Here is a 57,671-nt window from a genome sequence, read left to right as displayed (position 1 = left end):
TTGAATTTATAGTCATAATGTATGATCGTCGCTTCGTGTTTTTTGGGTGTCTGTTCTACCAGCCATCGTTTTAATAGTTCAACGACAGCAATTTCCTCCGTTTTCGCCCGTTCATATCGTCCAATCCAGCCATGTACCTGCCTTTCCATAAACCCGTCCGGCTTGCTGATTTCAGCAAGACCCGTCTGTCTGTAGTCGATTGCATGCAATTCTACAAGTTTATTGACCATTACCTCCGAAAGGTGCCGACAGTGATTTTCAGATACTGTAACTCCATCAGGGAAAAACGTGTCAATTACAAGACCATTCTTTCTTTCCATTAGGAAAAAGGGACTGCCAACGATCGACTCATTATTAGAAAAAAGGATTGGCTTTGGAGCAACTGAAAATAATGGATGCAACTCTGAAAGAATTTGAAATTCCCTTTCCATATCATGAGCCTTCGGTGCTACAGGTCCTAGAGGAGGGCGTCTTAGTACAGCTTCCCAACTGCCCTTTTTTATTTGATAGGTTAAATTAGAATGCCCTGCAGAAAATTGTAAGATTTCAAGCGGACCACTTGGCAATTTTTCGATGTCTTCTTGTAAAAACTTTTCAAGGACAGGAAGGTTCAATTCCTCCCCTTTTCGGACAGGGATTGTATCTTTACTCATTTGGTGTGGCATCAGATTCCACCTTTCAATTCTGAAAATTCAAACAATACTGACCAGTTGGTATTCACTTTGAAAAAAGAGAGGGTAATTTCCATAAAAACCCTCTTCCCAATTCTTTCTTCAATTGACTTGGATTCCCTTTAAAATCATTTCGACAAAAATCTCTGCAACTTCCCGGTCAGAGACCCTTCCATTGGGGTTAAACCATTGGTAGCTCCAATTGGTTATGCCAAGAATCCCCATTGTAATAATCTGCACATCTAACTCGGGCCGGAACTCACCTTTTTCGACTCCTGTCCGAATCAGGACTTCTATATTGAGACGGAATTGATCTCTTTTTTGAACAATTAATTCAATATGCTCTGAACTTAAATTATTTATTTCTCTAAAGAAAATTTTTGCAGCCGCTCCTTGACTGGAAATACTTGTAATAAGCATATTAACAATCTCAAATAATTTTTCCTTACAAGACTTCGAAGCATCTTTTAGTATCTGCTCCTGGTAAAAAAGTAATCCATCTATATATCCGAGGTGGATATCCATCAGCAATTCTTCCTTACTCGAAAAGTAATAGTAGAATGTACCCTTTGTCACACCAAGAGAATCCACAACGTCTTGAATTGACGTCTCGGTGAATCCTTTTTTTTCAAAAAGCCGGATGCTTTGTGCTGTAATTTTTTCCTTCACATTATGTCCTCGCATTCTGTAAAAATGTCTATTGAGAATTATATCATAATCTATAAGACCCCTATAAGCACAAACGAGGATTTCTACTATCTATACTATTTTCGGAAACATTTTCAACTGTCTATAAGCTTTTCTTTATTTTTCACTTCGTCCCTTAAGGCACGACGGAGAATTTTTCCAACATTTGTTTTTGGAAGTTGATCGCGGAATTCGACATTGTGCGGTACTTTATAGGCTGCCAAGTTTTGTTTACAATATTGGATTATTTCTTCTTCTGTTACGGTTTTGCCAGCCTTTTGTACTATGACGGCTTTCACATCTTCTCCTCGGTACGGATCGAGAACTCCAATACAGACCGCCTCTTGTACAGCTGGATGTTCGTAAAGGACTTCTTCAATATCACGAGGATAGACATTGAATCCACTGGCAATGATTAAATCTTTTTTGCGATCCACGATGTATAGATATCCATCTTCGTCCACCTTCGCAATATCACCCGTGTATAACCAGCCATCACGGAGGGTGTTCGCTGTTTCTTCCGGCATATTCCAATATCCCTTCATAATCTGAGGTCCTTTAATAATAACCTCGCCTAGCTCACCAACAGGCACTTCTTCGGTCCCAGTTGCTAAATCCACTATTTTGTATTCAGTGGATGGGACGCCAATCCCAACGCTGCCAGGTTTGCGTACTGAAAATGGCGGGTTGCAATGGGTGGTCGGTGAGGCTTCTGATAACCCATAACCTTCTAAGATTTTAGAACTTGTCTTCATTTCAAAGCTGCGGAGCAGTTCAAGTGGCATTGGCGCGCTTCCGCTGTTACACGTTTTAATACTGTTAATCCCGTATTCTTCGGCACGAGGATGGCTTGTAATCGCTACATACATGGTTGGGACACCTGGAAAAACAGTAGGCTGTTCATTTTTGATCGTGTTTAATACTTCCTCTAATTCAAACCGAGGAAGCATGATCGATTCAGAAGCTGTAAAAATCGAAAAGTTCATACAAGAACTCATCCCGAAAACATGGAAGAGTGGAATGACCGTTAGAAAACGCTCGTTTCCGATTTCCATTTCTTCTTTAAAGAACTCGTAACACTGAATCACGTTTGCAAGAACATTTCGGTGCGTCAGCATCGCACCTTTCGATCTTCCTGTTGTGCCACCAGTATATTGTAGGACGGCTACATCATGCAGAGGGTCCATTTCAATCGGGAGGACGCTTCCGTTACTTTCCGATAAGAAGCTTTCAAAGCTTAAGTCCGGGGCAAATTCATGTCCTGAAGGCTGGATGCTGACAACAATGATATTCTTTAGGTTGGTAAGTTCTTGAACACTTTTCAGCCTTGGATAGAAGGCATCGAGGACTACAATGGTTTCCGCTCCGGAGTCCTTCAGTATATACTCAAGCTCTCGTTCGACTGACATTGGATTCACTTGGGTAACAATCGCCCCAGCCGTAAGAATTCCGTAGTAGGAAATAACATATTGCGGACAGTTCGGGAGCATAATCGCAACTCGGTCGCCTTTTTGAACCTGATTTTGCTGCAAAGCAGATGTAAAGTTATGAACTAGCGAGTTTAATTGCTGATAAGAAAATTTCCTTCCATAAAAGGATAGAGCATTATTATCAGGATATTTTTCCGTGGTCTCCTGAAGAATTTGTCCTAAAGGCTTATTTGGAATCGTCACATTTGTTTCGATACTTTCAGGATAATGGGCTAACCAGGCTTTCTTACCACTCATCGATTTTCCTCCCAAAATGCGTTATAAACTCACTAATGATTTTTTACCATTTACTATAGAGCATCTAAAATGCTAAGCCGCCTCCGTCAACAGACAGGGTTGTACCTGTAATAAAAGACGCTTCATCTGAAGCTAAAAATAACACCGCATTTGCAACCTCATCTGGAGTCCCAATTCTTCTTAGTGCATTTGCTCGTGAAATAATTGGCCATTTTCGCTCATCCTGTTTCCAATGATCAATAATTGGCGTGTCAATTACACCTGGTGCAATCGCATTGACCCTGATATTGTATTTCCCATATTCAAGGGATGCATTTTGTGTCAACATGACAACCCCAGCTTTAGATGCATTGTATGCAGACACATATTTCTGTCCTTTTAAGCCGAGCAAACTAGATGTGTTAATAATTGCTCCGCCTCCCGCTTTAATAAATTCAGGTACTGCGTATTTTATTCCAAGGAAAACACCCTTTAAATTAATGTCAATTACCCAATCCCATTCCTCTTCAGATAAATCAACACTACGTACTTCGGAATTACCGACACCAGCATTGTTGAACAAGATATGTAAAGCGCCAAATGTACTGGTGGTGGTGTTAATTAATGCCTTTATTTGTTTAGAATCGGTTACATCTGTTTTGACAAATATTGCTTCACCGCCCTCTTCTTTTATTAAACGAACTGTTTCTTCCCCAATTGCGGAATCGATATCTGCTACGGCAACCCTTGCTCCTTCTTTTGCAAAGCGGAGCGCGGTGGAGCGGCCAATACCGCCCCCTCCGCCCGTAATTATTGCTGTTTTCCCTAGTAATCTCACAGTTCTCAGTCCTTCTTCAAGGTAAATTCTAATGATATTTTCTCAATTCTAGCTTGGCAACCTGTGCACGATGGACTTCATCAGGTCCATCTGCTAATCTTAATGTTCTTGCGTTTGCCCATTGGGCAGCAAGTGTAAAATCGTTTGAAACTCCTGCAGCACCCAGTGCTTGAATGGCGCGGTCAAGCACACGTAATGCCATTGATGGTGCGACCACTTTAATCATAGCAATCTCTGCTTTTGCTTCTTTATTGCCAACCGTATCCATCATAAATGCAGCTTTTAAGGTAAGCAGTCTTGCCTGTTCAATTTCGATCCTAGAATCTGCAATCCATTCACCAATTACCCCTTGCTGTGCTAATAGTTTTCCAAAAGCAGTCCGTTCCTGAACACGCTTACATAATTCCTCAAGCGCTCGTTCAGCTGCACCAATTAACCTCATACAATGATGTATTCTTCCAGGCCCTAATCTCCCTTGCGCAATTGCGAACCCTTTCCCTTCTCCCCAAAGGATATTTTCGACCGGTACGCGCACATTTTCATAGGTGATTTCTCCGTGTCCATGCGGGGCATGATCATAGCCGAAAACAGGGAGCATCCGTTCAATTTTCACACCTGGAGAATCAAGTGGAACGAGAATCATCGATTGTTGTTCATGACGGTTAACAGAAGGATTTGTTTTTCCCATTACAATGGCAATTTTACAACGAGGGTCACCTGCACCAGATGACCACCATTTCCGACCATTAATAACGTACTCATCGCCATCTCTTTCGATCCTAGCTTCGATATTAGTCGCATCTGATGAAGCAACCGCAGGTTCTGTCATCGAAAAACACGAACGAATTTCACCTGCTAACAACGGCCTTAGCCATTGTTCTTTATGCTTCTCTGTCCCATAGCGTACGATAACTTCCATGTTTCCCGTGTCAGGCGCACTACAGTTAAAAACTTCTGGACCTATAAGAGACCTTCCCATAATTTCACATAAAGGAGCATATTCCTGATTAGTTAATCCGGCACCCAATTCACTTTCTGGTAAAAATAAGTTCCAGAGCCCTTCCGCCTTTGCTTTTTCTTTCAGTTCCTCCATAATCGGCGGCACCGCACTCCAACGGCTTTCTTGTTCATTTAGTTGCTGCTCGTAAATACGCTCATTGGGATAAACATTTGCTTCCATAAAGGCCGTTAATTTTTCCTGCAACTCTTTCACTCTTTGAGAATATGAAAAATCCAATATTTCTACCCCTTCCCCATACTAACCAGTTGGTATGTTGTACTTTTAATTATACCTGTAAATATTAAATATTCAAATTAATTTCTAAATATTCTATAACATTTAGTATTGTGGGGAGTCTAATAGAACAAATTTTAAAAAATTATCTGATCCAGTTATGAAAAATAGTGGGTCAAGAAAAGTCAAACCAATACCGTCATCCTGCAACAGACATTTCCTGACCTTGGTTTATTAAAACCTTTTAGTAAATGATCTTTTCTGTTTATTCATTACTTCATGCGATTTTTCGATAATATCTGTTAGTACATCTCCTTTATAAATTCTACCCAGCTTCAATCCTTGCTGATAATACTCAACAATTTCGTCCAACAGCAAGGAAGTTTCCTTCGTAATTCTTACGTTTAATTGAATTCTTTCGTTTTCAGCCAAGATAAACACTCCTATTTATCCGCTAACAATCTGCTAGCACTTTTCTATTCTATTGTTATCATCTATAAATATACTATATTTCTACATTCTTTTCAGTAAAAATAAAAATTTGGATAACTGTTTATTTGTTGTTACATGATTTTGCATAGTTCGACTAATATTATTATAAGGGGGGTTGCTGGTTATGTTTAAGACTTTGATATTGGGACTTTTCCTGATGGTCCAACAGGGAAATTCACCCGATAGGTTAGCTATTACTAAGGATGGTCAAACCGTGGCCACTATGAATCGAGAAGATTTTGCTCTAACTCAAACTGGTTTGCCATTATTAAATTCTCAAAAATTCAATCAGTTTTTAGACCAACTGGATAAACAATTTTCTGTTGCACCTGAAAACGCCAGCCTAGATCAGTTTGGGGTGATTATACCCGAACGACCAGGTTCTCGAATCCATCGACAGGCCTTTACTGAACAATTCTTTGCCTATTTTTTTGGTTCTAGAAAGAAAAATTTGGAATTACCTATTCTTACTGTTTATCCAAAGGTGGATAGTGAATTACTTGGTGAAATTCGCAGCTTGCGAATTGGGCGCTATGTCACTTCTTTTAATTCTCGCAACAAAAAAAGGTCTAACAATATTCAGTTAGCAACATTGGCCATAAATAATCATGTTGTTTTTCCTGGTGAAAAATTTTCTTTTAATAAAGTGGTAGGTAAACGAACAGCTGCCAAAGGTTACCAGCGGGCTCCTGTTATTGTGAAGGGAGAGTTCTCAGAAGACATTGGCGGAGGTATTTGCCAGGTCTCCTCCACTCTCTATAATGCGATTGACAATGCTGGTATCAAGATTCTGGAGCGTTTTTCTCATACCAGAAAAGTTCCCTATATTCCTCCTGGACGAGACGCAACAGTAAGTTGGTATGGTCCCGATTTTGAATTTAAAAATAACTATAACCAACCAATATTAATCAGAGCACGGACACTAGGAAATTTGTTAATCATAACAGTTTATTCTTCCGAGAATATTAGCTACTCACCAAGGAAAATTCCTAATCCCCCATATTAAAAAAAGTCCGCAATATGCGGACTTTTTTTACCGTTTTTTATCTTTATTTAATGCACTCATCAAAAGTTCTTCCGAAAATTCTGTTATCGCATGATTATCCATTAAATTAAGATTTGTTTTTGGTGTAAAGTTTTTTACCATATTTTGAAAAGGAAGTGCAAGGTCCTTACGTTTTCCTTTTGTCACTCCAAAAACAGCAGCACTTATACCAATGCCTAATAGAGATGCCCACATAGCTCCTCTACTTTTTCGTTTTCTTCCAAACATATTGAAAAACGGCTGAACTTTTATATTTTTCATCCATAGCACTCCTTCATGTTGAAATGGAAAGGAATCTCCCCCTTCCATTTCATTATTTTGCGCGTAATCGCTTAAAATATTAGAAGGAAACTGAACATAATTTGTTATTTGCTGGTAAGTCTTTGAGTGATAAATGTTTTAATGGTCAATTATTTGTTTACATAATATTTCTATTGTTACTTGTTTTTTCGGATCACTATTTTAGAAAGAACCACTCTCCAATAGTTATCATAAAATGCTAAAAGATCATTGAGGTGGTGTCTTTATTTATGGGAGGTTTAACCTATATTGACTTCTTGGCCAAATTTGGCGTGGGTGGGGCCCATCCAGGGGGTATTCCATTAACAAAAAACATACTGTCTGGTGAAAACATTACAAACAAATCCCGCATTTTAGATGCAGGCTGCGGCACTGGACAAACAGCGGCATATTTATATCAGCAATATAAGGCAATGGTAGTAGGACTTGAAATCAATCCAATCATGATAGATAAGGCAAGAAGGCGCTTTCAATCATTAAATTTACCCATTCAATTAATCCCAGGGTCTGTTGAGAAACTTCCCTTTAAAGACAATAGCTTTGACTTTATTTTATCTGAATCAGTTTTAGCTTTTGTTAATAAACCGACTGCACTAAGAGAATTTTATCGAGTCTTAAAAAAAGGTGGACGTTTTATTGCAAACGAAATGACGATAAACACAAAGCTAAGTCAGGATGAAGAAGCTGAAATCATGAAATTCTATGCTTTAGATTCATTATTAATGGAGGATGATTGGAGAAAGTTATTAGAGAAAACAGGATTCCAAGATATTGTTCTAAAAATCGAAAACACCGCTATCAGTCTTGGGAATAATGCAGCAGAGTTCAATTTCTCCAAAAATTTTGAACCTGAACTTTTCCAAATATTAAATGAGCATGGAAATATTGTCTTAAAATACCAGGATATTTTAAGCTATCGAATCATCACTTGTTCGAAATCTTAATTGTTTATTACAAGCCTCTCTCTTAAGTGTGTTTATCAGAGGCTTTTTTACTGGCCTCCTATTTCCTAACTTTCGCATGTATATTAAAGAAATCTCGTTGAAAAATATGTGGTGAAAGGATAGGTGAAAACCTTGGATAAAACTTTGGGCTACTTAAGAGAAACTTTGTCAAATTACACAGATGACCATTCCGAAGGCAGGCATATTTACCGCAAACTATCGGAAGGTCATTATGCCTCCGAAGGATCCTTTGTTCGAGATTTGAACCAAAAAGAAATTGCATTTTTAAATAGAATGCTGCCGAAAGAAATTAACTATGCAAAAGAAGAGCAAGATGAAAAAAGGGCTCACGAGCTAAATGAAGTGTTTGAGCTTTTATTCTGAGAAATTTACTTTATAAAAAAAATGGCAGGAAAGGTAAAGCTCCTGCCATTTTTTTTGGAAATAATTCATTTTTTGCAAAATTATTTCCGAGGTAAGCGCAAGGTACGACAAAAGTACCATTCGTCAACTCAGGAATTTCAGCATTAACCGACATGAAAATACAAGAAACACACCAAACTAATCGTGATTTTCCCCCATATTAGCCCCATAACGACAAATTGCCAATTTACGTCCAATTTCTACTATAAAGACAAAGTTCCGCAAAAAAGAAGCCGAGGTTTCCCCGCTTCTAATGGATGTCTTTTTTCTTAAATCTGCCTCCACGTACCTCAGCGATATCCGCAACAGCTAGAAAGGCACTGTCATCATTTTCAGTAACAATCTCCTTCAATTTTGCTTCTTCAAGACGATTGATAACGCAAAAGATGACTTTTTTATCATCACCTGAATATGCGCCCTCACCATTGATATATGTGACACCTCGACCTAGACGATTCATGATAGCATCACCAATTTGCTTAGCATTGTCACTAATGATCCAAACAGATTTAGATTCATCAAGGCCAGTAATGGTAATATCAATCGTTTTGTAAGCAACAAAATAGGCAATAAGCGAATACATTGCACGGTCCCACGTAAACACAAAACCGGCACACCCGAGGATAAAAAGATTAAAGAACATAATAATTTCTCCGACGGAAAAAGGAAGCTTATTATTAAAAAGAATCGCTAAAATTTCGGTACCGTCCAATGACCCACCGTAGCGAATCACTATGCCTACCCCTATACCTAGCACAATTCCTCCAAAAACTGTTGCAAGGAGAATATCCTGTGTGAACGCTGGGACTGGATGGAGTAATGAAGTCCCAATAGAAAGGATGATAATTCCATAAAGGGTTGATAATGCGAAGGTTTTCCCTATTTGTTTATACCCAATAAAGAAAAAAGGTATATTAAGAATAAAGAGGAATATCCCTAATTTCCAACCTGTAACATACGAAAGCATAATGGAAATCCCAGTGATTCCACCATCAATTACATTGTTGGGGACGAGGAATATTTCTAAGCCCACAGCCATCAGGGTGGCACCTAGAGTGATTAATAAAATGCGTTGCAGGATCTTTCTCTTTGTTAATCTCCGATGTTGAATTTTCGCCATAATCGCTTCCTGCTGTTGAATTAAATTTAATTCTTGTGTTCCCGACATTATCTTGCCCCTTTCAAAAATAATTTCCTACCTTTATTATAACGAATGATCAGTACTATTTATAATAAAATGCTTTTTTATTTCTATACTCCCAGATTGAAAAAGAAGCTACTTCAACTAGTGAAGTAACTCCTTAATTTTATTAACACCTTAGGGGACCCAACCATGACATCAGCTGATAGATAATTAAATGAAGTTCCCTTTTAGCGATCTTATCAATCTAAATGGAAACCTTTACCTATCCCCGATGAGTGTTTGTTCCGTTGAAGGAATTAATTCACATGGAATTAATGGAATTCAAATTCCTAAAAGAAACAAATTCTCGGTTTGACACAGACTGAGACTCATTATTCCAACATTTAGGTTTCTAGGCTTCTTGGCAATTCATTCTTTTTGGAAAAGATTCAATATTATTTCATATCGATAAATCTTTAACTTTTTCCTTTGATAAGGTTGCTATGGAATACATAGATACCTATTATGAAAGGATTTAGTTTTAGGATTTAGCCTTTCCATAGGAGTGTGACAATCGCTCCACCTTCCAAATGCTTGTAATGGAATAACCTTATACCTTACTACTCGTTCACGAACGGAACGAACACGTATGGTTGAGCCTCCTAAGTTGTTAACTTTTATTCTATCCTTTACAACTAAATTATAACACGGAATTTTTTGAATTTACGGACTACTTGTGTCAAAATGTGAATTATTGGGTATTTAGGTTAATGAAATACAGGGGATATTATAGAAAATTGAATCCTAAAGGAAAGGAATGCTCTAACCTATGATTAAAGCTATTAATACTTATGCACAACCTTTTGAAACAATTGATGATCTTGACCCATTAATAGCCGCTATTGGTGATAAAAGTTTCGTCCTACTGGGTGAATCTTCTCACGGCACTTCAGAGTTTTATACACTTCGAGCAGAGTTAACAAAAAGACTAATCAAGGAAAAAGGGTTTTCTTTTATTGCCGTTGAAGGCGATTGGCCTTCCTGCCAAAGCATCAATCGATACATTAAAGGATTTAACCAATCATCACAAGACATTAGAGAGGTGCTCGAGGATTTTAATAGATGGCCAACCTGGATGTGGGCTAACCAAGAAATCATTGGGCTCATTGAATGGTTAAAAGACTATAATCACCATAATAAAAGAGCCCAAAGAGTCGGTTTTTATGGTTTGGATGTGTATAGTCTTTGGGAAAGTATGGATGAAATTGTTCATTATTTAGAAAGGACCAATTCTCCCAGCCTTAAGGAGGCCAAAAAAGCATTTTCTTGCTTTGAGCCCTTTAATCGCAATCATGAATCGTATGCTGTTTCAGCCGGATACCTCTCTGAGAATTGTACGAAGGAAGCACTTGAACTTCTCGCATCCATCCGGAAAAACAAATGGAAATTCGATGACGATCAGGAAAACAGCTTGAATATGGAGGTAAATGCCATTGTTACTGCAAATGCAGAGGAATATTATCGGACAATGGTCACTAGTGATTCTAAGTCATGGAATGTTCGAGACAGGCATATGGTCGAAGCACTCAACTCAGTACGAAGATTCTATGGTGATGACGCAAAAGTAATCATATGGGAGCATAATACACATGTAGGTGATGCCCGGGCAACTGATATGAAGGATGAAGGAATGGTGAATGTCGGACAACTAATTAGAGAAGAAAACGGTGCCAAAAATGTTTTTATTGTAGGGTTTGGTACATATAGCGGTACGGTAATTGCCTCTACCGAATGGGGAGTTGACTTTCAAAAAACGGAGGTACCTCCCGCCCAACTCGGAAGCTGGGAATCACTTATGCATAAGACAGGGGCTGTAAATAAATATTTGATATTTACTGATCAGAACCGTCATGAATTTACAACAACGATTGGGCATAGAGCAATTGGTGTGGTTTACCGGCAGGAATACGAACAATATGGTAATTACGTCCCATCGAAAATGGGGCTGCGATATGATGGTTTTATTTTTATTGATAAAACAAATGCGTTGCATCCGCTAGTTCTAGAAAATATTCTTGTCTAATGTGATTTTCCAGATAAAGTTTCAGGGAAATTTAGATTTAAGCAAAAAAAAAACATTAAATACATATCCACCCGAATAATCCACATACTATTTTTGTAATTTCATTTTATATCACGAAAGAAGGATTATGTAATGACAGTAGGAACTCAGGTAAAACAAGCACTAGCTGGACTAAAAAGTGCACAGGCAAGTTTTGAAGGATTCGCATTAGCAACTGATAACCAAAATGCAAAGCAGCTTTATCAACAAGCAGCCCAACAAACCCAATCGGTTCTTGATAGTTTAGAACCACGTCTTCAAGAAATTTTGAATGAAGAACCACAATACAATCAATAAAAGCAGTTTTAGGTTGGCGATTCTGCCAACCCCTTTTTGATTTTCTTATGAAAGGAAGTTAAATTTGTGACAATCGCTTCTAATGTCAAGCAATGTCTCTCTACTATTAAGGGAATCGAAGCACAATTGTCTTCCTTCGCCTTAAATTCACTCGATAAAGACGCTCAAGCTATTTTTCATGAAGCTACACTAACGATTGAAGAGGTAAAGAAGGATCTACAATACCGTGTTTTGGAACTTGAACGACATGAACCCCAATATATGGGTTCATAAAATTTTGAGGTGAGAAACTAATGCCAGATTGGATTTTTATCATAACTCGTTCATTAATTTTTTTGGGACTTTTATTTATTACAACAAAAATACTTGGAAAGAAACAAATCTCTGAGCTCTCTTTCTTTGAATATGTTGCAGGAATTACCATTGGAAGTATTGCCGGTGAAGTAGTTACTGGACTAGAAGCAAATGTATGGCATGGAATGTTAGCAGTCCTCATTTTCTTCTTGGTAACTTTCCTCGTTGACTTTGTCTCTCTAAAGAGTAAAGGTTTTCGTGATTTTGCTGAAGGTAAAGGAACCGTCGTCATTAAAGATGGGAAGGTCCTAGAAAATAATCTAAAAAAAGAAAAATATTCGATAGACGAACTTTCTGCGTTACTTCGACAAAAGGATATTTTTAGGATTGCAGACGTAGAATTTGCTGTGTTGGAACCTCGTGGAAATTTAAGCACACTTTTAAAAACAGAAAATCGTCCTTTGACACCTAAAGATTTACAAATGAAAATGGCGAAAGAAAAAGAACCACAAACAGTCATTATGGACGGGAATATCATTGATGAATCATTAAGATGTTCCGGAAAAGGCAGAGGCTGGCTTTATACAGAGTTAGAAAAACTAGATGTGACTCTTGATAATGTCTTCATAGGGCAAGTCGATTCCTATGGAGAGCTAACGGTCGATCTATATGATGATAAAATTGAAGTGCCAGCACCCGCTCAACGTCCATTACTCCTGGCTACACTAAAAAAAGTTCAGGCTGATTTAGAGATCTTTTCTCTTGAGACAGATTGTGATAAATCAAAAGCAATGTACAAGAGAAATTCAGTAAGGGTACAAGAAACAATTGACAAGCTTAATCCTTATTTAAACGGTTAAAAAAGGTCAGGAACTACGAAAAAAATCCTTATCAATTTAAATTGATAAGGATCAAACATTTCTAGGCACAGTTTTTTCAGGACTTTCACTACGATGATTTTTTGGATTACTTTTATGCGAAAAAAAGCTGTGCAGGATCATTCCGACCATAACCAATACCATACCAAACCAGGATAATTCAGTTGGGAAAACAGTATTCAAAATTAACAATTCTCCTATTACTGCAAATAAGACCTCTATTGATTGCGTGGCCTCTACGGCAGCAAGCTTTTGCATATTTCCTCTAACAAGATCCGTTGCTTTAAAAAATAGAATGGTTGCAATCACTCCTGAGGTTACCGCAACAAGGCCTGATTGGACTATTTGTCCTTTGCTTGGTGGACCAACAGTATATAAACCATAAACAGATAAAACAACCCACAATGGCATACTCGCTAATGTCATCCCTAATACCCGTTGAAAGACATCAAGACGCCCCCCGCAAATATCCATCATTTTTCTGTTTCCAAGCGGATAGGCAAATGAAGCGATTAGCACCGGAAGGACGCCTAAGGCTATTGCAGCATTCGATATGTGATTTGCCTGTTCCAATTGCATCAGAATAATTCCTAGGAGGATGATCAATGACATCCCTAAACCTTTAAAAGGAATTCTCCCCTTTTTCTGGATTGGTCCATTATCAGTCATAACCATTTCATAAAAAAGTGGGGCCAGCAAGGAACCTGAGATGATTGTGACCTGCCATGTGGCTGCAATGAGCCAGCCTGGGGCATAGGCAGCTGAAAAACAAATCGGACCATAAAATAAGCCGAAGCCCACCGTGCTCCATATAAACCAGCCGCCAGGTCGATTTTTCATTTCCACAAGTAATGGTCTAAGATTTTTTCTTCCCATCACAATTGTGAAAAGAAATGGAACCATAAAGAAATACCTTAATGATGCACTCCAAATCCAACTACCCCCAGCCTGATCCATCGATCGGTTGAGGATAAATGTAAATGCAAAAAAGAAAGCCGCAAGGATGCCTAAAATTATGGGCCGCATGGTTCCTCTATCCTTTCTGTATCTATTTTTAATATGTACATAGTGTATTTTCCATGAAAAGAGGGAAACCATCAAGTAGTTTCCCTCTTTTCATTACTTGTTGTTAATTTGTTTTTAGTAATCAGGTGCATACTACCATTTTTTAAAGCATAAAGTTTTTGGGATAAGGATGAAACTTTATTGTCCCCCATTCGTAAAAATGGATGGAATGATTTTAAAAAAGTGAGGTTGATACCAATGTTTGGAAAAGTAGCCGCGGATATTTTGGGATTAAGTGATGTTGGTTCTGTCATTAAGCCGGAAAATTACGATAAGGTGGACGCAGATGATTATGTCATGCATGAAGACAATGAGAAAATTTATTTTCTCATCAAATCAAAGTCTGATGAATACTGTTTTACAAACAACGCCCTTATCCATTTAGATGGGACAAGTGCAACCAGCAAAAAGCGAATGCTCCACCGCTATAGTTATGCAACAAATAGAATATCAGAGGTAAAACTCGAAACGGCCGGAACCGTTGACCTTGATGTAGAAATAAAATTTAAAATCGGCTCAATTCCTTTCTCCATCGACGTTCATAAGAAACATATTGAAGAAGTTAAGGATTTATATAAAGCCTTAATCAAAATTTCAGAAATCTCACATGAAAATGAAATTTCGCTTCAGTTTGCTAAACAAAGCCTTGATGTCGCCTCCACTACTCTCGGTCGTGTGACAAGTGCAGACAGCAACTTGGTTGTTCAATTCAAAATGCTTAATCAAGCAGCCTTTCAGTGGTTAGAAGATAGCAAAAAACAATATATAGTAAAAGATTTCGGCTATGTGTTTGAAAAGTATATTAATAACTAAAAAATAAGTAGGCGCATGAAAAATTATCATGCGCCTCCTTTTTTATCTATAATCTATTAATACATCCTCCAATGGTAAACGTGTTGTATTGAAAGCAGGTGCAGCCGCCTTCCCTAGTGAAATCAACACAATTGGGAAAAGTCGATCGGAGACATTGAACATTTTCACGAATTTATCTTTATCAAAGCCACCCATTGGAACGGTGTCATACCCTCTGTCTTTTGCAATTAACATCAACTGCATCGATACTAAACCAGCATCAAATGAAGCAATATTTTTCAAGACTTCCTCTGGAGCAAGTGGGTATGTTTTATTTGTACCTTCTATTAATCGATTCATATTAGCTTCGTCCATCAAACCAGCCTCGTATGCACTTCGATAGACTTTTTCCACACTTTTATACATTTCCTTATCGCCTAATACTGCAATAACGGCAGACGCTGTTTCTACTTGCTCTTGATTGTTGGCGATTGCTCTTAGTTCCTTTTTCGCCTCCTGATCTTGAATAACAATAAAACGCCATGGTTGAAGATTACTAGAGGATGGTGCTTGTGTCGCTTCTTTTAGCATATCTTTAATTTCTTCTTGAGAAATATTGTATGTTGAATCATATTTTCTGACAGAGTGACGTTCTTTTATCACTTCAGATAAACTTTTTATTAATGTGGTTTGCATGAGAGATTTCCCCCTGTGAATTTTTAACTTACTAAAAGTAAGTTCTTAGTCATCTTACTATTAGTAAGTACCTATCGTCAAGTAATTCAAATATGGTATTATACAGTTAGAATAGTAAAAAAGAGGGATTTTATATGAGTGAACCTAACCACCAAGATTGTATGACTCATTCTGCAGAGGAAATTAAACATATATGTACTAACTTTCATAAGGCAATCGAATTTATTGGCAAACGTTGGATGGGTTCTGTTATTTATACGCTTATGGAAGGACCGAAGCGGTACCATGAAATAATATCATCTATTCCAGGAATTTCTGATCGTCTCTTAACCGAACGCTTACGTGATTTAGAAAATGAGGGATTGATTGTCAAAAACATCATTACTACCTCTCCAAAAAAAGTGGAATATGAACTGACTCCAACTGGTAAAGAACTTGATGAGGTTATTCATGTGCTAATGAAATGGGTAAAAAAACGCGGGAAATCCCTATGATGCTGAGTAACTATCTCACACAAAAAAGGCTTGCTCTATTGTATAGATGCAAACCTTTTTTGTTTTTATGGACTTGGCCGATGAAACAGCCCCATAACTTCAATTGTTTCGGTAATATTGACAAATGCTGATGGATCAACTTCTGTAATTAAGTTTTTAACTTCATTAAGTTCGTATCTGGAAATTACCGTTATCATCACGTTCCGTTGGTGATTTGAGTAGCCGCCAACCCCATCCATAATCGTCAAACCTCGATACAAATTTGTCAGTAAATGAGCTCTCATTTCTTCGCCCTTATCTGTAATGATCATTAAAGTTAATTTAGCATGATCTGTATAAATTGCATCCACCACTTTACCTGTAACAAAAATGGAAACCAAGGTATAAAGAGCAGAATCCCAATCAAATAAAAATCCACTGATCAAGATGACGACAGCATTCATGCCTGAAAGTAAAACACCAATCGGAAAATCTCTTTTTCTCGCCACAATCATGCCAATAATATCAAATCCCCCGGTCGATCCAGAACAGCGAAAAACTATTCCGACACCTAACCCGGTTAAAGCACCACCGAAAATTGAGGAGAGAATTCTATCATCGGCAATGGCATGAACGGGAATTAAATAAAGGCCAATTGATATAATTATTACAGCAAAGATGGAATTCACGATAAATCTTTTCCCTAACATTTTATAACCAATAATCAATAACGGAAAATTCAGCAGGAAATTTGCCACCCCTGTATTAACAGGCGAGATCATCCCTAAAATCATAGAAATTCCGCTCAATCCACTGCTTAACACTTCATGAGGGATTAAGAAAAGGTTAAAGGCAACCACAACAATGAGAGATCCCGAAATCATTCCAACAATCTGCATGGTAAAAATCCTCCTATGAAAAACAGGCAATTAATTCTATTTAAAAATAATACCGATTCTCTCTTATAAAGTAAATTAAATAATTTATTAAAAAGAAACTCAATTATCTGTTTATTCTAATTGATTGAATAAAGACTTCTCATTTTTGGAATAATATATTATTGACAATTCTATAATAATATTTATACTTTAGTAATATATTAACTTTATATGATAAATCCTCATCAAACCGATGAGGTAGAGGTCGCGGTTTTTATCAGTAAAGCGGACGAGATGAGAGAGACATCCTTGACTCCGTTTGAAAGGAAAAGCTGCCGAAGTGTGCTTTCATCTCTGAAAAAGCATGCTGGGGCTGTCTCCAAATAGGAACAGAACTGTCACGCTTAAACCTACCAGTTAAGCGTGTTGAGCTATCTTTCGGAAGGTATGATGCGGGGTATTTACAATGCCATCGATACTTCTTCGATGGCATTTTTTTATTCCAAACTCCTTCTCGAAAAAATTAGAAAAAGAGGAGTCAAGACAATGCAAACAGCAAGAGTATTAAAAGAGAGTGAATATACTAGTGACTTAACACTACAACAGGATCCAACCGAATTAAAACGAAGTTTAAAATCCCGTCACCTCACAATGATTTCCCTTGGCGGGACGATTGGTACTGGACTTTTTCTAGCTAGCGGTGGCGCTATCCATAGTGCGGGACCCGGCGGGGCAATCCTTTCCTACCTTGTTATTGGTATTATGGTTTACTTTTTGATGCAGGGCTTAGCAGAAATGGGTGCCTATATGCCAGTTGCCGGAAGCTTTAGTACGTATGCAACCAAATTTGTCGATCCTTCCCTTGGTTTTGCCCTAGGCTGGAACTATTGGTATAACTGGGCAATTACGATTGCTGCCGAATTAGCTGCTGTAACAATGATTATGAAATTCTGGTTTCCACATATTCCTTCATTCATTTGGAGCGGCATCTTTTTAGTAATTATGTTTCTATTAAACTATCTTTCTGTTAAAGGATTCGGAGAAGCAGAATATTGGTTTTCCTTAATTAAAGTTGTTACAGTTATTATTTTTATCGTTACTGGTACTTTAATGATCTTCGGCATCATGGGTAATGAAGCAATCGGCTTCAAAAACTTCACTGTTGGTGATGCTCCATTCCACGGCGGCTTTATGTCCATGATGGGAATCTTTATGGCTGCAGGCTTCTCCTTCCAAGGAACAGAGCTTTTAGGTGTTGCTGCTGGTGAAACGGAGGATCCAAAGAAAGCTATTCCTCGTGCAGTGAAACAAGTTTTCTGGCGTATTTTATTATTCTATGTATTGGCTATACTAGTAATCGGACTGCTTATTCCATATACAAACGGGAATTTAGCAAATGGGGATATAACCGTTAGTCCATTTACGCTGGTTTTTCAAAAGGCTGGCATCGCTTTCGCCGCTTCAATCATGAATGCTGTTATTCTTACAGCTGTATTATCGGCAGGAAATTCAGGAATGTATGCATCCACTCGGATGCTTTGGGATTTGGCCCGTCAAGGCAAAGCACCGAAATTCCTTGGTAAATTAAACAAAAAAGGTGTTCCAGTCAATGCCTTAATTGCAACAACCTTAGTGGGAACACTCGCATTTCTTGCTTCCTTCTTTGGGGATGGAACGGTTTATGTATGGTTGTTAAACGCTTCTGGTATGTCCGGCTTTATCGCATGGCTCGGCATTGCAGTATGTCATTATCGATTCCGTAAAGCATTTGTCGCCCAAGGTAAGGACCTTAGCTTGTTACCATATAAATCAAAATTCTTCCCTTTTGGTCCGCTCTTCGCGTTTGCCGTTTGCGGGTTTGTTGTCTTAGGACAAAATTATTCCGCATTCACGGGTGACCAAATCGATTGGAATGGTGTTTTAGTTTCATATATCGGACTGCCATTATTCCTTATTGTATGGCTAGGATATAAATTTACAAAGAAAACTAAATTTATACCTTTAGAAAAGTGTGATTTAAGAAATTAGTTTGTTTAGAAAATAGCACGCGAAAATTTTCGCGTGCTATTTTCTTAAACCAATAAAAAAACAGACTCAATTGAAGAGCCTGTTTTTAAGTATTACGCTTTCTTTTCCTCAGATGACCAAATGTATAAGTCTTCAATAGAGCAATTTAATTCTCTTGAAATTGTCATCGCAGTATTTAAGTTCATCACTTTTTTGGACAAGTAGTCGTTGAGCTGAGTTTGAGGAATACTTGTATTCCGTTCCAAACTTTCCAGGTCCATGCCGTTTTTTGATAATAAATCTTTGAGGTTACTTTTTTTTGCTTTATAATTTGTCAAAATGACACCTCACTTTTTTAAAAGCATAACACATTAAGTTCACAATTGAAAGGAAGAAGGGTTTCCCCCTTTCCATCTTGGCTTATGTTATACTTAATTAGGAATAGGTAAAGGAGTGTGAAACATGAAAAACTCAAACAATCTGTACAAAAACGGACAGTCAGTTAACATTAAAGAAACTGGCGAGGTCGTCACAATTTTAAAATCACAATATGTTAAAAACATGAAAAGATATTCTTATATCGTTAAGGAACATCCAGAAACATTCTTTTTTGAAGAGGAATTAAAGGTTCTTTAATAAATAAAAAGGAGAAAGCCGATTCTGTGAATCAGCTTTCTCCTTTTTAAATTTGTTTTAAAACTCGGCATTTCCTGTTGTTCTCGGGAATGGAATGACATCTCTAATATTAGTCATTCCAGTTAAGTACATAATTAACCGCTCAAAACCAATACCATAACCAGAATGTTTCGTACCACCATATTTTCTTAATTCAAGGTACCACCAATAATCTTCTTCATTCATTCCAAGCTCATTAATTTTACCAGCCAAAATTTCTTCGCGTTCTTCACGCTGGCTGCCGCCAATCAATTCACCAATTCCTGGCACAAGTAAATCAGTTGCCGCTACTGTTTTGTTGTCTTCATTTAATCTCATATAGAAAGCTTTAATTTCTTTTGGATAGTCTGTTACAAATACTGGGCGTTTGAATACTGTTTCACTTAAATAACGTTCATGTTCGGTTTGCAGGTCAAGCCCCCACTCTACCGGATAGGCAAAAGTTTCTCCGGACTCCCTTAATATATCAATGGCTTCGGTATATGTCACACGGCCAAAGTCTGCTGTGTAGGCATTATTTAGACGATCCAATAAACCCTTTTCGATAAAGCTGTTAAAGAAATTCATTTCTTCAGGGGCTTGTTCAAGTACATAGCCTATCACAGATTTTACCATTTCTTCAGCCAAGTCCATGATATCTGGAAGCTCAGCAAAGGCAAGTTCCGGTTCTACCATCCAAAATTCCGCTGCATGTCGTGCAGTGTTAGAGTTCTCTGCTCTAAAAGTTGGGCCGAAGGTATAGACATTCCGGAAAGCCAAGGCAAACGCCTCAGCCGAAAGCTGTCCGCTAACAGTCAAATTAGTTTCCTTGTTAAAGAAATCCTTGGTTAAATCTGTTTTGCCTTCTTCATTTTTTGGAGGATTGTCCATATCTAGTGTTGTCACTCGGAACATTTCTCCTGCACCTTCTGTATCACTGCCGGTAATAATTGGTGAGTGAACATAGACAAAACCTTTATCTTGGAAGAATTTATGCAATGCATAAGAAGCAAGTGATCTCACACGAAAAACAGCTGAAAACGTATTGGTTCTTGGTCTTAAATGGGAAATAGTTCTTAAATATTCAAACGAATGCTTTTTCTTTTGTAAGGGATAATCTACATTTGACGAACCTTCAATCACGATATTAGTTGCTTTAATTTCAAAGGGCTGCTTCGCTTGAGGAGTATAAATAAAGTCTCCTTCAATCCTAATGGATGAACTAATTGGTAACTTTGCAATATCCTTAAAGTTCTCTAATTGCTCATCAAATACAATCTGTACCCCTTTAAAAAAGCTGCCATCATTTAATTCAATGAACCCAAAAGTTTTGGAGTCGCGAATCGTACGAATCCATCCAGATAACTGGACTTTTTGTTCAATGTAACTTTCCGTATTTCTGTACAAATCCTTGATTAAGGCCTGTTTCATTGGTTTTCCTCCTAAATCTTATGTAAAAAAGTAAAAAACCTTCCATCCCTTTTGGGACGAAAGGTAAAATTCCACCGTACTATCATCGTATTTCTTTTATCCCTTCAATATTATATAAAATACCATATCAAATAAGCAATTTTCAACAAAATTTCCGGTATGAAAGAGATTTATTTTAGTTTTTTGTAGATTCTTTTGAAAACGTGTCATTTTGAGCACAAAAATGGGCAGAAAGCCATTCTTGGCGGTCAAGTAAGGCTTCTTTGCAATTGGTAAATAGATGATCGGTATCATACCAGTTGATTCTTTTGGGAGAACTTGCAGCAGAATAAAAAGTCGCAGCATGGCCTCGTTCAATAAATTCGTCATTTTTGGCGAATTGGAAGAGTATTGATGCCGGCGCAGCATTTTTTACATAGTGGATGGCATCTAATTTTCTAAGACTTGAAATAAAATATTCAAATCTTTCAGGCGGTAAAAAGCTGCGAATGATGGCTGCGACTGGATGTTCACTAGTCAGTTGCCACTCTGAAGCCTCCCCATACCCTGATATTAAGACAAAAGTTTTAATGAGCGAATCAATTCCTGAAATTACCCCGCCCCAGGACGCTCCAAAACCATGGCCAACAAAAGCCATCCGAGTTTCATCTACAATCGTTAGCTTACTAAGCAGTGTAACTCCCATTCTAATATCCATAACAGTATGAATGTATTTTTGAATATCCGCTAAGGCTTCAATTTTTTTTGTGAATTTTTTTCTATCAAGATCATCCGTTAGACCTTCCCCACCGAAAAACGGCACTTCAATTAGGAGTGAAATATAACCTTTTGTTGCAAGCAATTTTGCTTCATGAAAAAATGTTTTTCTATTTCCTTGACTAGGGTGCATAAAAATGACAGCTGGAAATGGTCCTCCCTTGTTAGGAATAAAAAGAAAGGCAGGCACCTTCCTGTTGAAAGGGCTTACATAATTAACATCATAAATAGAATAACCTTCTTTTGAAATAGATGACATCACCTCAAAACCTGCTCTTGTTTCTACTTCGTAATCAAACATTCTTTACCGCCCCCGCGAAGATTCTTTTTAATAATTTATTTGAATTTTCAGATTAATAGAACACATAAAATCCATGAATCTCTTTTCCGGACAATCTTCCTTAAGTTTTTTAAAATTTTCAGAATAATAGCAGGAAAAACGTTGCTTATCGTCGAAATAGTAAAAAAATGTTTATACTTGATTTAAGAGGAGTGTTTGATGTGGACAAGATCACATGTATTGCCTACCTTTTATACAAGTCATCTACGAATCAAGGCATTAGAGAAAAAGCTATCCAATTATTGAATGGAGATGTGTCCATTCGTGATTTAAAAAGAAATATATCTATTCAAGCCAATCTGGTCATCGCTGAATCGTTATTGAAAAAAAATAAGATCGATAAAGATCAAGTTCAACTTTTTGCTGAGCAATTTATGTATCAAGAAATATAATGAACTCTAGCTTGGGGTTTTTATCCAATTTGTTTTTCATAACATAAAATACCAGTTCCCTTTTGTGTTGTTGCTGTACTATAATAGATAAATCCTAATGATTCCCAAAAGCGTTGAGCCTTTTTATTTTCTTTTAAGATACCAATTCTAACACACTTCATACCTCGTTTAAGCATCTCATTTTCGTATACTGCAAAAGCTTGTGCACCGAAACCATAACCTTGATAATCACTATGAAGCAGTAAAAGACCAAGCCAGGGGTAATGGTCCTTCGGATTTTCTAATAAGTAGTCAATTATTCCAATATAGGTGTCATCGAGCTTTATAAATGCACTGTTAGTATTAGGATTTAAGAATTCTTCTTCCATGTCAGCAAGTGTTCTTGCCTCTTTGCCATTTTCAAAAATATTATATTCTGGATTCGAGTTTATCATTTCGAGTGCAATAAACAATGTTTCTTTTGTTACCTCTTCAAAATGCATTGAATTTATTTACCTCCCTATTGTTTTTATAAAACAATTATATCAAAACTAAAAGTTTTAGTAACATTTGTCGAAAAAATATCGTCATAATTATTTAAATAACTTAATACACTGAATCGTTGTGTAATTTATGACTAACTTTTTACTAATAATTTAAACATAGAAATGGAGATTTAATTATGGTACAAGTAGAAGTAACAGTAACTTTCGAAGGAAAAAGCTATTTAACGAATGTCATTGCTAATCGGGAAACATCCGATGATGAAATATTCCAACTTGCTTTAGAACAAGTTCAAAAACAATGGAAAAAAATAATATAGCAAAGAACAGCTGGAATGGATTCGGCTGTTTTTTAATTTTTTCTAGTTAGGTTATGAATTTGGCGCAAATGCATAGTACTTTTAACATAGCCTAAACTTAAAGAAGCTGTGTGCTCAGGTCATCGAGACATACAGCTTCTTTTTCATTAGCATTTACTTGGTTTTACAAGTGTGTAGGTATCTTTAGGAGCAACTTCCATTAGCGGACTAATCCCAGATGTTGCGATCATGTGAAGTTCATGCATGGCCCTTGTGCAGACGGTATAAAATAATTTGCGTTCACTTTCTTTTTTATATTGAGAACAATCGTACAAAATAACGGCATCAAATTCAATTCCTTTCGCAAGATAGGAAGGAATAACGAGAATTCCTTTCTCATACGAAATCGTTCCTTTTTCAATTAGATGGAGCGATACCTCGTTCTTGAGCGCTTCAAAGGCCCTTTTGCTCTCATCGGCTGTCCTGCAGATTACAGCAATGGTCCGATGCCCATCATCTTGAAAATCTTTAATTGTTTTGATTATTGTTCGCGTAATTTCATCGGTTTCTATTTCAGTAACTAACGGCTTCCTGCCCGTGCGGTTAAAGGGTTCAATATTTTTTCCACCCTCAATCAACGCACTGGTAAAGTTAACAATCTCTTTTGTCGATCGATAGGTTTTTGTAAGGACAAACGACTCTATTGTCTCTCCCGAGATATTTAGGTCAGATAAAACCGTTTCCGCACCAGTGGCACCAGAAAATATCGCTTGATTAAAATCACCTAGTAAAGTCATTTTGCTAAAAGGAAATAGCTTTTGTATAAAAGCAAACTGGAAGGGTGAGTAATCCTGTGCTTCATCAATAAAAATATGACGAATAGTAGATTTGGACTTACGACCTTCAATTAAATCCTGGAGATATACATATGGTGTGGCATCTTCATAAGGAATTTCCATATCCTTTAATTTCTTCACTGTCTTCCTGCAAATTTGGTCCCAATCAATAGGTAAGCGTTCATCCATATTTTCAGCTTGCTTAAAAAGCTGGTGATAAATCTTAGGTGAATCAATAAACCGCAAACTTTTTACTCGCGCAAATAATGGTCTGAACTTTTCTTTTATGACCATTTCAGCAAGGAGTTTTTGCTCCTGCTCAAAATCATCAAATGTATTTTCCGAAAATTGATTTTTTTCCTGAAGTTTTTTGAAGGCCTCCATAAAGGCTTCTTTATCGAGAAATTGTACTTCTTCCTCCACCCAGCTTCTCGACCGCTCTTGTCTAACCTTCCGCTTTAAATCTCTTAAAAGCCATTCCTTTACAAGCTGCATACGGTTGGGTATGCTAAGGCTTTCTTCTAGTGAATAAAAATAATCATGGATCTCCTTTTTAGAAATCAATACATCTCCTCTAAATATTAAATCCCTAAAAATTAGACCCCTTTTCGTTAATCCATGCGCATATCGATCAATTATATTTTTATATTCAAGACTTGCTTTAAAACGAATTCCTTCAACTCTAAGTTTATATTCCTTTTCATCATCATTCTCACTTAACAAATATTCCATTTGCGTAAAGGCGTCTTCCACATTAAATTCTTTACCTAATCGAGAATGTAAATATTCCTGAAAGGTGGATTGCTGCATATTTTCTTCCCCTAACTCTGGTAAAACCGTTGCTACATAGCTATTAAACAAAGGGTTAGGTGAAAAAAGCATAATATTTTCTGAATTCAATGTCCCTCGATAACGGTAGAGCAAGTAAGCAACCCGTTGCAGGGCAGCAGAAGTTTTTCCACTTCCTGCTACACCTTGGACGATCATAATTTTCGCCCGCTCATTGCGAATAATTTCATTTTGCTCTCGTTGAATAGTAGCAACAATGCTTTTCATTTGCGTACTCGCGTTGTTTCCAAGAACCTCCTGAAGCATTTCATCTCCAATGGTTACCCCTGTATCAAACATCCCTTTAATTTCTGAAGCCCTAATAATAAATTGACGTTTTAAGTTCATTTCCCCTTCAATCATTCCTTCAGGGGTTCTATATCTGGCAGGACCAGGTGAATAGTCATAATAAAGGCTAGATATAGGGGCACGCCAGTCATAAATCAAAAAATTTTCATCCTGTTCATCCATTAACGATGCAATTCCTAGGTATACCCGGTCCTCTGCTTCTTCCCCGTTTTCTAAAAAATCAATCCGTCCAAAGTATGGGGAATACTTTAATCTTGATAGTGTATTGAGATGTTTATCCAAATGTCTATGGGTCCGCTCACGTTCTGAGAGCAGTTCGGCCTGTTGTTTGATACTCGCTGCTGTTTCTATCATATCATCAGGTTCATCTATATTGACGGTTACATCTTCCCAAAATTCTTTACGGATCTCGAGAACATCTGAACTTACCTTTCCAGCATTTAGCTTTAATTTATTTATCTTTTTATCGATTTCATTTATAACCGTGGTCACTCTTCTTTGTTCCATTTTCAAACCTTTGCTCTGTAAATCGCTCATCAAACCACTCCCCAGATAAATGTTTTGATCATTTGTTGACAATCGAATAAAATTGTGTTAATGTTATAATAGGTAGTTTTTAAGTAACTACATCATTAAATATTTATGCCAAATATCATCTTATCATGCCCCTCCTACATTTTCAAGGAGATTTTTCTATGCCTTTAACAAACGCCTTCAGGGGCGTTTTTTTTATTGTCCTATCTTAGTTTATGTAATCCTCAATTTTCTTCATATCCTTCTTCCTGTGATCCGCAAACTTAAATATATTCTCTTTGAATTATTTAATTCGTCCAATCCTAAATACTTATATAGATAGTATTGGAAAAAATTCAAAAAAAATTTATAAAATCTAATTGACAATATGTTTGCTCACAACAAATAATTTATCTTGAATTAAGTTATTTTGATTTCAAGATAAATAAATTAAACAAAAATACTGGAGGAGAAATAAAATGACAAAAACTAAATGGGCTCTTGATGCATCACACAGCAGTGTAGATTTTTCTGTTCGTCACATGATGATCGCAAACGTGAAAGGTACTTTCAACAAGTTTGACGCAACGATTGATGCAGATCCAACCGATTTAACAACTGCAAGCATTGAATTTTCAGTTGATACTGCAAGTGTAGACACTCGAAATCAAGACCGTGATGGACACTTGGTTTCTGCAGATTTCTTTGATGCAGCTAATCACCCATCAATGACTTTCCGCTCTACTAAAATTGAAAAAACAGATGGCGGCGAATACAATGTTACTGGTGATTTAACACTACGTGGTGTATCAAAACCTGAAACATTTGCAGTTACTTTCGAAGGTCAAGGAAAAGATCCATGGGGAAATGAAAAGGTTGGATTTAGTGCAGAAGGTACGATCAATCGTTCTGAGTATGGCCTAGTTTGGAATGCCGCACTTGAAACTGGCGGCGTCCTTGTTGCTGACAAAGTAAAAATCAACCTACAAATTCAAGCTGCTAAGGCTGAGTAATTAATATAAATCAAACACATTAATTTATTTCAGGCGTGAATTCACATCGAATTCACGCCTTATTTTTTTAATAGAATACATCTATTGTAAATTAAAAGATTAGTCTAGTCGGCTATTTTCATATATGATATAAACTTTTTCAAAAAAATTAAAATCGCTGTCGAAAAAATAATTCAAAAGAACTATAACTTGTCTGAATTAACAGAAAATTAAGGAAATAATCCTATTGTTTTATTTCAATTTTCGAAATATTATTTACTAGCAAGACAAAAAAATTAGGGGGATTTTTATGAAGAAACTATTAAAAACAGGTCTATCCACCGCAATAATGGCTGGTACATTGTTTGCCGGTTTTCCGGGCAACTATGCTAGTACATCGGGTGGAGTTCTAGCAAAAAGTCCAACAACAGTTTCAAATTCTTATGGGTCACTAGACCTATCGGTCGTAAATGAAGATAAATTACTAGATGCACTTATTAAACGTGGTGTTATATCAAAGGGAGCATCTTCTGCTGAAAAGCAAAAAGCGTTACATAAGTACTTAGAATTGAAGGGTAAAGAGGATAAAGTAAAGACATCTGACCCTTTAGCTGCAAAAGTAAAAGCTGGTGATGCAGAAAAACAAAGGAAATTTAAAGACTTCAATAACGGTCTTTTAAAAGGAAATGGTAACAAAAATGGACAGTTAAAAGGAAATCCAGATCCAGTTAAAGAAGGAACTTCACCTGGAATTAAGAAGCAAGGCAAATTACTAACCTTAACAGTAGAGTACTCTGACGTTGCACATAACAATTTAAGTAAGTATGAGACTGATAACTATTACTCTGACTATACTCTTCAACACTATGAAGATATGATCTTCGGTGAAAACGGAGTTAAAGGCCCTAATGGTGAAACATTTGTTTCCCAAAAGCAATATTATGAACAGCAATCTGGTGGAACTTATACCATTAATGGTAAAGCTTATGGATGGTTAAAGGTTCCAGGAACTGCTGCATTTTATGGGGCTGATAGTGCCAGTGGACATGACAATGTAACCCCAGGTGGATCAAAACAATTAGTTGTCGATACTTATAAAGCAGCATTAGCTGCAGGAATCCGTCTGGAAGATTATGACCTAGAAGATCCACATGATTTTGATGGTGACGGTAATTTCTGGGAGCAGGATGGATTAGTTGACCATCTTCAAATTATTCATGCTGGTATGGGTCAAGAAGCCGGTGGTGGTTTACTAGGAGATAATGCAATTTGGTCACATCGTTCTGCAAAGTTTGTTGATTTAGACGGATTTGATGACTCAATCCAGCATCCAATTGGAAAACCAGGGTTCTACGATTACACAATGATGCCTGAAGACGGAGCTACTGGTGTATTTGCCCACGAATATGGCCATGATTTAGGTCTTCCGGATGAATATGATACCGCTTACACAGGCCAAGGTGAGGCGGTCGAATATTGGTCCATTATGTCAGCAGGATCATGGGCTGGAAAAATTCCTGGCACAGAACCAACTGGTTTCTCTCCTTGGGCTAAGCAATATTTCCAATCTACACTAGGTGGTAAATGGACTGCCCCTGCTGTTGTAAATTGGGAAGATGTCTCCACGAAAGGAACACAGTTTTTACTTGACCAAGCAAATTCACCACTTGGGCAAAATAATCAGGCGATTCGAGTAAACCTACCGAAAAAGAAAACCCCTGTTAACACACCTGCTTCTGGAAGCTTTGAATTCTGGGGCGGGCAAAAAGATGAGATGGATACAAATATGGTAACTGATGTAGATTTAACTGGGAAAAATTCTGCTACATTAACATTTGATGCCTGGTATGATATTGAAGAGCAATGGGATTTTGCTTTTGTTCAGGTTTCTAATGACGATGGTGTTACTTGGAAATCCTTAGGGAATTCTAATACTCGTTCGGATGTAGTAGCTGAAGGTTACCCTACTATCTTGAATTCAATGCCTGGTTTCTCAGGTAATTCTAATGGGTGGCAGGCACAATCTTTTGATCTATCAGATTACAAAGGTCAAAAGATTAAACTTCGCCTTCGCTATGCAACTGACTGGGGTACATCAAATATTGGTTTCTTCGCAGATAATTTAAAGGTTGTTGCTGATGGAGTAACAGTAGTAGAAGATGGTGCTGAAAGCCCGACCTCTAAATTTTCATTAAATGGATTCACGAAAATGGATGGAAATAAACTCACTGATCATTACTACCTTCTGGAATGGCGTAACCATCAAGGTGTTGACTCAGGCCTTGCAAATATTAAACGTGGTAACTCATTAATGAGCTATGATGGCGGTTTAGTTGTTTGGTATGTGGATGACAGCTATACAGATAACTGGACTGGTATTCATCCAGGGGATGGTTTCTTAGGTGTTGTAGATGCGCACGTTGGGAAGAGTATGAAATTAAGCACTGGTGCTGAAGCGATTTCCCGTTTCCAAGTCGCAGATGCTGCATTCGGGCTAAATCCTACTTCTGGATTAGACATTGCTTACCCTACTTACACGATAAACTTCCCAAGCCAACCAGCTGTATCACTATTTGATGACAATAACTCGTTCTTGAATACTTTTATGCCAGATGCTGGTCGTAATATCGGTAACTTTGGACTTAAGGTTCGTGTAAACGGACAAGCGAAAGATAAATCAGTAGGATCAATCGTAATCTATAAGTAATTAAATGAGTCCCACCTTCTTACTCCTGAAGGTGGGACTCTTTATTTCTTATCGATACTTCGAATGAGCTTCCTAAGGAGAAATATAAACTAATTACTACTTTATAGAATATAAAAGGTTGGTATTAAAATTAAGCATTTAACGCATTAGGACAGGTTTTACATTTTCACACTGATTTCTGTCTTCATGAATGTCACATCAAGATAGATTTTTGTATTTTCCCCGTACTCCACACTAGAAAAAGGCTGATTCGAAAATCGGCCTTTTTTGCCCCTAAGGTCGAATAGTAACACGAGTTCCATTCGGAACCATTTCTGCTAGCTGAAGCACATCCCGATTATACATTCTTACACAACCATGGGAGACCGCTTTTCCTATAGAACTTGGGTCGTTTGTGCCGTGAATCCCGTACCCTAGTTTGGAAAGCGAAAGCCACAACACTCCAAATGGTCCCCCTGGATTATACTGCCGATTTACAATCACAAAATCACCTGTTGGAGTATTCGTCAACATCTTCCCTACCGCGATTGGAAAAATTTTTACTAGCCTTCCATTGTTATATAATGTAAGTCTTCGTTTTCCGACAGAGATTTGAATGGAAAATGGTATAGTAGTGGGTTCTGGCAGACCTGGAATTTGGATTTTTTGGCCTACATGTAATTGCCCGACCCCAGGATTTGCTGCGTGAAGTCTACGGAGACTTACGCGATAATTAGCAGAGATAATCCCCAGCGTTTCGCCAGGCTTAACTATATGAATCATACGATCCCACCTTCCTTCTGATAGCATATGCCCATACAAGTTTATGGTTGCCTTATTTAGAATAGGTACTGATATCCTGCCTTTCTAGCTGGATCAGCATTATTCAAACCGAAATAGTGGGGCCATATCCTCTCTTACGTGGTTCACAAAAAAGTAATCATTGCTTGCCTTATCATATCGATAATCATTTTTCCATTCATTTATGTTAAAAGTAATTTCTCTTATGGCATCTACAAACATTAGAATTTCTTCGTTAGTCATAATCGGATGTAATGAGAAACGCACCCACCCTGGTTTCTCCGACAAATCTCCCTGATTAATCTGTTCAGAAATATGCTTAGAGGAAGGTTTATCAATGTGAAGAAGATAATGGCCGTAGGTCCCAGCACAGGAGCATCCACCTCTTACTTGAATCCCAAACCGGTCATTAAGCAGGCGGACGATTAAATTATAGTGGATATTCTCAATATAAAACGAAACAATACCCAGACGATCTTTTTTATGACCATCTAATAAATGAAGACCGGGAATCTCTACTAATTTAGGTAATAAAATATTTAACTGTTCCTTCTCTCTTTTTAATAAATTGTCCACACCCATTTGATTCTTCAAATTCAAACAAAGTGCGGTCCGAATGGCTTGTAATATTCCTGGTGTCCCTCCATCTTCACGCAGCTCAATGTCGGAATAATATTTGTGCTCGCCCCATGGATTCGTCCAGGTCACAGTCCCGCCCCCGGGATGATCTGGAACATGATTAACATACAATCTTGTATCAAAAACCAAAACCCCACTAGTTCCGGGTCCCCCTAAAAACTTATGAGGAGAGAAAAAGACGGCATCAAGTTTTTCCAAAGGATCCTTTGGGTGCATATTGATGGTTACATAAGGAGCCGCAGCTGCAAAATCCACTAAACAGATACCGTCATGTTGGTGCATGATTTTGGCTAATTGATGGTATGGGGTTTGAATCCCTGTTACATTGGAGCATGCTGTAAACGAACCAATCTTCATTTTCCTATTCTTATATTGATTCAGCTGTTGAACAAGCTGGGTAATGTCCACTCCACCATCCTGATCAGGACTTAATAAAACTACATCCCCCAGTGTCTCGAGCCAGGATGTTTGGTTAGAGTGATGTTCCATATGTGTTAAAAAAATGACCGGCCGCTCATTTTCGGAAAGATGCAGCCGCCCTTTCCACTGTTCATGAACTCTAATTCCTAATAATCTCTGAAACTTATTCATGACAGAGGTCATTCCAAATCCATCTAGAATCAAAGCATCGTTCGCGTCAGCATTCACATGTTCCTTAATAATTTTTCTAGATTGTTTATATATTCCTGTCATCATCAAACTGGTTATATTCGATTCTGTATGTGTATTTGCCATAAAAGGACCAAAAACCTCAGAAATCTTCTGTTCGATGGGTCGATAAAGTCGGCCGCTTGCTGTCCAGTCCGCATAAATTATTTTCTTTTTCCCGTAGGGGGAAGCAAATTCTTGGTTTATCCCAATCACCTGTGAGCGAAACGGTTGAAAATATTCTTCAAGGTTATCTGGGATCCGATAGGTTTTACTTCCAATATTAGCGGTGATCATTTGTTTCACACCTCACAATATAATTCTGTTATTAATATATGCAGGACTCTATCGCACGGTTTCTTTAACGAAATCTAAAAAGAACAGCCTCCCATCAGGGCTGCTCTTCTGGTATTTCTCCAACTTAGTTAAATTGTTTAATGTTTACATCATCAGACAAAAATCTTACATAATTCATACGAATATGCTTTTATTTCAAATAAAAAAGCAGCCTCATCAATTGATAAGGCTGCTTTTGAGTTATAGGGGGATGAAATTACTTACTAATATGTAGTAATTTTCGCTGATTCTTTCCTTGTTACTTCTTCAATTTTTTGAATAAACATTTGAAAAACTCGCCTTTTTTCCTCTAGGTCTTTTATGTATTCTTTCAGTTGGTTATAGCTTTCTTCAAATGGTTTATGGTACATTTCACGAATTTTATCAATAATTTCCTCATTTACTGTCGATTGAATTACTTGCTTGGTAATCCCATATTTGTAAGAATAAACCTTTAATTCCTGTGCCACTTCATCATATTCATTTGCAATTTCAGTTAAGACTAGTGAAATATCATCTTTCCATTCATCTAGTGATTTTTGTAAGTAGGATTTTACCATTGTCTCTTCCATATAAACACCCGCCCTAATACAGTCTCGATTATGTTTACACTATTATAACGTTGTTTGATTACATAGAGATTTCGCCCAGTTTACATTGTCTTTTCAATAGCTATTTTTTTGAGTCTTTCTTCTCAATCACCCGAGTAATTTGGTCCACACACTAATTGTTGTTATCATAGAATACTCCCCCCTACATATAGAATATTCATATCGAACAACTATATATGTAACATTATGGTTAATACTTCTTTGCACTACCCAATTTTAGTCAAAAAAAAAACGATTACCTCAGTAAGTAATCGTTTTTTATATTAATCTACCTTCACTGCTTTTTCAAAATCATCGAGTGTAGTTGAATATTTTATATACATTCGAGGTAAATAGTAAAGCTCGTTTTTAAAGCCTGTCATTGAAAATGGGCCTGGCGTTGTAGTCAGTCCATACCGATAATACTTTTTCGCTTCCGCCACCACATGTTCATTCGTATTCCCATAGGGGTACGCTAGAGCAATAACAGCTTTACCTGTTATTTGCTGAATTTTTTCTTTCGATTCTTTTAGTTCATATTTTAAGTTTTCCTCTTTGATTAAATCTGGATGTGTAGCTGTATGTGACTGAATAGATATTAATCCTGAATCTGCTAACATTTTTAAATCTGGTATAGATAAGCGGTTTGCCCTTCCTACGAAATCAGAAATCACAAAAAAGGTACCGGCTGGATGAAAACTTTCTGTTGTGAGTTTTTGAAAAATCGAATAGGCATTAAGATTATTTTTGTAACCATCATCAAAGGTGATAAAGATTGGCCTTTGAACAGTTTTAATATCCTTCCAACGCTCGAAAGTTAATAAGGTATAACTATGGTCTCTTAAATATGCCATTTGTTTCTCAAAATTTTCTGGAGTTACATATAACTCCTTGGATCCAATACCGTTAAATTGATCGATGGAATGATAAATTAATATAGGAATCTTTTGCTTAGCATAGACGCTTTTGGGAAGACCTAAAATGAGAAGAGATAAGAATAGTAATAAAATCTTTTTCATAAAATTCCTCACTTTTTGCGTTTTATATTTATCTCCCCCCTATTATTCCTCCAAAATAATATTTCATTAAAAAAGCTGCGGACGGCACCGTTTTCCGTTTATTGAAAATCCAATCGAATTTCAATAACGCCATGAAACTAATTATCCCCTAAAGGAATTACTGTCGCTATTAATTGATTAAACGATTCTATTTAATGTGACTTCCTTTAACTAAAAGTGGTAGACTAAAAACAACATTCTACAAAGAAGGAGCTACATTCATGACCAATTATAAAGTTTTATTTTTGGATATCGATGGAACATTACTGAGACCAGATGGTACGATTGAAGATTCAACAAAAAAGGCCATTTCACAGGTTCAGGCTCAGGGCTTGGAAGTTTTCTTAGCTACAGGAAGGCCACTACATGAATTAGATGAACTCGCAAAAGAGTTAAATATTCACTCATTCATTGGTTATAACGGTGCATATGCCATTTATAACGGTGAAGATATATTCCAAGAGCCTATGAAGAGCTCTACAGTTATGAATTTCTTAGAGATTGCTAAGGATAACCAGCATGAAGTGGTCCTGTATACGAATAATAAGAACGTTTTTACCAATGTGGATTCTGGGATCACAACGGATTTTATGCACAAATTCCACTTACATAAAAATGAACCTTATTCTCCTTCAGTCAATAGTTCGATCTTAGGGATGACACTAGTCAATCTAAAAAAAGATGACCCTGTCCTTTACAATAATGAAGAGGGAATCCATTTATCCCAAGTCAATGTCGAGGGAATGCGTCATTGCTATGATGTAATCAGGGACAGAGTGAACAAAGGCTATGGAGTTCAAGCAGTTTTGAAGCGGCTAGGCATCAATAAGGAAAGTTCGATTGCATTTGGAGATGGAATGAATGATAAGGAAATGCTTCAAAACGTGGGCGAAAGCTTTGCCATGGGTAACGGCTATCCAGACCTTTTTAAATACGCAAAGCATAGAACCACCAAGGTTACTGATTCTGGAATTTATAATGGGTTGAAAATGCTTGGGTTGGTGAATTGAGATAGGTGATAAATCATGGTGCCAAATAAAAAGTGCAGAGCATTTCAATTTAACTTGAAACACTCTGCACTTTTTTGCGCTTTATATCTTTGTGAAAATTATCCCAAGTAGAGCAGTGCATACACCGATCACTTGATATCTTTTTAATTTTTCTTTAAATAGTAAAAACCCAGCGAGAACCACTACTAGACAATTTAAACTTACAATTGGAAACACGATACTTGCCATTCCAGAATTAAGGGCATAGAAATAACTGCTATATCCTAAAATGCTAATTAGTCCAACAATGGATCCCACATTGGCTTCTGACCTCTGCCACTTTTCTTTTTTCAAGATACTGCAAATAGCTAAATAGACACTCCCTCCGCCATACATGGCAATGAGGATATCTAATGAATTTATTTGCAGATAGGAAGTAGTTTTCATTAAAACCCCTAGTAAACCAAAAGAAAATATCGCAAGTCCAACGCGAATCATCCAAGGGAAATAATTTATTTCTCTATTATTACCAGATGAATACTGTATGGCCATGGCTGAGCCAAGCATAATTATGATTCCTACCCATTGAATCACTGTGATATGTTCATGAAAAAGAACGCCAGCACATACGATTGGAAATATTGTATTTGTTCCTACTAATGGCGATGTCAAACTAGCAGGGCCCTTTTCAAAGGCCTTTGACATTTGGATATTACCGTTTGCATTTAATATTCCAATAAAAGCTCCAAGTAAAATGGTGATAAGATTCAAGTGGACTGTCCCGTTTACAAAAGCAAATCCCAAAGTTAATAGGAATGCTACAAAATAGAAGAAGAACTGAATATGTACTTTCGACACTTTCTTCTCCGTGCTCCACTTGAAAATAGTATTATTAGTCCCAAAACAAACCATAGTAACAAAGGCCGCTGCAATCCACATGTTGATATCCTTCTTTCTACATCAGTTCCACTCCATATATTAAACCTCATTTCTACTCTGCTCAATCATTTTTTTGTAATAGATGCTCAATTTGCAAAATATTGTTGTTATTTCATTCTTTCCGTCTTGTTTTGATAGCTTTTGTCATCTAGCAGGAAAATGTGCTACCGAATGGTGAATTACTAACACAAAGATGAATTATTTCCGAGATAAATAGAAAGGAATGATTTTTATATGAAGACCTATACCTTAAAAGAAGTAGCAAAAAAAATAAATACAACACCAGGCACCATACGACATTGGGAAAAGGATTTAGTTGATTTACTAGAAATTCCTCGTTCAAAGCAAGGGGCAAGAATATGTACAGATAGGGAGATTGACCAGCTAATTGAAATTAAACAACTATATGAAAAAAAGTTAAGTAAGGAAACAATCAGGGAATGGATGCAAAAAAAACTTCACCCTGAAAGTGAAGATGTACCCCAATCCTCCGAAGTTTCACAAGCGTTCATTGAAAATCCGGATGTCTCAGAATCCTTCGCAGTTTCACAAGCGTTCATTGAAAATCAGAATGTCTCAGAATCATTCGCAGTTTCCCAAGAGGTCATTGAAAATCAGGATGTCCCAGAATCACTCGCTGTTTCACTCAAGGCCATTGAAAATCTGGATATGAAAGAATCACCTATGGTCTCATTAGAGGTCATTTCTGACACAGCCAAACCGATAACCATACAAGACGCTATAGATGCACATCAGTTTTTCGAGGCAATGGATACGTACAAGCAAAATTTCTTAAGCGACGTAAAAGATGAAATCCGGACGGTTGTTCGAAGAGAAGTACTAGATGAAGTAAAAAAGGAAATAAGGAATGGAACCTATACCACAGTTAAATCATTATCTAACTCGATATATAAATCATCCGCTAACACAAGAGCTGAGATTCAGGAGTTATCAGAGACACTTGAAAAAGCCTCTGAACTATCAGCTGACTCATTACAGTACCTCTCCAACAACATTGCTAACGTTTCTATAGAGACTTCTCAAGAAATTTATACACTTTCCAAGCAGTTGTCGGAAACTTCCGAAGAACTATCCCACTATGTGGATGTTACTAATAACGAAATCTCAAGTCTAACAGAGGCAATGTCAAAAGAACGTGAATTCTTCCTTGAAGAGCGTAATCAGTACCGACATGAAATTTCGCAAAGAGAATTAGCCTTTCAACAAATGCTTAACAGTTATAGACATGTGGCAGCTACAAAAGAAAAGAAATGGTGGAAATTCTGGACTTAATACGAAAGTTTTCTTCGATTAGAACGACTCCCTTTTAAAGACAAAAAAAAATAATTTCGTCACTCGTGGATTGCGGTTTATTTTATCAATGGAGGGATTCGAATTGAATACAAGTGAAGTAGCAAAATTATTAGGAGTATCTACAAGTACTATTCAGCGCTGGGTAAAACAGCTTGAACTTCCAATGGAAAGAAATGAGCGTGGTCATTACCATTTTAGCAGCGAGGATATAGAACTATTAAAAAAAATACACGAACAGCTCCAAAACGGGACACTAATCCAAGAAATAGTCCCATTAAAAGAGAAAAAAAATCCTCGAAAAGGTGCTGTTAAAGCGGTAAATGACAATCAAGCACTAGAAAAGTTATATTCAAAAGTCAGTGAATTGGAAAGTAATATAAATTCAAAAGCAGATTCGGTTGCTTCCTATCAACTCCTTCAGCATCGCCGTGAACTAGAGGATTTGCAACATCTTGTAAAAGATTTATCGCAGCAGGTAGAGCAACTTCAAAAACAAATGAACGAACTAAAAATGACCTCGCAAATGGAAGAACCACTTGTATTTGATCACAGTAAAGTAAAAAGAAAAAAGAAAAATATTGTCAGCTCATTGTTTGGGTTTTAGTTTGTATGAATTTATTTCTAATTTTAATGCACAAAAAATAGCCGAACTGGTCAAGCTAGTTCGGCTTTCATTCACAACTCACTACCATTCATTTAAACTTTAAATTCGACAAGCGGTTGAGTATATTTTTTAATTAAATAACTTCCTAGAACGATACAGATCATAAAGGAAAGAACGCAAAGTAAAAGATAATTTCCTGAAATGGAGATGATACTTTTATTTGGAAGAATCTCCTGGAGCGATTTAATAATAAATCCATGAAGCAAATAGACATATAAAGTTCTTTCACCAATTTTCGTTACTTTAAATTGATTGGAAGGTATTAATGCTAAAAACCCAAATACAACTATTAATGTCAGCCCATATTGAAGTCCTCGCAACAGCCCATCGGCCATCTCTTTTTCCCCCATATTTGCATATGATGTATCGCCCAGAAGCCATGGCACAGCATCTTGAGGGAAACTGAACCCAAAGAAAATATAAGTCCCGATAATAATTATTATACCAACTGGAAGTGAATATCTGGCTCGAATTACTTTCTTTAACTGATCACCATTTAGTAAAAACCCCAAAAGGAAATAGGGGAAAAATACAAATGTTCTTGATAGGCTTAAAAAACTACCCGCGTGATCAACAAAACCAATCGCAATTCCCAAGACAATGGCAATAAAAAAGCCACTCCATCTTAACCTTGCAAAGAGATATAGAAGTAAATTCCAAAAAAACAAACTCATCAAAAACCAAAGCGACCAATGAGGATGTAAAAAATCAAATTCTATATTTTTTTCCTGCCCATTTAAATAATAATAAATGGAATAAATCATCTGAAAAATAAAATAAGGAAGTAATATCTTCTTAATAGACTTTATAAAGTAGCCTTTCTTTTTATAACCTTTCGCGAAGTATCCAGAGATTAGGATAAAAGCGGGCATATGGAATAGAAAAATAACTGTATATAAAGTGAAAAGGATCCCATCATGTTCCTTTAATGGACTTATCAGATGCCCAAAAACGACGAGAAAAATCAATATAAATTTTGCATTATCAAAATATTTACTCCTTTTTGAAGTTGAAGCCATCATATCACCCCATAGGTTAATTCAATCAAAAAGGTATATTAATATTTATTCAAACCCTTACCATGTAATTCCCACGACCAATTCTCTTTGTCGTTAAACAATCATAACAAAAGAACATTACAGGAATATATAAATAAATTGACTTTTTGTTGCATGGTTATTACGATTTCGAAATAATAATCTCATATACCTACAATTAAATTACCACTTCAATCTTAATTACCCCTTAAATCGGAAGGTTATGAAAAAAACACAAAAGCCACTCCTTTTTTCGTTAAGGAATGGCTTTTACTAATTCATAAAGTAATATCTACAAGATGGTTCCTGATGATTTCCTGATAATTCCCTCTTAATTCATCTTGTGAGATCCGAAGAGCTTTTGAAACGTGATAAAGATATTCATGGTCGCTTCGAAGCCAAGAAGAATAATTTCTTTTTAAATACCGTTCTGCATCCGCGAATACAGAGAAAGACTGCTCCAATTTCTTCTTGTTATGTACTATAGAAAAATAGCCATCTCCACATGGAATGATATATGAACTTTCTCCAAGCGGGTTCTGATAGGATGTTCCAACCTGTGAATCCTTAACATTAAATTCATTCCGATCTGCATCTGGTTTAAGTGGAATCATTTCAAAAACATTTATTACAAACTTTTCAAACGCTTCCCTTGTCATTTCCGATCCAGAGGCTTTCGGATGCCCTCCACCTCCGTACTTTTTTGCATATTCGGCTACATTTATTTCATCATGAATGGTTCGAAATCCCATCTTCTTTCCACCCATATTCAGTAGGACAATCATATCCAAATGAGGATATAAATTATTTAATTCATTTCCTAGCTCTGATAAATATTGTTCGGCATGAACAATCCCAACACAGTAATCATCAATAAAAGTTTGCACCAGTTGTCTACTTTTCGAATGGATGTAACGATGGATTTTTTGTTCCTCGATATCAAGCAGCATATGTTCCGTGTCGGTTAATGTAAATGAATCTTTATTTTCAGACAACCTTTTTAACATTTCCTCCTCAAACAGTTCACGACTCATAATATAGAACAAATCATTTAATCGTTTGGCTGTTAAATTATTATTTTCAGCCCACTCCCAAGTGTCATATTGACGTACTAATTCGATAAATTCTTCAAGTGCTTTATTTCGTTCCATCATTTTGTGTTCAATTAGGTAATCATAAAATAAAGAAGTTGCACAAGACTTTTTTCCCGTCTCATACTCAGGAATTACGCTCCCCCATTTGTATTGATTAAAATGCAAAGCAGTCACATGATGATCGATCATTTGAACTGGTTTTCCCTTTTGGAACCGCTCCTCGAGTTTTTTCTCGACCTGCTCATTTACAGCCAAATCAGTAATGTAGATTTCCACATTATTATTCTCAGGGTTTTTAATAACTGCTTCCACTCTTTGATTTAAATTTCGATAAGAACAGTAAAATATATTGGCCTTGTCTGCAAATGCTAGTTTCGCAATAAGTCCACAACCAAGACCATCAAGATCAATATCCGTAAAAATAATCATCCTATCTACCACCATCCATTTTTCGCTTCATAACGTATCGTTTGGTTTCAGCAAATTTTTTATGCAAATTAACCTAGTTATGATTTAACACTAACCTCTATTTTATCATATAGAAAATAATACCACCTACCATTATGACCTGGTGATAGTAATCACAGACATATTAAAAATGACATGGTATGATGCATGGGAAGTTTCTAATACAAACAATGAAACGGGGTTATAATTTGAACTTTCCACAACTTAAAATAGGCCATATGAGACCTCAGGTTCCAATCATGCAAGGCGGAATGGGTGTCGGTATTTCTCTTAGCAAATTGGCTTCAGCTGTCGCAAATGCAGGCGGGATTGGGATTATTTCTGGAACAGGGATCTCAACTGATGAAATGAGAACACATATAAGGAAAGCTAAAAGTCTGATCAAAGATGCTGGATATATTGGTGTAAATGTTCTATTCGCGATGAATGACTTTGCTGAAAAAATGAAAGCAGCTCTAGAAGAAAAAGTTGACTTTATTATTTCTGGAGCTGGAATCTCACGAGATATGTACGCATGGGGAAGAGAAGCAGGGATTCCTGTTATCTCTATAGTCTCGACTGCTAAATTAGCAAGGATCTCCGAACGACTGGGAGCAGCAGCAGTTGTCGTTGAAGGCTTTGAAGCAGGAGGACATCTTGGAACAGACCGCCCAATGTTTGATATCCTCCCAGAAATCGTTGAAGCGGTTTCCATCCCCGTTATTGCGGCAGGAGGAATCATGACTGGCGGCGATATTGCAAAAGCTCTTGCAATGGGTGCGTCTGGTGTACAAATGGGAACACGCTTTGTAGCCAGCGAGGAATGTGATGCTCCATTAGCTTTTAAACAAAAATATGTTGATGCAGGTAAAGAAGATTTGGTTTTGGTAAAAACAACCGTTGGTCTTCACGGAAGAGCCATTAATAATAATTTTGCAAAATTAATTAGTGGAACAGATAAGCTAAAAATCGCTAAATGCATTGATTGCTTAAAGAATTGTTCTTACCGCTTTTGCACCATGGATTCTCTTTTGGTATCCTTGAATGGTGATGCTGAAAATGGCCTTGTTTTTGCAGGGGCTAGAGTTGGAGAAATCAAAGATATTCTTCCCGTTCAAACAATCATTGATAATCTTACATTAGAATACAATCAGGCTATCTAGCTTATTTAAAAGAGCCAACCGTAAATACGGTTGGCTCTTCCCTGTTCCTGTTATGGTAAATTTCTGAATTTGTTCTGAATCGGTGTACGTGGCTTTGGCTCTGGGATTACATCAGGATAGCCTACTCCCAGAACGCCTATAATATCATAGCCATCCTGAACACCAAGAATTGCCCTGTTTTTGGGCGTAATGCCAATCGATGACCAAAAGGTCCCAACCCCTTCTGCCCATGCTGCTAAATTAAAATTTTGGATAAAGCACGCAGTTGCCAGCGCATTTTCCACTGTTTCTACGGATGTCGCCCCGTGCTTTGATAAAATCATCAATACGATCGATGCGTTTCCAAAATTTGTTTTATGATTTAACTTTTCTCTTGTCTCTGTTCCAAGAAAGTAAATCTCCCATGGTTCTGTCATGCGGTGATTTGGTGCCATGGCAGCAGCCTCTAGCCATGAGTGAAGTAAATTTTTGTCAATTTCATCAGGTTTGAATTTTTTTATGTTGCGCCGAGTTTTAATTAAATCAATAATATTCAATCAATAACTCCCCTTTTATATTCATATCGAAACCCATCGTAATAACTTATGTCTCTCCCAATTTTTTGTACGTAAAAGTTTTAATTCCCCAGTTTATAATATCCACGTTTTAAGCCGTAATAGCAAAACCATAATGATTGAACAAAGAAGAAAATCCCCCAAATAGGAGCAGGAATAAAACCTGTGATCCGCGCAAGATTTGCAGCATCCCCTGCTGATTGAGGTTGAAATATACTGATAAATAATATTTCATAAGCACTTTGTACGGAATCCACTAATAAGATCGACGCAATCAAAAGTAATAAATTATCTCTAAAGTTTTGACTCCCTTTTATGAGTAAAAACAGAAATGCAACGGCAAATGAGCATAACCAAAACAACCCGTAAGGATTCCTTACCCAAAAAATAAGATTCAAACCGATAAAACCTAGCAATATATCAATCAACACAATCTGCTTTTTCTTTCCAATTAGTAAAAATGAGACAAATGCCATAAAGGAGGCAAAAGTATACCCACTAAGGCTGGTAATGAAGCTTCCCAACCAAGAAGACTGATGACTATATGTAGCCCCTTCGGAATTCATAAATAAAGATATTCTTTCTACATTACCCCCAAATAGAGCAATCAAAGCATGACCTGATTCATGTATAAGGGTATTAATGACTTTGACATAGTTTCCTAGCAATGGGACGTGTATCAACAGAAAAGCAAACACGAGGAAAAGGAAAAACTTCGCACTGAATTTGTCTCGAACAAAGCTCAAAATATAAATTCTCCTCTTTTTTTAAATGATTTGCTAACTTCATTTTATCACGTTTTATTATCACTATTACAAATTTCAACTCTGGAGGGCTCAATTAAAAAAACTAGCAATCACTTAGATTGCTAGCTGCTTCAATTAACCTCTTTTTTCAACTTCAACTAGTTGTCCATCCTTCATTCGATAAATCCGATCACATAACGTGAGAATCTGTTCATCATGAGTGACAATAATGGCTGATTTATTTTGTTCCTTTACGATTTTTGAAATGAGTTCGATAATAGCCATGCTCCGACTGGAATCCAAACTCGCTGTTGGTTCATCAGCTAAAATGATTTCAGGATCATTAATAAATGCTCTGGCAATTGCCACCCTTTGTTTTTCCCCGCCTGACAATTGGTGTGGATAAAACTTGGTACGATGTTCCATGCCGACTGCCATTAATACTTCGTTTATTTTCCTTTTGCTTTCATTCGTCCATTGATTGGCCATTTTTAACACAAGGCTTAACTGATCTTCCACCTTCAAATAAGGAACTAAATTTGAAGTTTGAAAAATATAGCCTAGATGATTCAACCTTATATTTGCTTTTTCTGTGTCACTGAAGGAGGCTATATTGGTCCCATTTACGATTACCTTTCCTTTATCAGGAGACTGTAAGGCACCGGCAATTGATAAAAACGTTGACTTTCCAGATCCGGAAGGTCCAATAATGGCAACGACCTCGCCCATCTTCAAACGAAATGATAAGTTTCTCACGATGTGATTTTCCTTATCGCCATCTTTAAATGATTTTTCCACATGTTCTAGAACTAAAGGTTCGATTACCATGGTTATTCTAACCTCCCCATTGCTTGTATTGGATCTGCCTTCACTATATTAAAAATAGATAATAATGAACCGAAAATCGATACAAGGAATAATATTCCTGAGAATTTAGCAATCTGTACCAAATCAAAAATAAACGGTATCTCATCCGGAAGAAGCTCCATAAAACCCTTTGTAAAGGCAACAGCTCCTACGATACTAACAATGGTTAATATAATGACCTGAAAGATAGTCGATTTGACCAATTGACTTGATTTTGCACCAATGGCTTTTAGGATGCCAAATTGGGCCGTTTTTTGAATGGTCATTATATAAAAGAATGCGGCTAAAACAAAAACTGCGATTACAATTAAAAACGAAAGCATCATGTACAGCGAATTTTGTTCAGCTGTATACCCAGGTATACCTTTAACCACCTGTTCCTTTTCAACCCATTCCCCATTTTTAACTATCCTAGAAACATCCTCTTTCAAACTTGAATTAGCTTTATTTATTGCAATACCGTTAAATTCAGTTTTATCTAAGCCGCCAGAGATTTCCTTCCATGTATCAAGGGAAATAAGCGCAACTGGTGTATGGCTAAAGGTTTGATCTTCAAGAAATCCTACAACTTTTAAGATGATGCCGCTCCGTGCATCTTTTACGATTGTTCCTATCTTAATAGTTCCAGATAGCGAGTGGTCTAGTAAGACAGAATTTTCCCCGCCCGTTTCTAAACTCTTTCCGTCCCTTCCATCCGGCTCTAAAAAGCTGCCTGGTTTTATTGCCATAAAAGTAATATCTAGTTTATCCTCGGAGTTAATTTTAGAAATGGCTCCCATTTGAACACCAATTGGCTGTAGGTCACTTGTTGCTGTCAATTTCTCTATATCTATTGTTAAATGGGACCGGTCAATTCGTCCCTCAGCACTTTCTTGCAGATAAAAGGAGTCTGCTGGCATATAAATGATCGAAGAAGCGTTATTCATTGACAACCCATTCGCAAGCCCACTGATGACGAAGACAAGAATCGCAACAAAAAATAAGATAAAGCTGATTAATAAATATCTTACTTTAAAAAATGTCATTTCCTTAATTGGTACAAAGTACATAAAAAAATTCACCTTCCCTTTCATTTCATAAACAGAATACTGTTTGAATATGAACGGATGATGAACTTCATTTTACAATTTAGGGAGGATGATGGTAAAAGTAGTTCCTTTCCCTTTTTCACTAGTTAAATCTATTTTCCCTTGATGCATATCAACGATGGACTTGACGATGGACAAACCTAACCCCGTCCCTTCAACTGAACGTGCTCTAGAGGCATCCGCGCGGTAAAAACGGTCAAATATCCTTTCAATTTCCTGCTGATTTAAGCCCACGCCAGAATCTTTAATAACTATTACAACTTCTAACTCCAATTCAGACAATTTTATATCAATTGTACCGTTTTCTTGATTATACTTAATCGCATTTGTCAACAGATTTTCCCAAACAGAATAAAGTAAAGCTCGATCCCCTTTAACCGCGGCATCCGTAAGAGAATAACTCAGCATAATTTCTTTATCTAGAATACTCCATTCATATTGATGAATAACGGCTTTGAGTTGTTCTGCGATATTAACCGAGCTAACTTCCATTAAATCTTTTTTACTTTCAATCGTGGATAAAAGCATCAATTGTTTGGTCAAACTGGATAGTCGATTTACTTCGGAATGAACAACACGAAGATATTGTTGTTTCTCTTGATCACTTTTTTCACTATTCTCCAATAAAGCGAGATAGCCTTTTATATTGGCTAGTGGTGATTGGATATCATGAGAAATATTAGTCATTAGTTCTTTTCGTAACGTATCTACTTTGGCTAATTTCTGGGACATCCTAGTAAAACTGATCGCTAAATTTCCTAACTCATCGCTTCGGTCAATATCCAGTTTAATTGAAAAATTGCCTTCTGCAATTTCTCTTGTTGCCTTATTAAGCTTTCTAATCGGATTGACTAAATATTTGGTACTAATTAGAACAAATAGAATGCTTAATAAAATAGATATGATTAGCATCCATCCGAAAAGAATATGCATCTCATTAAACATAAGCTTAATATCTGGCCTGATGAACATGGCATATTTTTTACTTTTATACTCAAAAGCAATACCGACTGTATTCTTTAATTCATTTGCAAAAAAGCCAGTTACAAAGGTTTTATGAGGAAAAGAACGAATCCCATGGTATACCTCGCCATGCAATACTTTTTCAGGAATTCCCTCAGGTAAATTCTTTTCTCGAAAGGAAGAGCCAAAATACTCCTTATCCCCTTCATTATTAACCAAAAGAATTTGGTAACCGATTGCCCCGATATGGTCAAGATAATCCTGTAAACTAATCAAAGGGTGCTTACTTGCAAAGCCTGCTATTTCATTAGCAAAATTCATGATTTTCTCGTCATTTTGCTGTTTCAATTTGATTTGGTAATAAGCATTGGACAGAAAAAATGAAATAATCCCGCTGACGACCATGATCATAATCGTAATGAAGGCGAATTTACTATACAAAGATTTTATAATCATTATTTATTGAACCTCCAGGGAATAACCTACCCCTCTAATCGTTTTGATGGCAAATTCCTCGGTGAAATTCGAAAATCTTTCGCGCAATCGTTTTATATGGACGTCTACCGTTCTTTCATCACCTTCAAAATCAAGACCCCAAATTTTTTCAATTAGATGACCACGGCTAAATACTTGGTTTGGATGTGTAGATAGAAAAGTTAAAAGTTCAAATTCCTTTAATGGAAGAATGAAGGTCTTGTTATTGATTTTTACCTCATAGCTTTTTTTGTTTATGTACAAGGACCCAATCTTAATATTGGCTTCACCCGTTTTCCCATATCTTCTTAATAATGCATTCACCCTGAAAATCAACTCTTTTGGTTCAAACGGTTTAATTAAATAATCATCAGTTCCTGATTCAAATCCCTTTTCTTTGTCTTCAATTTGACTTTTGGCTGTTAGTAAGATGATCGGAATATCATACTGTTTCCGAATTTCAGTGGTTAAATGGTAGCCGTCCATGACAGGCATCATAATATCCACTATCGCTAAATCACAAAACTGATTATTTAATACCTCAAGTGCCGTCAACCCATTTTCCGATGCAATTACTTTAAATCCTTCTCTCATTAGCAAATCTTTAACAAGATTGCGGATGAACACATCATCATCAACAATTAAAATAGTCTTCAAACTAACACCTACTCACTTTTTAAACATATTTTCTTCACCTTATTCTACTTAAAGGATATTGTTTTGGAAAGAATAACCGATTAGGTAATTAGACAAACCAACAACTTTTATGTTAACATTAAGTTGTTGCATTAACACAAGACATATTAATTTTAGGGGGGAATGGAATTGATAGAATTTAAAAACATTGTTAAGAAGTATCGAACAAAAACAATTATTAATCCTTTTTCATTAGAAATTGAGGCTGGACAGTTAGTTGTTTTTATCGGACCAAGTGGCTGTGGGAAAACCACTTTACTGAAAATGATTAATAAATTGATTCAGCCAACTTCAGGAAAAATTTATGTAAATGGGACGGACATCTCGACCATAAATCCGATTGAGCTCCGCAGAAACATTGGCTATGTCATTCAAAATACTGGTTTATTTCCACATATGTCCATTAAGGAAAATTTAGAATTGATTCCAAAGCTAAAGGGTGAAGATCCCACTGCGATTGCCCAAAAAACAGGTGAATTGCTAGAGTTGGTCGGCTTAGACCCTAAGGAGTTCTTACATCGTTTTCCGAAGGAATTGAGCGGGGGACAACAGCAAAGAATTGGCGTGGCAAGAGCCTTCTCAACAAACTCCGATATCATTTTAATGGATGAACCATTTAGCGCCTTAGATCCAGTTACAAGAAGCTCCCTTCAAGATGAACTCTTCCAGATGCAAAAGGAATTAAACAAGACGATTATTTTCGTCACCCACGATATGGACGAAGCTATTAAAATAGCAGATAAGATTTGCATTCTAAAAGATGGTGATATTCTCCAATATGATACGCCTGAAAACATTCTTAAAAATCCTGCTAATGACTTTGTTGAAGAATTTATTGGAAAAAGAAGAGTTTGGAATAATCCTGAATTATTAATGGCCGAGGATATTATGATTCCTAACCCAGTAAAAATTACCGCAAGGCGAACCGTACTTCAGGCCATTGAGATTATGAAGGACCATAAGGTTGACAGCCTAATAGTTACTGACAAACATAATGTCCTTAAGGGTTTAGTGACATTAAAAAGCATCCAGTTGTTAAATCGAACGACGTCGATTGAAATGATTATGGAACAAAATGTTCTTTCCGTTTCACAGGGTGCCAATTTAATTTCTGTGTTAGCTACAATGAATGAACATAAAATCGGTTATGTACCTGTTGTGAATAGTCATAACCAATTAATTGGTCTCATTACAAGGAGTAGTATTCTATCTGCATTAAGCAGCCAACTAATTGATTTGGAGGTGGCCTTTTAATGAGTGGATTTTGGAACTATTTAACCACAAACTATGAGCAGATTTTAAGTTTACTTGGCCAGCATCTTTACTTAAGTGTGATTTCTGTATTAGTAGCGATTATAATTGGGATTCCGCTCGGTATATTAATTTCAAGAGAACCAAAGCTCTCAAAACCTATTATTGGAACTACGAATGTGATTCAAGCTGTACCGAGTTTGGCATTACTTGGATTTCTCATCCCATTCGTTGGAATCGGCAGTACCCCAGCGATTATCATGGTCGTTCTATATTCGCTGCTTCCCATCGTTAAAAACACTTACACTGGTTTAACGAATATTGATGGAGACATTCTGGAAGCCGCCAGAGGTATCGGTCTGACCAAGAGTCAAACGATGAGAAAGGTTCAGTTACCACTAGCCTTCCCGATGATTATGGCGGGTATCAGAATTTCAGCGGTTACCGCTGTTGGATTAATGACCATTGCAGCCTTCATCGGTGCAGGCGGACTTGGGTATCTCGTATTTTCTGGTGTGCAAACAGTTGACAATTATATGATTTTGGCCGGAGCTATTCCAGCCTGTATTCTTGCACTTCTCATTGATTTTATTGTCGGAAAACTCGAATCCTCACTTTCTTATACAAGCAAGCAAAGATCAGCAAAAAAGACTGGTAAAACCACTAAAAAAATAATGATTAGTATGGCCTGTATTTTGTTAATCATTGCAGGGACTTTTACTGCTTATTCAAAGGCAAACGCAAAGGATAAAATTGTAATTGGTTCAAAAAATTTCAGCGAACAAATGATATTAGGTAATATGCTCGCTGATTTAATAGAAAATAAGACTGATATTCAAGTAGAAAGAAAACTAAATCTTGGTGGTAGTCAGGTTGCCTTCAGTGCCCTTAAAAATGGGGACATTGACATGTATGTTGAATATACGGGGACAGGATTAATTAATATCTTAAAGAAGAAGCCACAGAGTGATCCGGACATCGTCTACGATATTGTCCAGAAGGAATTTAAGCAAAAATATGGTTTTGAATTGTTAAAACCGCTTGGATTTAATAACACCTATGCCTTAGCAATTCGTCAAGACACCGCAAAAAAATATGGTTTAAAGACGATTTCTGATTTAGCAAAGGTAAGCTCGGAATTAACCATGGGTCCGACGATCGAATTTCCAAATCGCGAGGACGGATTAATCGGACTTTCCCAAAAGTATAATTTGAAATTTAAAGACGTAAAAGCCATTGACGGCGGGTTACGCTATACTGCATTAAACAACCATAAAAGTGATGTCATCGATGCCTTTTCGACGGACGGGTTACTTGAAGAGTTTAAATTGAAGGTATTAGAGGATGATAAAAACTTCTTCCCTCCTTACTATGCCGTACCTATGTTAAAAGAAGAAACATTAAAAGAACATCCAGAATTAAGAAAAGTTATTAATTCTTTATCTGGTAAGTTGACGGATGAAAAAATGCGCGAACTCAACTATAAGGTCGACAGTCTCAAACAGTCACCTGCCAAAGTCGCAAAAGAATTTTTGGAAACAGAAGGATTATTAGAATAATTACAAAAGGAAAAGCCGGTCTTCGAAACCGGCTTTTCCGCATATTTCATACCCTTTTTACTCTTCCATAAAGTGTAGCACCCGGTCATGAGTTTCTTCAGCACCTATGATAAGCAGGACATCCCCTTCAAGAATTACCGCATAAGGTCCCGGTGAGATAATTAATTCACCTTTCCGTTTCATGCCAATCACGGTTCCCCCGGTATTTTGCCAAAACTTCAATTCCGAAATAGTTTGTCCTATATGAATACAGCCTGGAAAAACTTCTACCTCGATTGGCGCCAATGGGTTCGTGTGACGAAGCTTTCCAGAGTAGTCCATGATTTTTCTAAGCGTGTCAAACAGCTGCTCATCCAGCTTGTCTCTTTCAGAAATCAGTGAGTTCATTTGCTTTTCAAGATCTTTAATACTTGCGATGTTGGAAAACCGTTGAATATATTTATAGGCATTTTCCCGAGAAGATATGACGATTCCACTACCTTTAGTGGATTGGACAATCTCGACATCCTCTAGAATCTTAATCGCTCTTCTAACAGTTTCAGGAGAAACCTTGTACTCACTTGCTAACGTGGATCTGCCATGAATCTTTTCCCCTACCTTAAATTTCCCATCGTAGATTCTATTTGCTAAATCTATCGCAATTCGCTCGTAAGTTGGTATTTGTGCCTTTTGCATAGCTTCCTCCGCCATCTATTCTTTACCTGAGTCTGTACATAATTATAGTAATTGCTACTTATCAAATATACTCTTTTCCATGTGTATATGCGAGAACAAATATTTCATTTCCACTCAGTTTAACTTTCCATGATTTCATTTGTATTTATTGGACATAATTGTAAGGAATCTTGTTTACTGGGGTGAAGTATTTGAAACGGAAAGTAATTATCCTTTTAAGTGTTGTTTTTATTCTATTAATGTCTGCCTTATTTGTTTATTACCTTATTAAAGGGGATTCCTCGAGATGGCAAGTAGCACTTGGCGGCATTCTTGTGAGTGGATTGCCCCTCCTACTAATATTTAAGAAAAAGAATCCATTTAACCTCCCAATTATAATCGGCTATTATATGTTTATTTTCTGTACATTATTTTTAGGATCGATCGCGAGTCTTTACCTTCATTATAAATGGTGGGACTCTACCATTCATATTTTAAAGGGTATGTATGTAGCTTTTGTTGGTATAACTTTATTTAAATTATTCATCCCGAAAGATGTGCGGAATGATGCTTCAAGATGGATTTTATTTCTTTTTGTTCTTTCACTCTCAGTCCTAGCAAGTGCACTTTGGGAGATCTATGAGTTTGTGGGGGATCAAACGTTTACTCACACCATGCAAAGAGGCGGAAATAAAGATACAATGTATGACTTACTCTGTGGATTTGCGGGGGGACTCCTAGTCTCCTTTTACGCCTTTGTGCGAAAGCCTAAAGTATGAGAGGAGGAAATTTATGAATCGAAAGCTTGTCATCATTTTCAGTTTAATCTATGTCATTTTTATGGCAGCATTAGCCGTCTACTACTTTTCAAACGATGTAACCTTTAAAGGAACAGTTGCCATTGGAGGAATTGTTTGTGGAGCAGTCCCGTTATTATTGGCCTTATTTACTAAACTCCAATTCAATTTGCCCATTGTCATTTCTTATTTAATTTTCTTAGTCGGTTCACAATATCTCGGTTCCATATTAGGCTGGTATGGACTCGGTTGGTGGGACACCTTTATGCATGTGGTTAGTGGAGCCATCCTTGCTTTTTCTGGAATTGCTTTATATGAAAGATTGGTCCATCGAAATGCGGGAGATAAGATATCGCCGTGGTTTGTATTTTTATTTACGTTATCCTTTGCAGCACTCGGTGGAGTACTATGGGAAATTTATGAATTTAGCTCTGACCAATTTTTTGATATGACCTTACAAGGCGGCGGAAATAAAGATACGATGACGGATTTAATTGCTGATACAATTGGCGGACTGGTTATTGCAATGTGGGCTGGGATTCGAACAAGGATTAAGTTAAAAAAGGAGCGATAGAAAAAGGTACTCGTTTTTGACGTACCTTTTTACTATGCTTAAAATTAAACCGTTACTGCGACAAAAAATTCCTCATAAAGTGCTTGAACCGCTCTTTTTTCATCTACTACTTTAACCCCAAACATCATGCTCACCTCAGATGAACCTTGGTTAATCATTTCGATATTAATACGAGCTTTCGCCAATGCTTTGGAGGCTCTTGCCATTGTTCCTACATTATGGCGCATGCCCTCTCCGACAACCATAATGAGAGCTAGGCTATGTTCAAATTTCACTTGATCGGCATGTAATTCAGTTTCAATCCGTTCTTTAATCGCCTTTTCTGTTTCTGCATCCATTTGATTTTCACGGAGGATAACAGAAACATCATCAATTCCAGAAGGCGTATGTTCATAGGATAGTCCGAAGTCCTCTAAGATACTTAAAAGCTTGCGGCCAAAACCTACCTCTCTATTCATTAAGTATTTGCTTACATATATACTACAAAAACCTTGATCACTTGCAATTCCAATAACAGGCCCATTCGTATTGTCTCGCTCATAAACAATCCTCGTTCCTGCTGCACTTGGATTGTTTGTATTTTTGATTTGAACAGGTATTCCCGCTCTGAATGCTGGAACAAGTGCTTCATCATGTAAGACGGTAAATCCTGCATATGAAAGTTCGCGCATTTCACGGTAGGTCAGTTCCTTTATTTCCTTCGGCTTTCTTACGATCGAAGGGTTCACAGAATAAACAGCATCTACATCCGTAAAGTTCTCATATAAGTCTGCTTTCAGTGCATTTGCAAGGATTGAACCAGTTATATCGGACCCACTTCGCGAAAAGGTAAAAACCTCTCCTTGTTTGCTATATCCAAAGAATCCAGGGAAAATTAAAATCCCAGAACGCTCGTGCAGCGAATATAACTGACTATAGGCTTCTGGTAGTGCTTGAGCATTGCCAGGCTCATCACTGACGAGGAGACCGGCTTCTTTAGGGTCAACATAATAGGCCTCAACCCCCTGCTCCTGGAAATAAGCCGCTACCAATTTGGCGTGATTATCCTCACCGCTCGCTTTTAATAAATCCAGAAACCGATCCGGTTTTGTTTTGTCGCTACTCAACCTCTTTGTTAAATCGTCATGAATTTCGTTAATAATTTCTAAAGGTAGGGATAATTCTTCGGCGATAGTGGAATATCTATCGATGACTGCATCAAATTTTTCCCTTGGATTTTTATTTTGCAAACATAACTCTCCACATTCAATTAATAAATCAGTCACCTTGTTATCTTCCGAAAACCTTTTTCCTGGCGCAGATACTACAACTACCTTGCGCTCGGAATCTGAAACAACTATCTTAAATACCTTCTCAATTTGTTTTCCGGATGCTAACGAGGACCCGCCAAACTTTACGACCTTCATCCCTACATCTCCCTAATATCTAAAAATATAATTTTAATTTTAACGATATTCAGAAAATAATCAAGTTATTTCTTTTACACAAAGACATTTGTACACCACCAGTGGACAATGAGATTAAAAAAAACAGTAGATTTCCGCTCGAAATCCACTGTTTTAGATGTTCGTTTACAAATGTTTTGTTTTTTCCACCCAATCGATAAAGTTATTCATCACAGTATCTAGGAATCCAAGTGTAGGTTCATGTGTTAATTTCCCGGCTTCATCCACTTTTTCATGGACAGCATTGATAAATACTTCATTTCCAGGAAGCGTTAATGCTCCCATAGCAGCTAATATTTGTCTAAGATTAACCTGTGCTCTTACCGTTCCAAGAACACCTGGTGTGGCGCCAACAATCATTACTGGTTTTTTCATCATTACTTTATCCACTCGCGAAAACCAATCAAGTGCATTTTTCAAAAATGCAGGAATGGCATGATTATATTCTGGAGTGGCAATTAATACACCATCACTTGCTGCCACTATTTTTTTGATATGAATCACAACTTCTGCTGGTGTTAACTCATCATCCTGGTTGTACATTGGAAGGCCTTCGATCGGTAATATCTCAATTTCAACTTTTTCGAGATAACGTTCCTTCAGTAATTCTACCAGCTTTTTATTAATAGATTGCTTTCTATTACTGCCAACGATTGCTACGATTTTCATAAAAATAAACTCCTTATCCTTGAATTTCAAGCTGCAATATAACTATAATCATTGTTTCTTAAAATAACCAAGGATATGCTCTTATAGATACTAACGAATAAGTTCAATAAAATGGGAAAGAATCTTAGCGGTTAATCCCCAAATTACTTTTCCTTGATACCGGTAGAAATATTCATCGACCCCTCGAGTCCGCCAATTATAATTCTCCCCGCCGACAATTAGGTCAAAGGGAAAATTCTCTTCAGGTTCTGGCCTAAATTCAATATGATATATCTCTGGCTCATTATTTATAAAAAAAGATAGCGGTACAGTAAAAATCTCCCCGACTTCTGATGGATTTGGAACGATCCTATTCGGATGTTTAATGTATCCAACAAAAGGATAGATAATCATTCCAAATGGTGAAATCATATAATCTAGTGGGTTAATGTCTGCTATTTGCTCTTTGTTAATTCCTAATTCCTCAACCGTTTCTCGGATAGCTGCATCTTTTTCATCGATATCCTGTGCGTCAATTCTCCCCCCTGGAAAACATATTTCTCCAGGCTGCCTCCTTAGTTCTAGGGAACGAACCTCTAACAACACGTGAATTTCATCCTCTTTTTCAATGAGTGGTACCATGACAGCATATTTTGAAAATTTCTCACTTCCAAGAATTTTAGGAGTATGGCTTTTTAATTTAGTTACTATTGATTCCAGTTCCATGATTTCACCTCTATTCATTTACAATTTTTTCTTATTACCACCATACCACTTTTTACCTTAGATTAAAAAAACAATCCAACTAGTATTACGTTGGATTGTTCTGGAAAAATCATTAATCCTACTTTTCATACCAAGAATACATATAGTTGGCATCTTCTATTTTTTGTGCGGTTTTTACGATTTTTAGAGGATGAAAGGTGTCGATCATAACGGCCAGTTCAAGCGTTTCCTTTTTTCCAATACTCGCTTCCGTTTTTCCAGGATGAGGTCCATGTGGGATCCCGCCTGGATGAAGCGTGATGGAACCCTCCTGTACTCCTTTACGACTCATAAAATTTCCTTCCACATAATAAAGAAGTTCATCACTGTTAACGTTACTATGATAATAGGGAGCAGGAATCGATTCTGGATGATAATCATATAGCCTCGGGACAAATGAGCAAACGACAAAATTATTACCTTCAAAGGTTTGATGGACGGGTGGCGGCTGATGGACTCTTCCTGTGATTGGTTCAAAATCCTCGATGTTAAAGGCCCATGGATATAAATATCCATCCCAACCCACAACATCAAGTGGATGATGTCCTATAATATGCGAGGATATCTTCCCTCTTGATTTCGTTAAAACTTCAAATTCACCCTTTTCATCAAATGTCGTCAATTCTTCCGGTCCACGAAGGTCTCTTTCACAAAATGGGCTATGCTCTAAAAGTTGACCATATTCATTTCGGTATCGTCTTGGTGTTGTTATTTGGCTGAAGGATTCAACAAACAACATTTTCGTTTCTTCATTTTCGTTCGGGATCACACGGTAAATGGAACCAATCGGAATAATAAGATAATCACCTGGACTGTAAGAAAGGTTCCCAAACATTGTTTCTAGTTTTCCTGAGCCATAGTGGATAAAAAGCATTTCATCGCCATCACCATTCCGATAAAAACTTGGCATCGCCATCGTCACATTGGCCGTTCCAATTAATAAATCTTGATTCCCCAAAATATATTCCCGTGCATTTAAAGCGTCCCCTTTGTTTGCTACTTTACTTGTAAAAAAGTGGCGGTGTTTGAGCGGCTGCTGGTCTTCATATTCGGGTAAGTAGTTGCCGACCATTTCTGCCTTCACCACTTCTGTAGGCATATATTGATGATACAAAATAGATTGGGTTCCAGAGAATCCACGAGTCCCCATTACCTGCTCTCTGTAAAGACTCCCATCTTCCTTTTTAAACATCGTATGCCGTTTGTGAGGAATCTTACCCATTTGACGGTAATACATCTTCTCACCTCTCTTCAGCGATTATTTCATTCTGTAACACTCCAAGATGATCAATCTCTAATTCGACTTGATCATCAGGCATTAACCAGCGATGGACCTTGTCTCCAAGCTCAAGAATACATCCTGTACCAACTGTTCCTGAACCAATCATCTCTCCAGGGTATAAAGTCACGCCAGCAGAAGCCCTCTCAATCATCTCAGCAAAGGAATAATATAAGTCTTTCATATTCCCCTTGGAAAGAAGAACCCCATTGACACGGGCTTTCATCGAAAGATTGAAGCCCTTCCCTAATTTAAATGGTTCTAACTCATCTTTTGTGACAATCCACGGTCCAATCGATGTCGAGAAATCCTTCCCCTTTGCGGGCCCCAGTCCAACCTTCATTTCCTTCCTTTGTAGGTCTCTTGCGCTCCAATCATTTAAAATACAATAGCCAAAAATATACTTATCTGCCTCATCTGCGGAAATATTTCTTCCTTCTTTGCCAATAATGCATGCGATCTCCAGTTCATAATCAAGCCAGTTACAATTTACAGGCTTGATTATTTCCTCTCCTGGTCCCTTAATTGCAAGATGATTGGAAAAGTAAAAGACAGGGATTTCGTACCATTCTGGAATCATCTCGAGGCCCCTATTCTCCCTCGCTGTTTTCACATGCTGCTCAAATGCATAAAAATCACGAAAACTCCTCGGAATAGGTAGTGGTGCCTTTAAACAAAGTTGATTCAATGGATAAACGCCTTTTTGTCCCTTTGTAAATGGGGTTAAACTAGCCACTGTTTCCAGATTGGCGGCACTATTTTCAAGAAAAGCTAATAGATTACTTGGCAGCCCCCCGCCTGATGCCTCATACATATCAATGGCATGGTCTTGGTCAAGTAACCAGCCTGCTCGGATTGTCCCATCCATTTTTTCAAAAGTAACGAATTTCACGACACTCACCTTTTCTCCATTTTTCGATCCATTTCAAACATTTTAGCTAACGGGTCAGTATAGATGTTCCCAGCCATCCGTCCAATTGGCTTCAACTTGGCACTATCAATTCGCCCTTTATTAAATAGTTCATCATTGACATGGACATGAACCACTTTTCCAATCACAAGGCTTCCTGCCCCAGGCTTATCACCAAAATGTAATACCTGCTCTAGTTCACATTCTAAATGGACGAGAGATTCCTTGATACGCGGCACACTCACTTCTATACTTGGTTCTTTGGTTAAACCCACTTCTGCTATTTCGTCGATATCCGGGCTGAATTCAATCGCACAGTCATTCATTTGCTCAGCCATACTAAAACTCACAATATTAATGACAAATTGACCTGTGCTTTCTATATTTACAAGAGTATCTTTCTTAGCCCCATCCGTTCCTCTTCTCATCGGTGAAAAACAGATGAGCATGGGGTCCGCACAAATCGCTGTAAAAAAACTAAATGGTGCTGCATTAGCAGTCCCATTTCCATCTATGGTCGAAACAAAGGCAATTGGACGGGGAAGGATGGAACCAACTAATAGTTTATATGCCTCTCTCCATTCCAGTGTTTTTGGCGAGATCTCTATAACATTCACCCCTTACAGGTTAACTTTTAAAAAAAGGGAGTAATATCTCTCCCTTTTCCAACTCCACTCTATACTTTTGCCCCTTTAAACCCTTGCTATTTATATTAGAGATTTCCTCGTCTTTCCTGCTCCCGTTCAATTGACTCAAATAAAGCTTTAAAGTTTCCTTCACCAAAACCACGTGCCCCTTTTCGTTGAATAATTTCAACAAATAATGTCGGACGGTCTACGATTGGTTTTGTAAAAATTTGCAGTAAATACCCCTCATCATCACGGTCTACTAAAATATTTAGTTCGCGAAGCTTTTCAATTTCTTCATCAATTTTACCGATGCGTTCACCTAAGGATTCATAATATGCTGGTGGAGTATTTAGGAATTCTACCCCGTTCTCCTTTAAAATAGCGACAGTTGATACAATATCTTCTGTTAATATCGCCAAATGCTGGACACCCGGACCATTGTAGAATTCTAGATATTCCTGAATTTGTGATTTGCGTTTTCCGACCGCCGGTTCATTGATAGGGAATTTAATCCGCCCTCCGTTATGCATGACCTTTGACATTAGAGCTGAGTATTCCGTCGTGATGTCC

At 37.2% G+C, this 57,671-nt stretch carries 60 protein-coding genes and 1 riboswitch (2 of these 61 running past the window's edge); of the genes, 23 read left to right on the top strand and 37 right to left on the bottom strand.

Annotated elements, in window-relative coordinates; translation table 11 throughout:
- The 6 genes from COE25_RS06545 to COE25_RS06520 form a co-directional block, all read right to left on the bottom strand.
- Positions 1-665, bottom strand: partial view of a phosphotransferase family protein gene (locus COE25_RS06545; RefSeq protein WP_098931939.1) — the 5' portion only. 412 nt of this gene lie to the left of the window's left edge; the window shows 665 of its 1,077 coding nt (coding positions 1-665); it begins with the start codon at positions 663-665; its stop codon lies off the left edge, out of view.
- Between the two features lie 108 nt (positions 666-773).
- On the bottom strand, positions 774-1,340 hold the full coding sequence (locus COE25_RS06540; protein ID WP_088088540.1) for a TetR/AcrR family transcriptional regulator: 567 nt from the start codon (positions 1,338-1,340) through the stop codon (positions 774-776).
- A gap of 113 nt (positions 1,341-1,453) precedes the next feature.
- Complete coding sequence (locus tag COE25_RS06535) at positions 1,454-3,085, bottom strand: long-chain-fatty-acid--CoA ligase (protein WP_098931937.1); 1,632 nt, start codon at positions 3,083-3,085, stop codon at positions 1,454-1,456.
- 64 nt (positions 3,086-3,149) lie between these two features.
- On the bottom strand, positions 3,150-3,902 hold the full coding sequence (locus COE25_RS06530) for an SDR family NAD(P)-dependent oxidoreductase (RefSeq protein WP_088088542.1): 753 nt from the start codon (positions 3,900-3,902) through the stop codon (positions 3,150-3,152).
- A 28-nt stretch (positions 3,903-3,930) separates the two neighbouring features.
- Positions 3,931-5,139, bottom strand: coding sequence for an acyl-CoA dehydrogenase family protein (locus COE25_RS06525; protein WP_098931935.1), 1,209 nt, complete (start codon positions 5,137-5,139; stop codon positions 3,931-3,933).
- A 231-nt stretch (positions 5,140-5,370) separates the two neighbouring features.
- Positions 5,371-5,568: a hypothetical protein gene (locus COE25_RS06520; protein WP_066256390.1), complete on the bottom strand. Its 198-nt coding sequence runs from the start codon at positions 5,566-5,568 to the stop codon at positions 5,371-5,373.
- A 184-nt stretch (positions 5,569-5,752) separates the two neighbouring features.
- Between COE25_RS06520 and COE25_RS06515 the strand changes: the two genes are divergently transcribed.
- A complete protein-coding gene (locus COE25_RS06515) occupies positions 5,753-6,634 on the top strand; it encodes a VanW family protein (RefSeq protein WP_098931933.1) in 882 nt (293 codons plus the stop codon).
- Positions 6,635-6,661: 27 nt separating this feature from the next.
- On the opposite strand, the gene COE25_RS06510 is transcribed toward COE25_RS06515, so the two are convergent.
- A complete protein-coding gene (locus COE25_RS06510; RefSeq protein ID WP_088088545.1) occupies positions 6,662-6,934 on the bottom strand; it encodes a hypothetical protein in 273 nt (90 codons plus the stop codon).
- A gap of 269 nt (positions 6,935-7,203) precedes the next feature.
- Here COE25_RS06510 and COE25_RS06505 point away from each other — a divergent pair, with 269 nt between their 5' ends.
- Together COE25_RS06505 and COE25_RS06500 are read left to right on the top strand one after the other, a co-directional pair.
- On the top strand, positions 7,204-7,917 hold the full coding sequence (locus COE25_RS06505; protein ID WP_098931931.1) for a class I SAM-dependent methyltransferase: 714 nt from the start codon (positions 7,204-7,206) through the stop codon (positions 7,915-7,917).
- Positions 7,918-8,049: 132 nt separating this feature from the next.
- Complete coding sequence (locus tag COE25_RS06500) at positions 8,050-8,301, top strand: sigma-G-dependent sporulation-specific acid-soluble spore protein CsgA (RefSeq protein WP_088090507.1); 252 nt, start codon at positions 8,050-8,052, stop codon at positions 8,299-8,301.
- Between the two features lie 289 nt (positions 8,302-8,590).
- Here COE25_RS06500 and COE25_RS06495 read toward each other — a convergent pair whose 3' ends face one another.
- Positions 8,591-9,460 (bottom strand): YitT family protein, encoded by an 870-nt coding sequence (locus COE25_RS06495; protein ID WP_088090508.1) that lies wholly within the window; start codon positions 9,458-9,460, stop codon positions 8,591-8,593.
- A gap of 832 nt (positions 9,461-10,292) precedes the next feature.
- Here COE25_RS06495 and COE25_RS06490 point away from each other — a divergent pair.
- The 4 genes from COE25_RS06490 (at position 10,293) to COE25_RS06475 (ending at position 13,036) form a co-directional block, all read left to right on the top strand.
- The gene (locus COE25_RS06490; RefSeq protein ID WP_098931929.1) at positions 10,293-11,546 is read left to right on the top strand and encodes an erythromycin esterase family protein; all 1,254 of its coding nucleotides are present in this window, start codon (positions 10,293-10,295) and stop codon (positions 11,544-11,546) included.
- Between the two features lie 132 nt (positions 11,547-11,678).
- On the top strand, positions 11,679-11,882 hold the full coding sequence (locus COE25_RS06485) for a DUF1657 domain-containing protein (RefSeq protein ID WP_088088548.1): 204 nt from the start codon (positions 11,679-11,681) through the stop codon (positions 11,880-11,882).
- 66 nt (positions 11,883-11,948) lie between these two features.
- Complete coding sequence (locus tag COE25_RS06480) at positions 11,949-12,155, top strand: DUF1657 domain-containing protein (RefSeq protein ID WP_088088549.1); 207 nt, start codon at positions 11,949-11,951, stop codon at positions 12,153-12,155.
- Between the two features lie 20 nt (positions 12,156-12,175).
- The gene (locus COE25_RS06475; protein ID WP_098931927.1) at positions 12,176-13,036 is read left to right on the top strand and encodes a DUF421 domain-containing protein; all 861 of its coding nucleotides are present in this window, start codon (positions 12,176-12,178) and stop codon (positions 13,034-13,036) included.
- A 51-nt stretch (positions 13,037-13,087) separates the two neighbouring features.
- Here COE25_RS06475 and COE25_RS06470 read toward each other — a convergent pair whose 3' ends face one another.
- Positions 13,088-14,080 carry a DMT family transporter gene (locus COE25_RS06470; RefSeq protein ID WP_098932006.1) on the bottom strand — a complete coding sequence of 331 codons (993 nt, stop codon included), beginning with the start codon at positions 14,078-14,080 and terminating at the stop codon, positions 13,088-13,090.
- Between the two features lie 237 nt (positions 14,081-14,317).
- Between COE25_RS06470 and COE25_RS06465 the strand changes: the two genes are divergently transcribed.
- Positions 14,318-14,932 (top strand): PH domain-containing protein, encoded by a 615-nt coding sequence (locus tag COE25_RS06465; RefSeq protein WP_098932004.1) that lies wholly within the window; start codon positions 14,318-14,320, stop codon positions 14,930-14,932.
- A 42-nt stretch (positions 14,933-14,974) separates the two neighbouring features.
- Here COE25_RS06465 and COE25_RS06460 read toward each other — a convergent pair whose 3' ends face one another.
- Positions 14,975-15,607, bottom strand: a complete 633-nt coding sequence (locus tag COE25_RS06460; protein ID WP_098931925.1) for a nitroreductase family protein — start codon at positions 15,605-15,607, stop codon at positions 14,975-14,977.
- Positions 15,608-15,741: 134 nt separating this feature from the next.
- On the opposite strand from COE25_RS06460, the gene COE25_RS06455 reads away from it, so the two are divergent.
- Positions 15,742-16,101, top strand: coding sequence for a winged helix-turn-helix transcriptional regulator (locus COE25_RS06455; protein ID WP_257208702.1), 360 nt, complete (start codon positions 15,742-15,744; stop codon positions 16,099-16,101).
- Between the two features lie 65 nt (positions 16,102-16,166).
- Here COE25_RS06455 and COE25_RS06450 read toward each other — a convergent pair whose 3' ends face one another.
- On the bottom strand, positions 16,167-16,979 hold the full coding sequence (locus COE25_RS06450) for a YitT family protein (protein ID WP_088088552.1): 813 nt from the start codon (positions 16,977-16,979) through the stop codon (positions 16,167-16,169).
- Between the two features lie 230 nt (positions 16,980-17,209).
- Positions 17,210-17,400: riboswitch (Lysine riboswitch) on the top strand.
- A gap of 104 nt (positions 17,401-17,504) precedes the next feature.
- Here COE25_RS06450 and COE25_RS06445 point away from each other — a divergent pair.
- The gene (locus COE25_RS06445; RefSeq protein WP_098931923.1) at positions 17,505-18,986 is read left to right on the top strand and encodes an amino acid permease; all 1,482 of its coding nucleotides are present in this window, start codon (positions 17,505-17,507) and stop codon (positions 18,984-18,986) included.
- A 92-nt stretch (positions 18,987-19,078) separates the two neighbouring features.
- Here the strand turns inward: COE25_RS06445 and COE25_RS06440 are convergent, their stop codons facing one another.
- Entirely contained in the window at positions 19,079-19,303 is a 225-nt protein-coding gene (locus COE25_RS06440; RefSeq protein WP_088088554.1) for a helix-turn-helix domain-containing protein, read from the bottom strand.
- 124 nt (positions 19,304-19,427) lie between these two features.
- On the opposite strand from COE25_RS06440, the gene COE25_RS30555 reads away from it, so the two are divergent.
- Positions 19,428-19,601, top strand: coding sequence for a hypothetical protein (locus COE25_RS30555; protein ID WP_179195897.1), 174 nt, complete (start codon positions 19,428-19,430; stop codon positions 19,599-19,601).
- Between the two features lie 57 nt (positions 19,602-19,658).
- Here the strand turns inward: COE25_RS30555 and asnS are convergent, their stop codons facing one another.
- Together asnS and COE25_RS06430 are read right to left on the bottom strand one after the other, a co-directional pair.
- Positions 19,659-21,050 (bottom strand): asparagine--tRNA ligase, encoded by a 1,392-nt coding sequence (gene asnS / locus COE25_RS06435; RefSeq protein ID WP_098931921.1) that lies wholly within the window; start codon positions 21,048-21,050, stop codon positions 19,659-19,661.
- Positions 21,051-21,225: 175 nt separating this feature from the next.
- Positions 21,226-22,107, bottom strand: a complete 882-nt coding sequence (locus COE25_RS06430; protein WP_098931919.1) for an alpha/beta hydrolase — start codon at positions 22,105-22,107, stop codon at positions 21,226-21,228.
- Positions 22,108-22,307: 200 nt separating this feature from the next.
- Between COE25_RS06430 and COE25_RS06425 the strand changes: the two genes are divergently transcribed.
- Entirely contained in the window at positions 22,308-22,538 is a 231-nt protein-coding gene (locus COE25_RS06425; RefSeq protein ID WP_088088557.1) for a hypothetical protein, read from the top strand.
- Between the two features lie 20 nt (positions 22,539-22,558).
- On the opposite strand, the gene COE25_RS06420 is transcribed toward COE25_RS06425, so the two are convergent.
- Entirely contained in the window at positions 22,559-23,020 is a 462-nt protein-coding gene (locus tag COE25_RS06420; protein WP_257208701.1) for a GNAT family N-acetyltransferase, read from the bottom strand.
- A 179-nt stretch (positions 23,021-23,199) separates the two neighbouring features.
- Here COE25_RS06420 and COE25_RS06415 point away from each other — a divergent pair, with 179 nt between their 5' ends.
- Entirely contained in the window at positions 23,200-23,340 is a 141-nt protein-coding gene (locus tag COE25_RS06415; protein ID WP_088088559.1) for a BA3454 family stress response protein, read from the top strand.
- 146 nt (positions 23,341-23,486) lie between these two features.
- On the opposite strand, the gene helD is transcribed toward COE25_RS06415, so the two are convergent.
- A complete protein-coding gene (helD, locus tag COE25_RS06410) occupies positions 23,487-25,829 on the bottom strand; it encodes an RNA polymerase recycling motor HelD (protein ID WP_098931914.1) in 2,343 nt (780 codons plus the stop codon).
- 455 nt (positions 25,830-26,284) lie between these two features.
- Here helD and COE25_RS06405 point away from each other — a divergent pair, with 455 nt between their 5' ends.
- Together COE25_RS06405 and COE25_RS06400 are read left to right on the top strand one after the other, a co-directional pair.
- Complete coding sequence (locus COE25_RS06405; RefSeq protein ID WP_098931912.1) at positions 26,285-26,818, top strand: YceI family protein; 534 nt, start codon at positions 26,285-26,287, stop codon at positions 26,816-26,818.
- 289 nt (positions 26,819-27,107) lie between these two features.
- Positions 27,108-29,504 carry an immune inhibitor A domain-containing protein gene (locus COE25_RS06400; protein ID WP_098931910.1) on the top strand — a complete coding sequence of 799 codons (2,397 nt, stop codon included), beginning with the start codon at positions 27,108-27,110 and terminating at the stop codon, positions 29,502-29,504.
- 273 nt (positions 29,505-29,777) lie between these two features.
- Here the strand turns inward: COE25_RS06400 and COE25_RS06395 are convergent, their stop codons facing one another.
- From COE25_RS06395 to COE25_RS06380, 4 genes are all read right to left on the bottom strand, one after another.
- On the bottom strand, positions 29,778-30,266 hold the full coding sequence (locus COE25_RS06395; RefSeq protein ID WP_098931908.1) for a L,D-transpeptidase family protein: 489 nt from the start codon (positions 30,264-30,266) through the stop codon (positions 29,778-29,780).
- A gap of 99 nt (positions 30,267-30,365) precedes the next feature.
- Positions 30,366-31,868, bottom strand: coding sequence for an aminotransferase class V-fold PLP-dependent enzyme (locus tag COE25_RS06390; RefSeq protein ID WP_098931906.1), 1,503 nt, complete (start codon positions 31,866-31,868; stop codon positions 30,366-30,368).
- Between the two features lie 263 nt (positions 31,869-32,131).
- On the bottom strand, positions 32,132-32,479 hold the full coding sequence (locus COE25_RS06385) for a hypothetical protein (RefSeq protein ID WP_098931904.1): 348 nt from the start codon (positions 32,477-32,479) through the stop codon (positions 32,132-32,134).
- Positions 32,480-32,781: 302 nt separating this feature from the next.
- Positions 32,782-33,516 carry a polysaccharide deacetylase family protein gene (locus tag COE25_RS06380; protein ID WP_098931902.1) on the bottom strand — a complete coding sequence of 245 codons (735 nt, stop codon included), beginning with the start codon at positions 33,514-33,516 and terminating at the stop codon, positions 32,782-32,784.
- Positions 33,517-33,776: 260 nt separating this feature from the next.
- On the opposite strand from COE25_RS06380, the gene COE25_RS06375 reads away from it, so the two are divergent.
- Positions 33,777-34,565 (top strand): HAD family hydrolase, encoded by a 789-nt coding sequence (locus tag COE25_RS06375; RefSeq protein WP_098931900.1) that lies wholly within the window; start codon positions 33,777-33,779, stop codon positions 34,563-34,565.
- 81 nt (positions 34,566-34,646) lie between these two features.
- Here the strand turns inward: COE25_RS06375 and COE25_RS06370 are convergent, their stop codons facing one another.
- Entirely contained in the window at positions 34,647-35,483 is an 837-nt protein-coding gene (locus COE25_RS06370; protein ID WP_098931898.1) for a DMT family transporter, read from the bottom strand.
- Between the two features lie 234 nt (positions 35,484-35,717).
- Here COE25_RS06370 and COE25_RS06365 point away from each other — a divergent pair, with 234 nt between their 5' ends.
- Together COE25_RS06365 and COE25_RS06360 are read left to right on the top strand one after the other, a co-directional pair.
- A complete protein-coding gene (locus COE25_RS06365) occupies positions 35,718-36,776 on the top strand; it encodes a MerR family transcriptional regulator (RefSeq protein WP_098931896.1) in 1,059 nt (352 codons plus the stop codon).
- Positions 36,777-36,879: 103 nt separating this feature from the next.
- The gene (locus tag COE25_RS06360) at positions 36,880-37,401 is read left to right on the top strand and encodes a MerR family transcriptional regulator (protein ID WP_098931893.1); all 522 of its coding nucleotides are present in this window, start codon (positions 36,880-36,882) and stop codon (positions 37,399-37,401) included.
- A 92-nt stretch (positions 37,402-37,493) separates the two neighbouring features.
- On the opposite strand, the gene COE25_RS06355 is transcribed toward COE25_RS06360, so the two are convergent.
- Together COE25_RS06355 and COE25_RS06350 are read right to left on the bottom strand one after the other, a co-directional pair.
- The gene (locus tag COE25_RS06355) at positions 37,494-38,483 is read right to left on the bottom strand and encodes an acyltransferase family protein (protein ID WP_257208700.1); all 990 of its coding nucleotides are present in this window, start codon (positions 38,481-38,483) and stop codon (positions 37,494-37,496) included.
- 293 nt (positions 38,484-38,776) lie between these two features.
- Positions 38,777-40,021, bottom strand: a complete 1,245-nt coding sequence (locus COE25_RS06350) for a DHH family phosphoesterase (RefSeq protein WP_088088572.1) — start codon at positions 40,019-40,021, stop codon at positions 38,777-38,779.
- 209 nt (positions 40,022-40,230) lie between these two features.
- Here COE25_RS06350 and COE25_RS06345 point away from each other — a divergent pair, with 209 nt between their 5' ends.
- On the top strand, positions 40,231-41,202 hold the full coding sequence (locus tag COE25_RS06345; RefSeq protein ID WP_180247427.1) for an NAD(P)H-dependent flavin oxidoreductase: 972 nt from the start codon (positions 40,231-40,233) through the stop codon (positions 41,200-41,202).
- Between the two features lie 50 nt (positions 41,203-41,252).
- On the opposite strand, the gene COE25_RS06340 is transcribed toward COE25_RS06345, so the two are convergent.
- From COE25_RS06340 to COE25_RS06315, 6 genes are all read right to left on the bottom strand, one after another.
- Positions 41,253-41,738, bottom strand: a complete 486-nt coding sequence (locus COE25_RS06340; RefSeq protein WP_098931886.1) for a nitroreductase family protein — start codon at positions 41,736-41,738, stop codon at positions 41,253-41,255.
- An 80-nt stretch (positions 41,739-41,818) separates the two neighbouring features.
- Complete coding sequence (locus COE25_RS06335) at positions 41,819-42,502, bottom strand: M50 family metallopeptidase (protein WP_098931884.1); 684 nt, start codon at positions 42,500-42,502, stop codon at positions 41,819-41,821.
- 135 nt (positions 42,503-42,637) lie between these two features.
- A complete protein-coding gene (locus tag COE25_RS06330) occupies positions 42,638-43,330 on the bottom strand; it encodes an ABC transporter ATP-binding protein (RefSeq protein ID WP_098931882.1) in 693 nt (230 codons plus the stop codon).
- Between the two features lie 2 nt (positions 43,331-43,332).
- Entirely contained in the window at positions 43,333-44,418 is a 1,086-nt protein-coding gene (locus COE25_RS06325) for an ABC transporter permease (RefSeq protein WP_180247424.1), read from the bottom strand.
- Positions 44,419-44,490: 72 nt separating this feature from the next.
- Entirely contained in the window at positions 44,491-45,876 is a 1,386-nt protein-coding gene (locus COE25_RS06320; protein WP_180247423.1) for a HAMP domain-containing sensor histidine kinase, read from the bottom strand.
- 3 nt (positions 45,877-45,879) lie between these two features.
- On the bottom strand, positions 45,880-46,551 hold the full coding sequence (locus tag COE25_RS06315) for a response regulator transcription factor (RefSeq protein ID WP_098931878.1): 672 nt from the start codon (positions 46,549-46,551) through the stop codon (positions 45,880-45,882).
- A 168-nt stretch (positions 46,552-46,719) separates the two neighbouring features.
- Between COE25_RS06315 and COE25_RS06310 the strand changes: the two genes are divergently transcribed.
- Positions 46,720-47,844, top strand: coding sequence for an ABC transporter ATP-binding protein (locus COE25_RS06310; protein ID WP_088088579.1), 1,125 nt, complete (start codon positions 46,720-46,722; stop codon positions 47,842-47,844).
- Positions 47,844-49,400: an ABC transporter permease/substrate-binding protein gene (locus COE25_RS06305; RefSeq protein ID WP_088088580.1), complete on the top strand. Its 1,557-nt coding sequence runs from the start codon at positions 47,844-47,846 to the stop codon at positions 49,398-49,400. Before COE25_RS06310 ends, COE25_RS06305 begins: the two co-directional genes overlap by 1 nt.
- Before the next feature lie 57 nt (positions 49,401-49,457).
- On the opposite strand, the gene COE25_RS06300 is transcribed toward COE25_RS06305, so the two are convergent.
- Positions 49,458-50,075: a GntR family transcriptional regulator gene (locus COE25_RS06300; protein WP_088090513.1), complete on the bottom strand. Its 618-nt coding sequence runs from the start codon at positions 50,073-50,075 to the stop codon at positions 49,458-49,460.
- Between the two features lie 191 nt (positions 50,076-50,266).
- On the opposite strand from COE25_RS06300, the gene COE25_RS06295 reads away from it, so the two are divergent.
- Together COE25_RS06295 and COE25_RS06290 are read left to right on the top strand one after the other, a co-directional pair.
- Entirely contained in the window at positions 50,267-50,833 is a 567-nt protein-coding gene (locus COE25_RS06295; protein ID WP_098931876.1) for a DUF2238 domain-containing protein, read from the top strand.
- Positions 50,834-50,846: 13 nt separating this feature from the next.
- Positions 50,847-51,425, top strand: coding sequence for a DUF2238 domain-containing protein (locus tag COE25_RS06290; protein WP_098931874.1), 579 nt, complete (start codon positions 50,847-50,849; stop codon positions 51,423-51,425).
- 44 nt (positions 51,426-51,469) lie between these two features.
- Here COE25_RS06290 and COE25_RS06285 read toward each other — a convergent pair whose 3' ends face one another.
- The 7 genes from COE25_RS06285 to hppD all read right to left on the bottom strand — a co-directional run.
- A complete protein-coding gene (locus COE25_RS06285) occupies positions 51,470-52,831 on the bottom strand; it encodes an aspartate kinase (RefSeq protein ID WP_088088583.1) in 1,362 nt (453 codons plus the stop codon).
- Between the two features lie 165 nt (positions 52,832-52,996).
- On the bottom strand, positions 52,997-53,539 hold the full coding sequence (locus tag COE25_RS06280; RefSeq protein ID WP_088088584.1) for an NADPH-dependent FMN reductase: 543 nt from the start codon (positions 53,537-53,539) through the stop codon (positions 52,997-52,999).
- A gap of 90 nt (positions 53,540-53,629) precedes the next feature.
- A complete protein-coding gene (locus COE25_RS06275; RefSeq protein ID WP_098931872.1) occupies positions 53,630-54,244 on the bottom strand; it encodes an NUDIX hydrolase in 615 nt (204 codons plus the stop codon).
- 118 nt (positions 54,245-54,362) lie between these two features.
- Entirely contained in the window at positions 54,363-55,520 is a 1,158-nt protein-coding gene (locus COE25_RS06270) for a homogentisate 1,2-dioxygenase (protein ID WP_088088586.1), read from the bottom strand.
- A 4-nt stretch (positions 55,521-55,524) separates the two neighbouring features.
- Positions 55,525-56,454 (bottom strand): fumarylacetoacetate hydrolase family protein, encoded by a 930-nt coding sequence (locus tag COE25_RS06265; protein WP_098931998.1) that lies wholly within the window; start codon positions 56,452-56,454, stop codon positions 55,525-55,527.
- Between the two features lie 5 nt (positions 56,455-56,459).
- On the bottom strand, positions 56,460-57,080 hold the full coding sequence (locus COE25_RS06260) for a flavin reductase family protein (RefSeq protein WP_098931996.1): 621 nt from the start codon (positions 57,078-57,080) through the stop codon (positions 56,460-56,462).
- Between the two features lie 104 nt (positions 57,081-57,184).
- Positions 57,185-57,671 carry the end of a 4-hydroxyphenylpyruvate dioxygenase gene (hppD, locus tag COE25_RS06255; RefSeq protein ID WP_098931870.1) on the bottom strand. Its footprint extends 629 nt past the window's final position, so only the last 487 of its 1,116 coding nucleotides appear in the window; the start codon falls outside the window, past its right edge — the gene reads right to left on this strand; its stop codon occupies positions 57,185-57,187.

This window comes from Bacillus sp. AFS031507 (assembly GCF_002584635.1).
Lineage (GTDB): Bacteria > Bacillota > Bacilli > Bacillales > Cytobacillaceae > Neobacillus.
Note: the sequence above shows the minus strand (reverse complement) of the source record. Positions and strands in the feature narration are given on the sequence as shown.

What these genes read in the sequence shown, in the direction of transcription:
- COE25_RS06535 (WP_098931937.1), bottom strand. Translation starts at nt 3,085, where the DNA reads ATGAGTGGTAAGAAAGCCTGGTTAGCCCATTATCCTGAAAGTATCGAA.
- COE25_RS06515 (WP_098931933.1), top strand. Translation starts at nt 5,753, where the DNA reads ATGTTTAAGACTTTGATATTGGGACTTTTCCTGATGGTCCAACAGGGA.
- COE25_RS06510 (WP_088088545.1), bottom strand. Translation starts at nt 6,934, where the DNA reads ATGAAAAATATAAAAGTTCAGCCGTTTTTCAATATGTTTGGAAGAAAA.
- COE25_RS06505 (WP_098931931.1), top strand. Translation starts at nt 7,204, where the DNA reads ATGGGAGGTTTAACCTATATTGACTTCTTGGCCAAATTTGGCGTGGGT.
- COE25_RS06495 (WP_088090508.1), bottom strand. Translation starts at nt 9,460, where the DNA reads ATGGCGAAAATTCAACATCGGAGATTAACAAAGAGAAAGATCCTGCAA.
- COE25_RS06490 (WP_098931929.1), top strand. Translation starts at nt 10,293, where the DNA reads ATGATTAAAGCTATTAATACTTATGCACAACCTTTTGAAACAATTGAT.
- COE25_RS06485 (WP_088088548.1), top strand. Translation starts at nt 11,679, where the DNA reads ATGACAGTAGGAACTCAGGTAAAACAAGCACTAGCTGGACTAAAAAGT.
- COE25_RS06475 (WP_098931927.1), top strand. Translation starts at nt 12,176, where the DNA reads ATGCCAGATTGGATTTTTATCATAACTCGTTCATTAATTTTTTTGGGA.
- COE25_RS06470 (WP_098932006.1), bottom strand. Translation starts at nt 14,080, where the DNA reads ATGCGGCCCATAATTTTAGGCATCCTTGCGGCTTTCTTTTTTGCATTT.
- COE25_RS06465 (WP_098932004.1), top strand. Translation starts at nt 14,318, where the DNA reads ATGTTTGGAAAAGTAGCCGCGGATATTTTGGGATTAAGTGATGTTGGT.
- COE25_RS06460 (WP_098931925.1), bottom strand. Translation starts at nt 15,607, where the DNA reads ATGCAAACCACATTAATAAAAAGTTTATCTGAAGTGATAAAAGAACGT.
- COE25_RS06455 (WP_257208702.1), top strand. Translation starts at nt 15,742, where the DNA reads ATGAGTGAACCTAACCACCAAGATTGTATGACTCATTCTGCAGAGGAA.
- COE25_RS06450 (WP_088088552.1), bottom strand. Translation starts at nt 16,979, where the DNA reads ATGCAGATTGTTGGAATGATTTCGGGATCTCTCATTGTTGTGGTTGCC.
- COE25_RS06445 (WP_098931923.1), top strand. Translation starts at nt 17,505, where the DNA reads ATGCAAACAGCAAGAGTATTAAAAGAGAGTGAATATACTAGTGACTTA.
- COE25_RS30555 (WP_179195897.1), top strand. Translation starts at nt 19,428, where the DNA reads ATGAAAAACTCAAACAATCTGTACAAAAACGGACAGTCAGTTAACATT.
- asnS (WP_098931921.1), bottom strand. Translation starts at nt 21,050, where the DNA reads ATGAAACAGGCCTTAATCAAGGATTTGTACAGAAATACGGAAAGTTAC.
- COE25_RS06430 (WP_098931919.1), bottom strand. Translation starts at nt 22,107, where the DNA reads ATGTTTGATTACGAAGTAGAAACAAGAGCAGGTTTTGAGGTGATGTCA.
- COE25_RS06420 (WP_257208701.1), bottom strand. Translation starts at nt 23,020, where the DNA reads ATGCATTTTGAAGAGGTAACAAAAGAAACATTGTTTATTGCACTCGAA.
- COE25_RS06415 (WP_088088559.1), top strand. Translation starts at nt 23,200, where the DNA reads ATGGTACAAGTAGAAGTAACAGTAACTTTCGAAGGAAAAAGCTATTTA.
- helD (WP_098931914.1), bottom strand. Translation starts at nt 25,829, where the DNA reads ATGAGCGATTTACAGAGCAAAGGTTTGAAAATGGAACAAAGAAGAGTG.
- COE25_RS06405 (WP_098931912.1), top strand. Translation starts at nt 26,285, where the DNA reads ATGACAAAAACTAAATGGGCTCTTGATGCATCACACAGCAGTGTAGAT.
- COE25_RS06400 (WP_098931910.1), top strand. Translation starts at nt 27,108, where the DNA reads ATGAAGAAACTATTAAAAACAGGTCTATCCACCGCAATAATGGCTGGT.
- COE25_RS06395 (WP_098931908.1), bottom strand. Translation starts at nt 30,266, where the DNA reads ATGATTCATATAGTTAAGCCTGGCGAAACGCTGGGGATTATCTCTGCT.
- COE25_RS06390 (WP_098931906.1), bottom strand. Translation starts at nt 31,868, where the DNA reads ATGATCACCGCTAATATTGGAAGTAAAACCTATCGGATCCCAGATAAC.
- COE25_RS06385 (WP_098931904.1), bottom strand. Translation starts at nt 32,479, where the DNA reads ATGGAAGAGACAATGGTAAAATCCTACTTACAAAAATCACTAGATGAA.
- COE25_RS06380 (WP_098931902.1), bottom strand. Translation starts at nt 33,516, where the DNA reads ATGAAAAAGATTTTATTACTATTCTTATCTCTTCTCATTTTAGGTCTT.
- COE25_RS06375 (WP_098931900.1), top strand. Translation starts at nt 33,777, where the DNA reads ATGACCAATTATAAAGTTTTATTTTTGGATATCGATGGAACATTACTG.
- COE25_RS06370 (WP_098931898.1), bottom strand. Translation starts at nt 35,483, where the DNA reads ATGTGGATTGCAGCGGCCTTTGTTACTATGGTTTGTTTTGGGACTAAT.
- COE25_RS06365 (WP_098931896.1), top strand. Translation starts at nt 35,718, where the DNA reads ATGAAGACCTATACCTTAAAAGAAGTAGCAAAAAAAATAAATACAACA.
- COE25_RS06355 (WP_257208700.1), bottom strand. Translation starts at nt 38,483, where the DNA reads ATGATGGCTTCAACTTCAAAAAGGAGTAAATATTTTGATAATGCAAAA.
- COE25_RS06350 (WP_088088572.1), bottom strand. Translation starts at nt 40,021, where the DNA reads ATGATTATTTTTACGGATATTGATCTTGATGGTCTTGGTTGTGGACTT.
- COE25_RS06345 (WP_180247427.1), top strand. Translation starts at nt 40,231, where the DNA reads ATGAAACGGGGTTATAATTTGAACTTTCCACAACTTAAAATAGGCCAT.
- COE25_RS06330 (WP_098931882.1), bottom strand. Translation starts at nt 43,330, where the DNA reads ATGGTAATCGAACCTTTAGTTCTAGAACATGTGGAAAAATCATTTAAA.
- COE25_RS06325 (WP_180247424.1), bottom strand. Translation starts at nt 44,418, where the DNA reads ATGTACTTTGTACCAATTAAGGAAATGACATTTTTTAAAGTAAGATAT.
- COE25_RS06320 (WP_180247423.1), bottom strand. Translation starts at nt 45,876, where the DNA reads ATGATTATAAAATCTTTGTATAGTAAATTCGCCTTCATTACGATTATG.
- COE25_RS06305 (WP_088088580.1), top strand. Translation starts at nt 47,844, where the DNA reads ATGAGTGGATTTTGGAACTATTTAACCACAAACTATGAGCAGATTTTA.
- COE25_RS06300 (WP_088090513.1), bottom strand. Translation starts at nt 50,075, where the DNA reads ATGCAAAAGGCACAAATACCAACTTACGAGCGAATTGCGATAGATTTA.
- COE25_RS06290 (WP_098931874.1), top strand. Translation starts at nt 50,847, where the DNA reads ATGAATCGAAAGCTTGTCATCATTTTCAGTTTAATCTATGTCATTTTT.
- COE25_RS06285 (WP_088088583.1), bottom strand. Translation starts at nt 52,831, where the DNA reads ATGAAGGTCGTAAAGTTTGGCGGGTCCTCGTTAGCATCCGGAAAACAA.
- COE25_RS06280 (WP_088088584.1), bottom strand. Translation starts at nt 53,539, where the DNA reads ATGAAAATCGTAGCAATCGTTGGCAGTAATAGAAAGCAATCTATTAAT.
- COE25_RS06275 (WP_098931872.1), bottom strand. Translation starts at nt 54,244, where the DNA reads ATGGAACTGGAATCAATAGTAACTAAATTAAAAAGCCATACTCCTAAA.
- COE25_RS06270 (WP_088088586.1), bottom strand. Translation starts at nt 55,520, where the DNA reads ATGTATTACCGTCAAATGGGTAAGATTCCTCACAAACGGCATACGATG.